Here is a 57,671-nt window from a genome sequence, read left to right on the forward strand (position 1 = left end):
AAGTAAGGCTTGGGAAAGACGAAGTAAGGCTTGGGAAAAGCAAAGTAAGGCTTGGGAAAAGCAAAGTAAGGCTTAGGAAAGACAAAGTAAGGCTTGGGAAAGACGAAGTAAGGCTTGGGAAAGACGAAGTAGACCTCGGGAAGAGTGAAGTAAGTCTTGGGTGAAAAAAAATTGCTGTCCCATGCAACCATTTTGTAAGAAAATACGTCTTTGTTGATAGAGGTAATAATCTAATAACAAACACTATGACTATTAAACAAGAAGAAATCGTTCCGTTAGCAGACATGCTAATCGCAAGCTTTGAAAGAGATCAAGCAATTTTTCAAACAGAAAATGTAGGGTACTCACTACCGTTCTTACAAGAATTCAAGGCACAAACCGAATTGGTTCGCCAACTTGAAAGGGCTGACACTCTTCTCATCCAACAAAAAATGACCACACGGGAATTGTACCAATTGGCCGATGAGTTGTACCAACCGCTAAAGGTTTTCGGAATCGTGGTGAACAAATCGGGTTTACCCACTAACATTGTTCAGGAAACCATCTTCAATTTAAAGAAACGAAATATTGAAGGGGCGCTGGTGAACTTAAAAGCACTCAATCAGGTGGTAAACGAAAATGCAGAGTTGTTAACCGGTAAAGCAATGAAATCCAATTTCCCCGATTTGCTGGAAACCAAATTCGAAGAAATTACAATCAAAAGTAATCTGCAAAGTAAAATCATGCAGCAACGACAACTACGAACCAATACAAATGTCGAAAGCTATAACAAACTGTACAATGACTATATTCTTGATGTTTGCAAAATGGGGAAAATACTCTTTTATAAGAGTCCAAAAGTAAAAGAGTATACCATAAGCAATCTGGTAAAAAAACTTCGAGTTGCACCTGTCGCCAATAAAAGAAGTACTATAGCCTAAAAGTAAACTCCCGAATTGTCGGGAGTTTTTTTATTACGCCATTCAAATTTGTAACTTTGGAAAGATCAAAATCAATCACTTTGAAACCACAAGACGTTACTATACTACACATCGACAGCAATCATCCTTTACTTTGGAACCAATTGCAGGAAGCCGGATTCAACAACGAAGAAGATTTTTCTTCCTCTAAAGAAGAGGTGGAAGCTAAAATAGCCCACTACCACGGTATCGTAATTCGAAGCCGATTTAAAATAGACCAAACGTTTTTGGATAAGGCAACCAATCTGCAATTCATCGCAAGGGTAGGGGCCGGACTCGAAAGTATCGATTGCGACTACGCCGAAAGTAAAGGTATTCATCTGATCGCCGCGCCGGAAGGCAACCGAAACGCGGTGGGAGAACATGCTCTTGGAATGCTACTGTCCTTACTCAATAAACTGAATAAAGCGGATAAGGAAGTCCGCTCCGGACAATGGAACCGCGAAAGCAATCGCGGTCATGAACTCGACGGGAAAACGGTGGGTATCATCGGCTACGGGAACATGGGAAAATCTTTCGCCAAAAAACTACGCGGATTCGATGTCGATGTCTTGTGCTACGATATTCTAGACAATGTAGGCGATGAAAATGCCAAACAAGTCACTTTACAGGAATTCCAACAAAAAGTGGAAGTACTCAGCTTGCACACGCCCTGGACACCCGAAACGGATAAAATGATCAATACCGAATTCATTAACGGTTTCCACAAACCGTTCTGGTTCATCAATACGGCTCGAGGCAATAGCGTGGTTACTGCCGATTTGGTTCAAGCACTACAATCAGGAAAAATACTTGGCGCCGGACTCGATGTACTGGAATACGAAAAACTTTCTTTCGAAACCTTGTTTGATGAAACAAAACCCGAAGCATTTGACTTTTTGCTAAAAGCAACCAATGTGCTGCTTACGCCTCATATCGCCGGATGGACATTCGAAAGCAAGGAAAAACTCGCACAGACTATTGTTGATAAAATAGTTAAAATCTATTCCTGACGGAAGGGTTTGATATACAGTGTTGTAAGGAATATTTTACTACATTTAGCACTACTAAAAAACTAAACAATGAATAAAGCTTCGTATTATTTGGTGCTGGCCATAGGGGTATTGTCGGTACTGAGTTTCTTTCCGCACGCTTTCTTGGGGATGAAAGACGTGATGGAATACATTGAAAAAGGGGTAATACAGGAACCTGCTGCCAACGGCATGCGAATGATTTGGTTGTATTCGTCGATTATGATGCTACTCTCCGGATTGAATTTACTTATTCTCGCAAGTCATATTCTCATCGGAAGCCACAAAGCAAGAGTGCAAGTATTAATTTTAGGCATCGGATTGGTTATCTTCGGATTAGGTTGTACCTACATCTCCGGAAAAATAGACGCCATGTCGGTTTTTACCTTCGAAGGAATAGTGTTAATAATGGCGACTACTATATTGTACAAAAAGGCACACCACCTTCATGATGTAGAACCTCACCGGGTGTGAAAATAAAAGTGAAAATTTTCGTATAAATTTTTATATTGCACACCCATTAAAAAGGAATAAAATTAAATCAAAAAAGGAAGTAGTTGTTGAAATGAATGTGTTCGATTGGTATAAGGAAGTAGTGTTTAATAACTATGCAAATTTTAATGGTAGAGCCAGAAGAAAAGAGTATTGGTACTTTACCTTGGTTCATGTTTCAATCATGATTCTAGTGGTTCTTATTGGTGGAGTTTTGTCTGGTGGAAAGGAACCTAATGGTTTTTTTGTCGCACTACTTGGTGTATATTTATTACTAACTTTTATACCTAGTGTAGCGGTGACTATCCGTCGCCTTCATGATGTAAACGTGAGTGGATGGTTTTATTTGATAAATATAATCCCATATGTAGGAGCCTTTATACTGTTTGTCTTTGCCTGTACCAATGGTATAACTGGAACGAATAGGTATGGTCCTGATCCCAAAAAACCGATAGATGAAATCGACGAAATAGGACAAGAACAATAATACATAATGAATAATGGAGGTACCGAAAATCCAAAACAGAGTAGGAATTAACTAACTAAAACAAAATGTTATGATTCAATGGTTTAAAAAAGTAGTTTTTGAAAACTATGCTAATTTCAAAGGAAGAGCAAGAAGAAGTGAGTATTGGTATTTCTTTTTGACTCAATTTCTTATCACAATAGTATGTTATATTTTGTTCGGTGTATTTGCTGCAATGGATAACTTAGGAGTGGGAATGATTTTTTATGCAATTGCAATGTTATTCTCTTTGGCAACAATGATTCCTGGATTAGCTGTTGGTGTAAGAAGAATGCACGATGTAGGTAAAAGCGGTTGGTTCTTGTTAGTGCCAATTTACAGCTTGATTTTAGCGCTTACTGAAGGTGAAAAAGGAGCGAATGCTTGGGGAGAAGATCCAAAAGCGGTTCTAAATGAAGTAAACGAAATCGGAAACGAATAATCAAATAAATAATAAACAATAATTAATAACTAATGGAAACATCAAGACCAACAGAAGAGTGGAATAACCCAACGCCACAAGCACCACAAGAAAACAAAAAAGTATTAGCGGGTGTAATGGGGATTTTATTCGGAGGATTCGGAGTGCATAAATTTATTTTAGGATACACAAACGAAGGATTAATTCAAATCGGAATTACAGTTGTAACGTGTGGAGCAGGTAGTATTTTAGGATTCATCGAAGGAATCATCTACTTGACCAAATCAGACGATGAATTTTACCAAACGTACCAAGCCAACAAAAAAGCATGGTTCTAATAGAAAAGGTATTAAAAAAAGCCGGGGATTATTCCTCGGCTTTTTTAGTTGTATTTTGTTGTTCTTTTTGCTCTTCTAGTTTGCGTTCCAATTCAGCTTGAAACTCTTCCATAACCGGCTTCACTGTGCTTTCTGGTAAATCCGCAATTCGGATGTACATCAAACCGTCTACCGCATTATTAAACAAAGGATCCACATTGAAAGCTACCACTCGGGCATTCTGCTTGATGTATTTCTTAATCAATACCGGTAAACGTAAATTCCCCGGTTCCACTTCGTCAATAATCTTGTCGAACTTATTCAAATCGGCTTCCGTTTCATTAAAGATGAAATCTTTGTCCGCATCTTTTAACTTCACTCTGAACTCCTTCTTCGGATGCACGTACTGCGCAATATAAGGATCATAATAGTGTGACTTCATGAATTCAATCATCAACGACTTCGAAAAATCGGAAAACTGATTACTGATACTCACACCGCCAATTAAAAACTTATGTTCCGGATAACGTAATGTAGTATGTACGATACCTTTCCATAATAGGAACAAAGGCATCGGTTTTTGCTGGTATTCCGAACGAATGAAAGCACGACCCATTTCAATGGATTTGCTCATCATGTCATACAATTCCGGTTCAAATCGGAACAAGTCCTGAAGATAAAATCCGTTGATACCATACTTTGCATAAATCTGACTACCCAATCCCATACGATACGCTCCAGCAATCTGTTTGCTTTCATCGTCCCATAAAAACATATGGTGGTAGTATTTGTCAAACTTGTCAATATCTATCGATTCATTGGTTCCTTCACCCACTTCTCGGAACGTGATCTCACGCAAACGACCGATTTCATGTAAGATGTTAGGGATTTCATCAGCAGAAGTCAAAAAGACTTCGTAATTCTTACTTTGTAACAAACGGGCATCCTGGTTGCGAAGTTTATCCACTTCGGCAATCATTTTTTCTTGATTGGCTCCGGTAACAATAGTTTTGGCAGGCTTGCTCGGTGCTTTTAAAATAGGAGTCTGCAATAGCTTGGATTCCTTTTCAAAAGCATTCGATAACATGTAGGTTTTTTTACGCAAAAACTCGGCGTATTCTTCAATCGTTTCGTATTCGTTTTGTTCCGCAACTGAAATCGGTTTACCAATACGAACTTTGATTACGCGGTCTTTCTGTGTTAACAACTCAGAAGGTAATTTCGCCGTACGAAGTGTATCGCTAATTTTAGACAAGAAGTAAAACAACTTACTATTTTTAGCATGGAAATAAATGGGAACCACAGGAACCTGTGCCTTACGAATAACTTTGATAGCGCCTTCTTCCCATTGTTTGTCTACTACCAATTTGTCGTCTTTGTAAGTAGAAACTTCTCCGGCAGGGAACATCCCCAACGGTTTGCCATCACTTAAATGACGAAATGTTTCTTTCAATCCAATTACACTCGATTTGGCATCCTTATGATTTTCAAAAGGATTTACCGGCATAATATACGGCTTCAACGGTTCGATACGATGCAATAGGAAATTGGCAATGATCTTGAAGTTAGGTTCTCTTTCCAACATCAATTTCAGTAATAAAATACCGTCAATACCTCCCAGTGGATGGTTGGATATGGTAATATACGCTCCGTCTTTCGGTAAGCGTTTTAAATCTTCTTCCGGAATTTCAAACTTTATCTGGAATTCATCCAAAATAGCATTTAAAAACTCGACGTCTTTAAGATCCTTATTACGGTTGTATATTTTATTTAATGTGGATATTTGAAGTACTTTCATTAACAGCCAACCGGAAAAAGTACCTAAAATTCCGTACTTATCCGTATTAATTGCTTTGGCAACTTCTTTTGCGGTAACTAAACCCATTCAGTCAATCATTTTTAAGCGAATCACAAAGATAGAAAAACTTATGGTAAATTAGGAAAAAGATTTAACATTAGAACTTGTACAAAATAGCAGGTTTTAATTTAAATATTTGGTTTGTAATTAGTTAACATTTAATGGTGGTTTTGGTTTGTTGACGAATGTTTTTTCAATACTTTTGAAAAAATTGAATTGCCAAATTAATGAAAATCATTTCTTACAATGTAAACGGAATAAGAGCGGCCATTACTAAAGGTTTTTTAGATTGGTTGCAAGCTGCAAATCCGGATGTCATCTGCCTACAGGAAATCAAAGCAGTACATGACCAAATTCCCATGATGGATATCGAAATGGCAGGGTATCCTTATCAGTATTATTTTCCTGCCCAAAAAAAAGGATACAGTGGTGTTGCCATTTTGTCTAAAGTGGAACCGAAAAACGTAGTGTACGGAACCGGAATCGAACACATGGACCATGAAGGACGTAACTTGCGTGTGGATTTCGAAGATTTTTCGGTGATGAGTTTGTACCTGCCTTCGGGAACCAATATCGACCGCTTGGATCACAAATTCAAATACATGGATGACTTCCAAGAGTATATCAATACGTTGAAAAAAGAAGTTCCTAATCTTATCATTGGTGGTGATTACAACATTTGTCACGAAGCCATCGATATTCATGATCCGATCAGGAATGCAAAAGTTTCTGGGTTTTTACCAGAAGAACGGGCTTGGCTCGATGCTTTTATGCAATCCGGATTCATTGATAGTTTCCGTCATTTCAACAAAGAACCGCACAACTACAGTTGGTGGTCGTACCGCGCCAATGCTCGTGAAAATAACAAAGGTTGGAGAATCGATTACAATCTGGTTTCCCAACCCATGAAAGACAGAATGAAAAGAGCGTTGATCCTACCCGAAGCCAAACATTCTGACCATTGCCCCATCTTAGTAGAAATTGAATAAATAAATACCACATCATATGATAAAAAGAGTTTCCCTTGGACTATTGGTATTGGCATTAAGCACGTCTTGCGTGTCTAAAAAAATGTATACCGATTTAGAAAATAAGTTCGCCGAACTTAAGAAAGAACGCAACGCGCTTTCTGATGAAAACGAAGGATTGAAAACTTCCAAAACGCAATTGGAAAACGACAATGCAAACCTTAAAAGTGAATTGGAAAAGACAATCGCGGAGAGAAATAAATTGGCTTCTGATTATGCAGCGGCAAGCAATAGCTTAAAAGCATTGAAAGATTCGTACGATGCTTTGGAGAAAAACAGCAGTGAAGCATTAAAAACCAACATGGATAAAAACCGTGATCTTTTGGCTCAACTGGAAGCTAAAGAAAAAGCTTTGGCTGCAGAAAAAGCCCGTTTGGAGAAATTAAGTGCCGATTTGAAAGACCGTTCTGAGCGTGTGAATGAACTGGAAGGTTTGATTGCTGCGAAAGAAGCTTCTCTGAAAAAATTGAAAGAAACACTTTCGAAATCATTAAAAGCTTTTGAAGGTAAAGGATTAACCGTACAACAAAAAGACGGGAAAGTATATGTTTCTATGGAAAATAAATTGCTTTTCGAATCGGGTAGCTGGACTGTTGGTGCCGAAGGTAAAAAAGCGGTTGATTTAGTGGGGAAAGTTTTAGCTGACAATCCTGAAATTGCGGTTTTGATTGAAGGACATACCGACAACGATAAAATTACAGGAACGTTAACTGGTGGTGTTGAAAACAACTGGGATTTGTCTACCAAAAGAGCAACTGCCATTGTAAACATTTTATCAGCAAATGCTAAAGTGAAAAAAGAAAATCTGACAGCAGCAGGTCGTAGCGAATATTCTCCGATTGTGAGCAACGATACTAATGATGGTAAAGCGAAAAACCGTCGTATCGAAATCATTTTGACTCCGAAATTGGACGAATTATCAAAAGCATTAAACGAAATTTAATGACATTATAAATCCATAAAAAAAGGTTCAGTAAAGCTGAACCTTTTTTTTATTTTGTTATTTGAAGTTTTTCATCACCATGTCGATGGTAATCGCACAAGAAACAATAGCTATTTTATTGGTGTCTTCCGCATATTCCGGTACAATAGATGCATGGTATTTATCAGCACGCGTAAAAAACTCTTTCATTACACCACCCCATTTTTTGTTAATGGTTCCAATTTGCTGCTCTTCGGCATTCACAATTTTAAAATCCCACGCTTTCCAGTCGCCTGTAATTTTAGCAATATTCTCTTCCGCTGCATTAGCAATGGTAAAAGTAGGTTTGAATAATTTGAATTTTTGCTTGATAGTACCAATTACTTCATCTTTGGCGTCGGAAATCGTAATTTTACTCATCCAAAATGTCCAGCCTCTATGGATAGTAACCTGTAAGTCATTGTCCATGTTGTACACTTCCAAAGTAAAAGGGAATAAAGCTTTGTTTAAAAACAAGCGTAAAAATTTATGCCATCCTGAAACGTTCTGTTGGATAATACCCACTTGTTCTGCCTCTTTGTTGTATACTTTGTAGGTATTTCCAAATTTGAAATAGTTTACATTTTCATCAATGAAATAATCATTGCTTTCAAAAAATTTAGGGATCATTAAAGATTCTTGTGACATGCTATTTGTTTTTTTTTATTCGGATGCGATATTACAAATTTTTGAAGAAAACCGCTACACTATTTACAGAAATAAGTTGGTAAATCTAATGCCCAAGATTGTATCTTTGCTTTCTGAAATTTTACGACTTTAAATCATTACCATGCGACAAATTATTTTACCCAATACCAATTTAGAAGTTTCAGAAATTTGTTTGGGCACCATGACTTTCGGTAATCAGAATTCGGAGGTAGAAGCACATGCACAAATGGACTATGCTTTCGAAAGAGGTATCAATTTTTTTGATACCGCCGAAATGTATCCTATCGGAGGAAACGAACATATTTTTGGTAGTACAGAACGATACATTGGTTCTTGGTTTAAAAAATCAGGAAAGAGAGATCAAGTGGTTTTAGCTACTAAAATTGCCGGTCCTAATCGAGGTATGGGTTACATTCGTAAACCTTTGGACTTTTCTAAAAAAAGTATTCACGAAGCGGTCGATTTGAGTTTGAAAAATCTGCAAACCGAATATATTGATTTGTATCAGATGCACTGGCCGGAACGTGTGATGAATATGTTTGGAAAACGTGGTGTTTCCGAGTTGGACGAAAAATGGCAGGATAATGTATTGGAAGTCTTAACTGTTTTTGACGGATTAATCAAAGAAGGTAAAATAAAACATATCGGTGTTTCAAACGAAAACCCCTGGGGCGTAATGAAATTCCTAAATGAAAGTGAAAAGCATAATTTACCAAGAATTGCAACCATTCAAAATCCGTTTTCGTTATTAAATCGTTTATTTGAAGTCGGTTTATCTGAAATCTGTATGCGTGAAAATGTAGGATTATTGGCGTATTCACCTTTAGCCTTCGGGTTTTTAACCGGTAAATATTTGAAGGGAACACCTGAGAATTCACGTATGGGAACTTTCCCTCACTTTGTGCGTTATACCAATGAGAATTGCTACAAAGCAACTCAATTGTACCAAGAATTGGCACATGGTTTAGGATTGACATTAACCGAATTGTCTTTGGCTTTTGTGCGTCATCAAAAATTTGTGACTTCTACTATTATCGGTGCAACGAATTTAGATCAATTGGAAGAAAACATCAATGCTTTTGATGTGCGTTTGACCGATGATGTTTTACAACAAATTGAGAAAATTCAGGAAACAATTCCGAATCCGGCGCCATAATTATTCGATAGCCAATTTATGGGTAAGTGTTAATCCGGAATTGGTTTTAATTTTCATAAAATACAAACCTGTTGATAAACGTTCTGTATTCAGTGCGTTAATTGACAGGTTTTCTGTTTTCTGATGTAGAACCAATTTGCCATCTATATCAAATACATCCACAGTGGTTGGAAAACTGGTATCCGATTTCTTGATGAATACGGTTTCTTGAGCTGGATTCGGATAGATCGAAAAATGAGATTTGGTTTGTTCTTCTGTACTTAGTGAACTATCAATTATTTTGTAAATCGTGCCATTTCCAATGGAAGCAACATACAATTCACCGCTTACATCTTCTCCAAAAGTGACAAAATTATTGCCCGAAAAAGTGGAAGAAAAAGTAACAGTATTCAAATTGTCCACGATTCCAATTCTCGCCAGACAGTAATCGGAAAAAAAATACTTGCCTTGAAAATTAGGATATGTTGTGCCACGATACACATAGCCTCCGGTTATCGAACAAGCACCACTGGAATGATTAATAACGGCTACTGGCGACTTCATGGTGGCTTGGGCAGGACACCCCGATGTGTTATAAGCGGTATTGCCTTCATAACAACGCCAACCATAATTGAGTCCGGCTTCGGTTGATGCTGCTTTGTTGATTTCTTCGTAAACATTCTGACCGACATCGGCTATCCACAAATCTCCGGTTTGTTTGTCGAACGAAAACTTCCAAGGATTCCGAAGTCCAATTGCCCAAATTTCATCAGCACCAGCTACTCCAACATAAGGATTATTGGAAGGAATTGAATAAGGACTTCCCGAAATAACATCAATTCGAAGCATTTTGCCTAATAATTCTGTGGTATTTTGTGCTCTGTTTCCAGGATCGCCTCCACTTCCTCCATCGCCCATACCAATATATAAAAAGCCGTCGGGACCAAACGCTAAAGTTCCGCCATTATGATTGCTAAAGGGTTGTGCTATGGTAAGTAGGATTGTGGCACTTGCAGGATTAGCACTGTTCGGGTTTCCTGAATCAACGGTATAACGTGCTACAACGGTAGCTCCATCACTAATTCGGGTGTAATTGACGTAGAAAAAACCATTTGAAGCATAATTGGGGTGGAATGCCATTCCTAAGAGTCCTTGTTCTCCATTGGCATTAGTCAAGGTAGTAATGTTCAGAAAAGAAGTAGGATTCACTGTGCCATTACTGTTAACCACTTTAATGATACCATCTTGTTCGGCAACAAACAGACGGGAATCTCCGCAATTTGCAATGGCGATGGGAGAAGAGAAACCAGTAGCAAATGAGGTCAGTTGCACAACGCCCGATTGCGAATGACAATTCAATTGAAGAACAAATAGCGCGATGAGTTGGAAGATAGTTTTCATTGTGTAGTAGTTTGATTATCATAAATTTATAAAAAAATCCCGACGTTTTTTGTCGGGATAGTATTTATAAGTTTTCAATGATTTTATCTTTAGGATATTTGACCACATAACTGATTCTTATTTTTTTGGTCTCGTTTGGTTTGAGACTAATGTCCCAAGTGAGTATTCCCGTTTCAAGATTGACCTTTGCTCCGTCTTTTTGTACCAATTCAATTTCAATCTCTTTGTCGGAACTTAATGGATATTGATCTTTTAATACCATTTCAATTGCCTCTTTTTTATTGTTTCGAAGGGTTATGTCATAGGTAAACGTTTGTTCTTTTTTAGACGAAAAGAATTTAGTGCCCGATTTGTCTACTACTTTTTCGCGCTTGATTGCTACTTTTTTATCGCGTCCCATACTCAAATTCAAGGTGTCAGATGTTTGCCCCGGATTGATATACGTTTTGCCTACATACATGCCTTCAAAAATAATATTGGCATCGCCTCTTAATAAATTGTATTTACCATATTCGGATATTTCAGCGAGTAGAAATGCTTCTTTATCGGCTTTCGGTGCTGCATAGTATTTATAAGTTGCGGGTATTTTCATTTCTTTCAATGCAACACTGTGTGCTTTACCATTGGATAAAATGTCATAAGGAATATCAATATCAAAAGAAATGTTGAGTTGGTTTTCCACAATGGTGGTATAATTTGAAATGGATTTATCTTCCATCATAGGAGCTGCATCTGCTTCTGCATTTTTAATTGCTACTCCAGCTACTTTTCCTCTCAATTGATTTACAACTTGATTGTTTTTATAACCATAGTCAGGATAACCATAACGCAAAAACCAAGAACTTAAAAGAGGTGCCTGATTATTCTGGTTCGGATTGCCGGAAGACAAAGTTAACTTTACTTTTTTCCAGTCGATTCCCGTATTTTGTACCACTTGGGCTTTGTACATCATGTTGATAGATTCTTTGACACTTTCGACACGTAAATCATAAAATGGAGCCCAACCTGCGTTTTGCGTCAGATATGAAATTTCTAAAGGAACTGGACCAGCCGAAGTATTCATAACCTGCAAAACCAATTTTCCCGAAGACAGTTTTTCTTCCTTATTGGTATCTACTTCCAGTTTATTGTTGAGTTGAGCCAGCAGTTCATTTAGTTTGATTTCTTTTTCTTCCAATGTATTGATGGTATTGCTGATTTCGGTTCTTTTGGATTTATAATAATCGACCATTTTGGTTAATTCGGTCACGCTTAAACCTGAATTCTGTCCAAATACCTGCTGATTTTTATCTAATAATTCGATAGTTTTCTGTTCTGCATTTTTGGTATTGACAATACGCTTGATTTCCTTCTGAACCAACACTATACTGTCTTTGACTTTTTTGATTGCCGGTGAATTTTCATCGATGTCGTATTCTGCAATGTAATCGTTGGTAAACTGTACTGAAAGCACTGTAATATTTGACGGAGCACCAATTTGAACCGAATTTTCATTCAATTGGTTGGCCACATTCTTTATGACAATTTCGCTGGTTCCTGCTGTAAGAGTAACATTCGCAGTTTGTGTGATTTCGGCAGCATTAAAATAGACAGTTGCCGCCTTAATTTTTGCTTGGGTGAAAAATGGTTTTTGAGCCATCATATAACCCGAAGTCAAAAGCAAGAAAAAAGTAAGTAGTTGTTTCATAATGATTTTTTTATACTGATAAGAGTTTCGTTTTGTTAAAAAGGTTGGAAAAAGTAACCGCAAACCTGTAATTTCCAGCCCTATTCAGAAATTAGCAGGTTCGCGGCAATCATCAACCCTTTATTTTTCTACAGTGTATCCTTTTGTTTTGGCAAAGCCTATGATCGAAGTATTAATGGCATTTCCTAAATCGTCCTGCGATTTGGTTTTCTTCATTTCGGTATCAATATAAGCCTGGCGTTTTTTACCCAATTCATTGATTTCGTTTTGAAGTGCTTCACGTTCTTTCGATTTTTTATCCACATATACTTGAATTTCTTCTTTTGATTTGTTTTGTAATTCTTGAGGTAATTCTTCTTTTTTCAATTTGGCTACAACATCTTTGTCTTTTTTCGCTCTGTCTACCAAATCCCAACTTTCGTTTTTATAGGCTGCTTTAGATTTGCTTACCGCCCTTTCGGCATAATTTGCTGAAGAAACTCCTTTGGCATTAGCATCTTGGGTTACTTGATTCATTTTCTTTTCATAGCCCATGCTTCCGTAGCTAATGTATGTATCGTTTATACGAACATTGCATTCTGAAATTCTAACATCATATGGAGTAACAATGTATTGCACGGCCTGATTGGAATCGATATTGAAGTATTTGCCTTTTCCGGCATCAGCACCGTCTTTCCAAAGTGTTTGAATCCCTTCCATTTGATTTCCGCAGAAAATAGTATTCACATAAATGTCGCTGCGTAGAGCATCGCTAATAGCTTCTTTGTAGTTGATTCCGCCTTGATTAAAAGGTTCATTTCCTGCTATGTAGATCAATTTCATATTGTTGTTGTCTCTTCCCCAAGACAATTGTCGGGTAGCATCCGAAATTACTGCGCCACAATATTCTGATCCGCCATTGGTTCGTAGTGAAAATAATTTTTCGGAAATTAAATCCAAATCGGTTGTCAAAGGCGTCACTTGTCTAATGTAATTGGATTGAGCAGAAAGGCCATCATTTCCATATTCATACAAACCAATTTCTATATCGGGCGTTTTTCCATTGTATTTTAAAGTAGTTAAAGTGTTGACAATATTCCACAAGCGCGATTTGGCTTGCTCGATTAAACCATCCATACTATTGGAAGTGTCCAATAATAGAGCCACTTGAATTTTGGTGTTTTCATCTGCTACTTGTGTTGTATTACTATGTTTTGGCTTTGCAGTTGAGGTATTGCAAGCAGCAAATGATATTGATGTAGCTAATAATGCAGTAGTGAATAAGATTGACGTTTTCATGATAATTTTGTTTTAAGATTATGAGTCAAAATTATTTGAAGAAATTGCACGTTTTTTGCAGAATGGGTGAAAGCGGGAGTTGACTTGGTGAAATCGTTTTGATGTCATTTTTTAAAATAGTTTCTTTACATTGTCAAATATTTACAAAGATGAAACCGGTAATTTGGATATTTTGGGCTGTTGTTTTTGTGTTGGGATTTCAATCTGAAATGCTAGCTCAACAAGATAGTATTGTCCCTCAGCCCAGGAGTAAGAAAGCATCTTCTGCAAAAATTAGTAAAGCAGCAGCTGATTTGAAAGAATCTTTGGATTCTAACGATGAATTGAAGATTGCCAAGAATTATGAAGTTTTAGCGAAAGGTTTTACTGAAAAAGAAGATTTTGTACGTGCCGAAGAATACTTAAAAAAAGCTTTGACAAGTTATACTAAACTCAATAGAAGTACTGACAAAACTAGAGTTGCAAGAAATCTCGCTAAAGTACAGGAGTCACAAAACAAGTTAAATGCCGCGATTCAAAGTTACGAAATGGCGGGTTCTGCTGCCGAGCAAAAAAAAGACATGCAACTCAATTCAAACGATGCGGAACGTTTAAGGAACAGTTATAGTCCGGCAGTTCAGGCTACTTATGCCAAGAAAAATATTGCAATTCTTGAAAAAGAAAGCGATAAAAAAGAAGAAGTAGCTGATGCTTATAAACAGCAAGCTACAGTAGATTTGAAACTGATGGATAAAGAATCGGCTATTGAAAACCTTGAAAAAGCGATTTCGTATTCGAAAGAGAAACCAGAAGAAGTTGTGAAACTGCGGAATGAAATTGCCAAGGTTTATGCTGCCGATAATCAGTTCGATAAAGCCATCGCAATCAACCAGAAGTTATTCGACGATGCTGTAAAACAAAACGATTTAGAAACACAGATTAAACAGTTACAATCCTTAAGTGCGATTTATTTCAAAAACGAAGAACCGGAAAAAGCGGTAACTTCATTAAAAAAGGCGTATGGTTTGGCTTCACAATACGGGAAAACCGACGAGGTAAAAAGGAGTTTGAATCAATTACTTCAATACTATAAATCGAATGGAAAAGACAAAGAAAGCATGGCTTTGTATGAAGATTTTTTCAAGAATTTCGACCAGTTAATTCAAAAGGACAGTACGCTTATCGACGAGAAAACATTTCAGGTTACCGAAGAAAAAATCCGTCAGTTGGAAAAAGAAAAAGCATTGAAAGACGAACTGATTTCGAAGAAAAATACGTTCAACTATGTGTTGTTGGGATCGATTGCATTGCTTTTATTGTTTTTCGGATTTATTGTGAAAGCGTTATATTCGATTAAAACTAAAAATAAGGAGATTGCCTTGCAGTCGTTGCGAAGAGAAATGAATCCGCACTTTATTTTCAATAGTTTGAACAGTGTAAATCAGTTTATTTCTCAAAACAAAGAACTTGAAGCCAATAAATATCTATCGTCGTATTCTCATCTCATGCGGAATATGATGGAGAATTCCAACAAGGATTTTATAAGTTTAGGTAATGAAATCGAACAGTTGAAAAAGTACTTGGATTTAGAACATTTACGATTTCAGGACAAGTTTGAATATCAGATTATCATCGATGATGCGTTGGATGCCGAAACGGTTTTAGTGCCGAATATGTTGATTCAGCCACATCTGGAGAATGCCATTTGGCATGGTTTACGTTATCGTGAAACCAAAGGCTTGTTACTATTGCAATTTGAGTTGAATAGAGGGAAAGTAAATGTTATTATTGATGATAACGGAATTGGATTAACGCAAAGTGCCGCACTTAAAACGCGCAATCAAAAAGTACATCAATCAAGAGGTGTGACCAATACCAAAGAAAGAATCAATTTATTGAACGAGTTGTACAAATCGAACATTTCGTTTTCGATGTCCGAAAAAAATAACGGAAACACAGGAACTGTTGTAGAAATTACCTTTCCAAAGATTGAAAAAATATGATGACATTCCAAAAAATACAAGCGGTTATTGTTGAAGATGAATTGGCGGCTAGGGAAGTGCTCAAGAATTATTTGAGTAAATATTGTCCGCAAGTAGATGTAATTGGCGAAGCGCAAAATATCAAAGAAGCGGTTCCATTGTTGCATGAAGTGAAACCACAATTGGTTTTTTTGGATGTTGAGATGCCTTTCGGAAATGCTTTTGATGTGTTGGAAGCCTGTAAAGATTTGCATTTTGAAACCATTTTTGTAACCGCCTTTTCAGAATATTCATTGAAAGCACTGAATCAAAGTGCTGCATATTATCTGCTTAAACCGATCAGTATCGAGGAATTGATAGTTGCCGTGAATAAAGTACAACAACACATTCTGAATCACGAATTATTCAATCGTAATAAAATTATAGTAGAAAATTTCCGAGAAACTCAACCCGAGAAAAAGCAAGTGATTTTGCCTACTTTGGAAGGTTTTGAAGTGGTAAAAATGGAAGACATTGTTCGACTTCGTGGAAATGGAAACTTTACCGATTTGCATTTGGCTGACGGTAGTAAAAAAATGGTATGCCGCTTTCTGAAACATTTTACCGAAATTTTGCCGTTTCCTTTTTTACGTGTTCACAAGTCACATATTATCAACATCAATTACGTGAAATCGTATAATAAAGGTGGCTATGTGGTACTCAATGATGCTGCTGAAATTGAAGTTTCTCCAACGTATAAAGAACAGTTTCTTAAAAATTTCAAATAGTTAAAAGTCAAATTCGTTTATCGAAGTTGCTGATGAATCAATGGTGATTGTATCTTGAACTTTCTTGATTTTCAAAAACGAACGTGCTCTTCCCGAAACATAAATGGGTATTGATTGTCCAATTGTATCATCACCAGTGATCAAAGCACGGCGTAGCATTAGATTTTTGATGAATTTTTGATTCTTTTCCGCGTATGATTTCTGATAACCTTCATCGTTAAATTGATACATGAATTTTTTAGGTTTTGGAACAATGGATGCAAGGAACAAACATTCGTTAAGCGTCAAATCAATTGGTTTTTTCTGGAAGTAAAATTCTGCAGCTTCACCAATACCATATACGTTTGGTCCCCACTCAATAACATTGAAATAGACTTCCAGCATGCGTTCTTTGGAAGAAATACGATTGTTTTCCAATATATACACTAAAAGTATTTCTTCGAGCTTTCTAGATAGCGTTTTTTCACGTGTTAAGAATACATTTTTAACCAATTGCATACTAATCGTACTCGCGCCTCTTGAGAATTTCTTAGTTCGAATGTTTTTTGCAATAGACTGTTTGAATGCCTCGGAAATAAAACCGCGATGACGCATGAACGAAGGATCCTCATTCGTTAATACCGCATGTGTTAAATAAGGTGAAATTAATTCCAATGGGGTAAAGTAAGGATTGGAAGCGCCTACAAAAACGGGTCTTTGTGGTACGCCGTTTTCCATTGCGCGATAGGTAAAATCGGTGTTGAGTTTTTCCAGATTGGCTTCTCCGTATTTTTTGATGCGGAGATTATTTTTATTGAATTTACTATCGAAGACCAATTTGTGCGGTTTGTTTTTGTTGAATTCAAAATTAAGGTTGTAATCGAATTCTCCTTCGGCTTCCATACCCACAAAATGTGAAAATAAACCATTGGGTAATGAAGTAATGAAATCTTGCGCTTTCATTTTTTCGATATTGATCTTCAGCTTATAAATGGTATCTTCTTCGGTATTGTATTCCAAAAATGGCTTCACTTTAATTTTGTTCAATTGTGCTGTAGATGTACTGTCGACTGCAATAAAATCACTTCCCAATAAAAAACGATAATCGAATTGTGCATTTTGAATCACCACATCTTTTTTAGCAATTTTTGGGTGATTGATGGTGAAATTTTCAATCGATGCGACACCATCTATATGTAAATTGCCAAAGCTCATATCAAGATTATCCAATTTCAGTCTGATTTTGTCAAAGCTTGATTTCAAACCAAATTTTTCATCAATGTAAGGCACTTGAATTTTGGAGGTGTCTGCAGAAGCAAAAATCAAATCCGCTTTTTTATCCCTCGGATTAGCATAACCATTAATGGTCCAGTTTTGTGCAAAGGTATTGGTTGTTACTTTTATTTTTGTGTTCAGTTGATGATTGACCAACTGTAAATCGTTCATGTGGAAACTTACCTTTTTACCCATATCGTCAATACGTAAGGATAAATTTTCCAAATTCATTTCCGAGGGTACTAAATTCAATACTTTGGTCAAAATACGATTGGCTAATTTGGCATAATTGCGTTTTTCATCCGTCGATTTTTCGGTAGCATCTTTTTTTAGAAAAGCATCAAAATTACGTCCGTTTTTCGTTTTTACCAATTGGATAAAGCCATTTTGCATTTCTAGATGTTGCAGTTGAATTTCTCCGGTTAGTAATTGCATTAAACTGACTTTAGTTTTAATTTTATGAACAGACAACAGTGTGTCTGCGTTATGCGGTACCAAATGTATGTTGTCTAATTCTACACTTGTAGTTCCTACAAAAGCAGCTTTTCCAACCGAAAAATCAGCATTATATTCGGTGTTGAATTTAGTTTTAGCTTTCTCCAATGCTTGTTGTAGAATGGTATCTCTGAAAAAATAAATAGCAGCTACGGCCAGTACGAAAAGTACTAGTATTATTTTAAGAATCAGAAAAAACCATTGCTTTTTGGTTCTCATTGTATATTAGATTTGGAGTTTTTAGGAAAGCGAAGCTACAAAATCTTCAACTTCTTTTTTTTGTTCGGCGTATTTTTCTTGTAATGGCGAATTTTCTCCCATTTTCCGATAGTAATCTAGTGCTTTGTTGGCAAAAAACAATTGTTGGTGTTTCGCTACATTAGGAATTTGTGGATACACTTTATGAAAAAGCATTTCATAATAAGCCTGCCATTCTCTTTCGTTGCGATCTTCTACAAACTGTCCCGGAACTTTTTGTCCGACATGAATCATTTCATGGGCTATTAAATTTAGCATTAGGACAAATTCGAATTCGAAAGTATTTTCCGGAATTCGGATGATTTGTTTTTCTCCGAAAACGCCTTCGGTTGTCATTAAAATATAATCGGCTTTTGCTTTTTCGCGAAGTTCAAATCCTTTAAAATTGGAATGTTTGATTCCGTATTCTTCAATAACAAAGTTAGCTGCAGCAATTGTTTCACCTAATTCGTGATAGGTTTGAATCAATTGGACTATTTCAGCATACGGTTTCATGGTTATCCGAATAATTCACTTACAATTTCTTCAATTTTACTTACTAGTACAACTCTTATTCCTGGAAATTGGGTAGTAATTTTGTTGTATTTCGAAATATAAATTGTTCCAAATCCCAATTTTTCGGCTTCCTGAATGCGTTGTTCCACTCTGTTTACTGGTCGAATCTCGCCGGAAAGTCCAACTTCACCTGCGAAGCAAAAATCTTTACCTACAGCGATGTCTTCATTGGAAGACAGAATGGCCGCCACAACGGCTAAGTCAATAGCTGGATCGTCTACAGAAATTCCACCGGTAACGTTGAGAAACACGTCTTTGGCGCCCAAATGAAAACCGGCACGTTTTTCCAAAACCGCCAAAATCATATTCAAACGTTTGGCATTGTATCCCGTCGTACTTCTTTGCGGTGTGCCATATACTGCTGTTGATACCAAGGCTTGAATCTCAATCATTAGTGGTCGCATTCCTTCTAATGTGGTTGCAATGGCAGTTCCTGATAATTCTTCCTCTTTATGTGAAATTAAGATTTCAGACGGATTGGCTACTTCTCGTAAACCCGATCCTTGCATTTCGTAAATCCCTAATTCGGCAGTAGAACCAAATCGGTTTTTGAGTGAGCGTAAAATTCTATAGATATGATTTCTGTCTCCTTCAAACTGAAGAACGGTATCAACCATATGCTCCAAAATTTTAGGACCGGCAATATTTCCGTCTTTTGTAATGTGACCAATTAAAATAACGGGTACATTGGTTTCTTTCGCAAATTTGATCAATTCGGCGGTGCATTCCCTGATTTGTGAAATGCTTCCTGCGGATGATTCAATATAATCCGTATGTAAGGTTTGAATTGAGTCAATAATTACAATTTCTGGTTCGATTTCTTCGATTTGACGAAAGATATTTTGTGTTTTGGTTTCTGTTAGGATATAACAGTTGTCGCCGTTTGGTGTAATACGTTCTGCACGCATTTTTATTTGCTTCTGACTTTCTTCACCAGAAACGTATAATGTTTTATACGGTAATTTTAATGAAATTTGTAATAATAACGTGCTTTTACCTATACCGGGTTCGCCACCTAGGAGTGTCAATGATCCTGGTACTAGTCCGCCACCCAAAACACGATTTAATTCGCCATCGGTTGTGTCCATGCGAATTTCTTCAGCCGAATCAATTTCGTGAATGCGTAAAGGTTTCGCTGCTTTTTTTACTGCAGAAGTTTCTGTTTTCCAGACTACTTTTTCCTCTTTCTGGATGATTTCTTCTACAATGGTGTTCCATTCTTTGCAGGCATTGCATTGTCCTTGCCATTTGGCAAATTGAGTGCCACAGCTTTGGCAAAAAAAGGACGTTTTTATTTTAGCCATTTAGCAGACTTTATTCGGTGTTATTCGCTTTTTTTCTCTTCTGTTGGGGTTTCTGTTGGTGCATCAGCTGGGGTTTCAGAAGGTGTTTCAGCTGGTACTTCTTCAATTACCTGCTCCGTTCCGTCTTTGGCTTTTCCACCTTTAAGTTTGTCTTTTTTAGGAAGTTTGCTTTTTAAATCTTCTGCCTTTATCATCATCATTTCTTTAGTCAAATCACCAATTGGTTCTTTGGCAAATGCATCCTGATAGAATTTGATGGCTTTTTTGAATTCGCTTCTTTTTTCCCAATAATTACCCATATGGTAATCATATAGTAACGTTTTTTCGTATTGCTGACCTGATATTTGTGCAAGTTGCTCATATTCTTCGAATCGTTCTTTCTTATTGATGGCCGTTTCGATGGCTTTCATGTCGCGGTAACGAACTGTCATTTTAATTCCAAGATTTTTTTCAATGGCGTCGTATTTGTCGGTAAGATATTTGACATAATCCTGCTCTAACACCACGATTTTTTCCTGATATTCCTTAGGAGAAATAGGTTGGTAAATTTGAAAAATTTGATTCAAAGCCTGCGGAATTCCCAACATAGCAATTGTGTAATGATTCGAATTTTTAAAGTCATCGAATTTGTAATTCACTAAATCATTTTTTACAGCCTGCATATTTTGATTTAGTGTTTTGATCTGTTTTTGGAATTTTTTCAAATCACCGTCACTGGTTGCAGAATAGTAGTATATTGGTTGCTGAATTTGACTCAAGCGATTAGGTACTCTTTCTTCCATTCCTAATTGCAAATCAGGACTTAATGAAATGTACGCCGTGAATAATGGGATTTCTTTGTATAAAAATGCATTTAAAAGTCCTGCAGAAGAATCGATACCGGCTATGGCTTTAAAAGGACCAACTTGGTATTTCTTTTCAAGATGAGGAATAAGTTCAGTTCCTATGAATTCAAAAAAAGCACCGCCTTTTCCGGCAGGAAGTCCTGTTCTTGGGTCAAACTCGCAATCTGCCTCTCTTTGGTTGTTTTTGTTTTGATTGATACCTACTAATATGGCTTCCGGAATATCATCCCAATAATTTCCAAACTGCAAGTTGCCCTCAAATACAGGGAATAAAAATTCGCTGTCTAATACCAAAATTAAAGGGTACTTTTTTTCGGGATTCGATTTGAAGGAAGCGGGTAGTTTTATTCTGATATCGCGGGTTTCGTTTAATTTAACCGATTTGATCTGTTCAACAAAAGATTGGGAAAATGCTGAAAATGAAAACAATAGTATTGCTATACGGATAATATTTTTCATAACTAATATAGTATTATGATTAATTAACGGACAAGATAATAATTTATTTCTTTCGGCTTATGATTGCCAGAACTAAAAAAGAGAAAAGTCCTAAAAAAACGGTAATGATAAGCTGTGAAGTCCAAATGATCCAACCTAATGCAGTTCCGGCTTCATCCGGGACGTGGTATAGTACAAGTATTTTGGAGATAAGCGGAGGAAAAAATCCAAAGCCACCATTGGTAAAAGTCATTACCAATCCACCTATAACAAAAGCAACAATGGTAGTTCCTAATGTGATGTTTTTAGTTGCGTCTAAGGAATATACCGTAAGATAGAACATGGCAATGTATGAGGCCCAAATAAGAATGGTGTATATTAGAAAAGGCCATTTATTTGGCATATGCCACACGCTGAATATTCCTTCTTTCAAACCGTTAATTTTCGATTTTAATAAAAGAGTGTATTTCCATTGGGAATATTTATACAGATAAAGAAAGCATAGCATGCCTATTATTCCCGTGCCGACTAAAACTATTAGTAGCTTAACCGGAATATTGTTTAATAAGAAAGTTTTTAATGTGGAAAATTCAAGAACTACCGAAGTAATAATCAGAATTAAAAGTATGATAAAATCTACAATACGTTCTGCGATTATGGTGCCGAAAGCCTTGTCGAAAGGAACTTCTCTGTATTTTTTTAAAATTAATGCCCGGGAAACTTCACCTGAGCGCGGAATTCCTAAATTAACGAAATAGCCAATGCTTACAGCTAGAAAATTAATGATAAAGCCTGGATGACTCCCTATTTCGGCAAGTGTGTATTTCCAGCGATAAGCTCTGAATACATAACCCAGAAATGCTATAAAAAGTGCTATGGATACATAGTTGTAATTAGCCGTTACAAAGTGTGATCTCACTATTTCAATCTCTTCCGGTGTGAACGAAAAATAGATGTATACCGTAAGTAGTGCTCCAAGCACAAGTGGAATAATTACGCCTAAATAGGAGCTTAATTTAGGTTTCACGATTATTGTAACGAATTGGTTTCTTCGTTAGGGAAAACGATGGCTGGTTTGAAGTTTTTTGCTTCTTCCATATCGATGCTTCCATACGCAATAATGATGATAATATCATCTTTATGTACTTTACGGGCTGCCGGGCCGTTTAGGGTGATTTCACCGCTGTTTCTTGGTCCGGTAATGGCATAAGTTTCTAGTCGTTCACCATTGTTGATGTTAACAATTGAAACTTTTTCACCTTCAAAAATATTGGAAGCTTCCATTAAAGCTTCGTCAATGGTAATACTGCCGATGTAATTTAAATCGGCACCGGTTACTCTAACTCTGTGGATCTTAGATTTTACTACTTGAATACGCATGATGCAAAGTTAAATTATTTTAGTGAAATGTTATCAATGAGACGAATATTGTTTACAAAAACAGCGATAAAACCTCGGTATTTTTTGGTTTTACTTTTGCGTTTGCATTCCAAAAGGGTTTTTTCGTCGGCAATTTCAAAGTATTCCAATTGAAATAAATCCTGTTTTTTAAATTGGTTGGTTACCCAATTAGTGACTTCTTTAGCGCTTTTTGTGCCGAATAATTTTTTGGCTTCCTTTAATATTTTGTAGATGAAAGATGCTTTTTCGCGTTCTTCCTTGGCAAGTCTTTCGTTACGAGAGCTCATTGCTAAGCCGTTGCTTTCCCGGTGAATTGCGCATCCAATAATGTTTACAGGGATTTTGTATTTAGTTGTCAACTTTTTTACAATCTGTAACTGCTGAAAATCCTTTTCACCAAAATAGGCATTAGTTGGCTGAATTATTTCGAATAATTTTTTAACTATTGTTCCTACGCCATCAAAATGTCCAGGGCGGTGTTTGCCTTCCATTTGAAATTCCAGTCCGTCATATTGAAAATGCTGCGATTCTGTTTTTCCTTCATAAATATCGTCGACACTTGGAGCGTAAACAATGATATTAGGATTTAAGGATTCTATTTTTTGAACATCACTTTCTAGTGTTCTAGGGTATTTTTTTAAGTCGTCTGCATTATTGAACTGTGTTGGGTTGACAAAAATGCTGACCACGGTAACTGCATTGTTTTTTAGCGATTCAGACATTAAGGATAAGTGTCCTTCATGAAGGGCGCCCATCGTAGGTACGAATCCTACAGTGTTTTTGTTGGAAATGTACTGCTTTAAATAGCGTTTTAAATCGTTTTGTTGGACAAAAACAGGCATGAGTGTTGGTTTAAATTCTATGCAAACTTACTATTTTAGTCAATATCTCGGTAAAATTTTGTAATTTTGCATGGATTTCTGTCCAATAAACAAAACTAATATAATAACATGGAGGATAAAAGGATTTTATATGTATCATCCGAAGTAGTGCCCTATCTGCCTGAAAATGAGGTTTCTTTAATGTCGTATGATGTGCCCAAAATGATTAATGATCAAGGTGGTCAAATACGTATTTTTATGCCTCGATACGGCAATGTGAATGAAAGAAGACACCAGTTACACGAAGTAATTCGTTTGTCGGGGATGAACTTGGTGGTTAATGATGTGGATATGCCGTTGATTATTAAAGTTGCGTCTATTCCAAAAGAGAGGATTCAGGTTTATTTTATAGATAACGATGAGTATTTCAAGCGCAAAGCAACATTTACAGATGAAGAGGGTGTGTTGTTTCCAGATAATGACGAGAGAGCTATTTTCTTTGCGAAAGGGGTAGTGGAAACGGTTAAAAAATTGAATTGGGTTCCTGATATCATCCATGTACAAGGATGGATGGCGGCAATGTTGCCTATTTATATGAAGCACTATTACAAGAATGACGCTTTATTTGCGGATACTAAAATAGTAACTTCTGTTTTCAATCACGCATTCGATGGTACTCTTGATGTCGATATGAGTAAAAAAGTACAGTTTGATGGTATTCCACATGAAGCAATCAAAGAGTTGGATAATCCCACTTTTGAAAATATCATGATGGCGTCAATTAATCATTCTGATGGTGTGGTAATTGCTTCAGAAGAGGTTTCAGCAACTTTAACAAAATTTATAGAAGCTTCCAAAAAACCTTTATTACCTTTCACCCCGAAAGAAGCATTTGCGGATGCTTATACTAATTTTTACAAAAATCAAATTTTAGGTTAACAGAATGAAGAATTCCATTTTTACAAAATACTTTGTAGTCGCTTTTTTTTCTCTTTTTTTACTGTCATGTGATAAAGATTTTAATACCATCGGTAGTGATATAATTGAGGGAGAAAACTATGATTTTTTTTCTGGACAAGATTATGGAGTGAAAGCTTATAATCAAAAAGTAACAGCGCTGCAAACTAATAATTTGCCAATCAATCAGCTGGGAATTACCAATAATGATCTTTTTGGTAAAACTGTAGCTAATTTTGCTACACAGTTGATTATGGTAACACCTGATCCAACCTTTGGAAACAATATTGAAATAGATAGTGTTGTTTTGAATGTACCCTATTTTAGTAAGGTTGTAAAAACTGAAACTTCAGGTATTGTAAAATACAAATTGGATTCAATTTATACTACAGATCCCACAAGTAGTTTGGATACAGTTTATAAACCAATGAATCTCAAGATTTTTAGAAATGGATACCAATTGAATGATTTCGATCCAGACAATATTGAAGTTGCTCAAAAGTATTATTCAGATCAAGACGCACTTTTTAGAAATAATATTGCAAGCATGCAGTTGAATAACAGTCTAAATGTTAAGGAGAATTCTGCATTTAAGCCTAATCCGCGTGAGAATGTTCGATATAAAGTGAAGAGTGAAAAAAACACTACCAATCCGAATTTTTATATCATGAAGCATACGAGAACAACTGATGTTGAGGCAAGAAGAGCTCCGTCAATGCGTATTCATTTGGATACTACTTATTTCAGAACACATATTATAAATGCCGCTAAGAGTAATTTAAAAAACAACAATATTTTTAAATCGTATTTCAGAGGCTTGTATTTTCAAATTGAAGATGCAAATGTTGGATCGATGATGAGTCTTGATTTTACTAAAGGTAGTATTACGATTTATTATAAAGAAGATTTAATTGTAACTAAAACGACTGATGGGGTTACGACAAATGTTGGAAATGACCGACCTTTAAAAGAATTTACATTGGCAATGTCTGGCACTTCGGTTAATTTATTAAACAAAACAGATGCAACAGGGTATACTACTGCGATAAATTTACCTAAAACTGAAGCTCATCCTAATTTATACTTAAAAGGAGGTGAGGGATCTACGGCAATTTTAGATATTTTTACAGATACAGCAGAGTTAAATGCATTAAAAGCGAAGAAAGTTCTAATTAATGATGCTAGTCTTTACTTTACAGTAAATCAAAGTTTGATGAATCAAAAGTATGAGCCTTTGCGTGTTTACCTTTTCGATATTGATAACAACAAAGTGCTTTATGATTATAATTTTGATAATTCAGTAAATGGGTCTAATCCAAAACGCAATAAGTTTGTCTTTGGTGGAATGTTGATGGATGCAAAAAATGAAAATGGAGATGATGTTAAGGTGTATAGAGTTCGAATTACTGAACATGTAAATAGAATTCTTAATGACGACCAGGAGAATGTTCGACTGGGGCTTGTTGTTACAGAAAACATTAATAACCCATCGTATGGTTTTTTGAGAACACCTATCTCCAGTACAGATGACAATTCAAAATTCTTAAAAACCTTGCCTTTGGGATCTATTAGTAGTCCATTAGGGACCGTTCTTTACGGAAGTAATGCAGGCGTTAACAGAGTTAGGTTTAAAATCACTTATACAGAACCAAAATAACTAGAAAAGTATGTGTGGAATTGTAGGATATATCGGAAATAGAGAAGCTTATCCGATAGTAATAAAAGGATTAAAGCGATTAGAATATAGAGGTTACGACAGTGCCGGTTTGGTTCTCTACGATGGAGAAAACATGAAATTGTCTAAAACCAAAGGAAAAGTTTCAGATTTAGAGGCTAAAGCTGAAAAAGAAATCACATTGAATGGATCAATTGGGATTGGCCATACACGTTGGGCAACGCATGGAGTACCCAATGATGTAAATTCTCATCCGCATGTATCCAATTCGGGTAATTTGGTTATAGTTCATAATGGAATTATTGAAAATTATGAGCCGTTAAAAAAAGAATTGATTAAAAGAGGTTATGTTTTTGCCTCAGATACAGATACCGAAGTTTTGGTTAATCTGATAGAAGATGTGCAAAAGAAAGATAATCTGAAATTAGGTAAAGCGGTACAAGTTGCGCTAAACCAAGTGGTTGGAGCTTATGCGATTTGTGTTTTCGATAAGCAAAAGCCAGATGAAATTGTTGTGGCGCGTTTGGGTAGTCCATTGGCAATTGGTGTTGGAGAAAATGAGTTTTTTATTGCTTCTGATGCATCGCCGTTTATCGAATATACTTCTAATGCAATTTATTTAGAAGACGAAGAAATGGCAATAGTACGTCAATACAAGCCTTTGAAAATCCGTAAAATTAAAGATGACTCATTGGTTGATCCTTATATTCAAGAGCTTCAAATGAACTTGGAACAAATTGAAAAAGGGGGCTATGATCATTTTATGTTGAAGGAAATTTATGAGCAACCTAATGTGATTAAGGATACCTATCGTGGACGTTTGCATGCCAATGAAGGAATTATTAAAATGGCAGGTGTTGAAGATAATTTAGAGAAATTCAACAATGCGCAAAGAATCCTAATCATTGCTTGTGGAACATCATGGCATGCTGGTTTGGTAGCAGAATATATTTTCGAAGAGTTTGCAAGAATTCCTGTTGAAGTAGAGTATGCTTCTGAATTCCGATATAGAAATCCAATTATTAATGACAAAGATGTGGTGATTGCTATTTCACAGTCTGGTGAAACTGCAGATACTTTGGCAGCTATTAAGTTGGCGAAAGAGAAAGGTGCTTTTGTTTTTGGGGTTTGTAATGTGGTAGGTTCGTCTATCTCAAGAGAATCGCATGCAGGTGCTTACACACATGCTGGACCTGAAATTGGAGTAGCTTCTACTAAAGCTTTTACAACTCAAATAACGGTTTTAACCATGATTGCTTTGCGTTTGGCTAAAATAAAAGGGACTTTATCGCATTCAGAATACCATAGATACTTATTGGAATTGGAAACAATTCCTGAAAAAGTAGAAGAGGCCTTACAAACCAATGAAGTTTCAAAACAAATAGCCGCTGTGTACAAAGATGCAACCAATTGTTTGTATTTAGGAAGAGGTTATAATTTCCCAGTTGCGCTTGAAGGAGCTTTGAAATTAAAAGAAATATCCTATATCCATGCTGAAGGATATCCGGCTGCGGAAATGAAGCATGGGCCAATTGCTTTGATTGATGAACAGATGCCGGTTGTTGTTATCGCACCTAAACAAGGACATTATGATAAGGTAGTGAGTAATATTCAGGAAATTAAATCACGTAGCGGAAAAATTATCGCAGTGGTGACTAAAGGAGATGAACAGGTGAGAGCTTTAGCTGATCATGTAATTGAAATACCTGAGACATCGGATGCATTATCGCCATTGTTGACCACAATTCCGTTGCAATTACTTTCTTATCATATTGCTGTAATGAGAGGTTGTAATGTAGACCAGCCAAGAAATCTTGCGAAGTCCGTTACTGTAGAATAATGTAAAATTTTAGTAAAATAATTGTAAAAAGCGTGGTTTTTCCACGCTTTTTTTGTTAAAACAATATTTTTATTTTTCTTTCTTTTTTTTATTTACTATGTACGCATAATATTTATTTTTATGATTTAGTGTTAATTTTTTATTAAATACATAAAAAAAGAGTTGTTTTTACGATTATGGACTCTGTTAAAATGCTTAAAAAGTTGGAAAGTTTTATCGTACTTTTTTATATTTTACAATTATTGTTGTAATTTGGCTTCATAAACCAACAAAATTCAAAGAAGAATGAGAATCTATTTTACTATTTTGTCATTGTTTTTTAGCGTGTTAACTTTTGCGCAAACAACAATTTCAGGAACAGTTACAGATGATAAAAATTATCCTGTACCTGGGGCAAACGTTAAAGTAGCAGGGGCCAATTCGGGAACCTCGGCTGGATTTGACGGAAAATTTACTCTAAAAACCCAAAATGCTTTTCCGCTGACTATCGAGGTAAGTATGATGGGATTTAGCACACAGACAATTCAGGTTAACTCCAAAGAACAAGAAATTGTTGTGGTATTGTCTGAAGAATCTACAAAATTAAATGAAATCGTAATTTCCGCTTCAAGAGCTCCGGAAAGAGTTTTAGAGTCTCCGGTAACAATCGAAAGAATGGGAATTAAAGATATCAAGAATACTACAGCCGCTACTTTTTACGACGGTTTGGAGAATATGAAAGATATCCATTTCAATACGAGTAGTTTCGGATTTAAGTCGGTTAATGCGAGAGGTTTTGCTACGGTAGCTAATACTCGTTTTATGCAGTTAGTTGACGGTATGGATAACTCTTCGCCAGCCTTGAACTTTATCTTAGGAAACTTGTTAGGTTTGAATGATGTCGATGCAGGTAGCGTTGAGATTTTGCCAGGAGCTTCTTCTGCTTTATATGGTGCAAATGCGTTCAATGGAATTATCTTTATGAATAGTAGAAGTCCATTTACGAAAGAAGGAATTTCTACTTATTTTAAATATGGAAGAACTGTACAAGAAACAGCTGGGGATAATCCAGTATATGATTTCGGTATTAGAGCTGCTAAAAAATTCAGCGATCATTTTGCTGCAAAAGCAAATTTCTCTGTTTTATCTGCCACCGAATGGATTGCGAATGACAGAAGAGATCTAGCTCAAAATTTCACAGGATTAGATTTTAATCCAAATTATGATGGTTTGAATACTTATGGAGACGAAGTTTCTACTAATATCAAAGGTGTTGGTCAGACTTTGGCAGGTTTAGGGCTTATTCCTGCTGCAGCGGTAAACTTACTTCCAAACTACAATGTGGCAAGAACAGGTTATGCTGAAAAAGATTTAAATAACAATAATGTAACAAGTATTAAGTTTGATGCTTCATTGCATTTCCGTCCTTGGGCAACTTCGTCAAGTACTTTTGCAAAAGATATTGAAATTATCGCACAACATAAATTAGGTTTTGGTAATACAATCTATCAAGGTGCGAACAGATATTCGTTAAAAGATTTCTACATGGATCAAACCAAGTTAGAAATTAAAGGTAGAAATTTCTTTGCAAGAGGATATATGACAACTGAAGATGCGGGTAACTCATACGATATGCGTTTTGCTGCTTGGAATGTGAACCGCGCTTGGAAATCTGATTCTACGTGGTTTGGGCAATATGCGGGTGCTTATATTCAAGCTACTTTGGCGGGTCAAACACCAGAAAATGCTCATATTATTGCAAGACAAACTGCTGATACAGGTAGATTTGAGCCAGGATCTCCTCAATACAATGCTGCTTTAGCATCTGTAACTAAAGATCCGAATTTAACAACTGGTGCTAAATTCAAAGACCAATCGAAATTGTATCATACGGATTTGAATTATAACTTTAGAGATTTAATCAAATTTGCTGAAATTCAAATTGGAGGTTCTGCAAGAGAGTATGTGATGAATTCTGACGGTACAATCTTTACAGATTTTGATGGTCCTTTGAAATATAGTGAGTATGGAATGTATACTCAGGTGCAAAAGAAATTTATGGATGAAAGAGCAAAATTTACTGGGTCTCTTCGTTATGATAAATCTCAAAACTTCGATGGAAATATTTCTCCTAGAATCTCTATGACTTATGCAGCTGGAGCTGATAAACAACATAACTTCCGTGCTTCTTACCAAACAGGTTTCCGTAACCCTACTACACAAGATCAATATATTGGTTTAGATTTAGGTCCTTTCGCGTTGATTGGTTCAGCACCAGAAAACTTAGTGCGTTTTCAAGAAACTGTGAATGTGAGTCCTAATGGACAAGCATTAGGTAATCCAGCAACTGTAGATTTGAATGGAGAAAATGCGTATTATAATTCATTTACAGTAGCATCTGTTCAGGCGTTCTCAGCAACAGGAAATCCTGCGGTGTTAGAAAAATCTACTTATGGATTAGTGAAGCCTGAAAAAGTTCAAGCTTTTGAATTAGGGTATAGAACGAATGTTCAAAAGACAGGGGTTGATATTAATGGATACTATAATATGTATAATGATTTTATCAATACTGCGAATGTTATAGCGCCATATTATGGAACGGTAGGTTCTCCTCAGGCGGTAGCTGCTTTGGCAAATGGCGATAGAAGGGTGTATCAAGTATATACCAACTCTAAAGCGGATATTACATCATTAGGGTTTGGTGTTGGTGTAAACAGAAAAATTGGTGTATTTGATTTGGGAGCAAGTTATAACTTTACAGATTTCAAATTTGATCAAGCATCGGATCCTAGTTTTGAAGCAGGATTTAATACGCCGAAACATAGAGTAAAAGGTACTTTTGGTAGTGAGAAGTTGTTTAAAAACTTTGGTTTTAATACAAACGTAAGATGGAATTCAGAATATTTATGGCAGTCTTCTTTTGTTGATGCGATGGTTCCTGAAAATGTGGTATTTGATGCGCAAATTAATTACACGATTCCATTTTTGAAATCAGTAATTAAAGTGGGTGGGGCAAACATCGGAGGTAAAGATTATATTCAAGTTCCTGGTGCTGGTAATATTGGTCAACAGTACTATGCTTCTTGGACTATTAATCCGTAATCAAGTTAAACTTATTAAAAGTAAAAGTATATGATTAAAAATTTCAAATGGCTATTTTTGGTTTCATTAACCTTTATGGCATGTAGTGATGATGATACAGCGGTTGAAGAGCCTGTATCACCAGGAACAGCGGATTTTTCAAAATATGTAGCATTAGGTGATTCTTTTGCTGCTGGTTTTAGTGATAATGCATTATTTAAATTAGGACAAGAAACATCGTATCCGTCTATTTTAGCAGGACAATTGTCTGCAGCTGGAGGTGGTGAGATGACAATTCCTTATATGAATGATAATTTAGGTGGACTTTTGTTGGGAGGTAATCCAATTCAAGGAACGCGTCTTTATTTCAATGGAACGGCTCCTGTTAATGTTGCCGGAACACCTACTACTGAAGTTACAGCTCACTTGTCGGGTTCTTTTACTAATCTTGGTGTGCCTGGAGCGAAAAGTTTTCATTTAGTAGCTGCGGGGTATGGAAATGTGTCTGGTTTAGGTGCGGTTCCTCCAACAGCAAACCCATATTTTGTACGATTTGCTTCGTCTCCTAGTACTACAGTTTTAGCGGATGCTTTGACACAACAGCCTACTTTCTTCTCGTTATGGATTGGTGGTAATGATGTTTTAGGGTATGCATTGTCTGGAGGTGATGGGACAAATCCAATTACTCCAACTGCTACTTTTGATGCGGCTTATGGTGCTTTGACTTCTCAGTTGGCAAATGGTGGCAGAAAAGGAATTGTAGCGAATTTACCTTACGTAACTAGTTTGCCTCATTTTACAACGGTGCCTTATAATCCAGTGGTTCTTAACTCTACTCAAGTTACACAATTGAATAGTGGTTATGCTACTTATAATGGAGGTTTAGCTGTTGCTGTAGCTAATAACTGGATTACTCAAGCTGAAGCGGATAGAAGAAGAGTAGTTTTTCAGGTAGGTGCAAATCCAGTTGTTATTGTGGATAGTTACTTGACAGATCTTTCTGCTTATGGTATTCCTTCATATAGACCGGCGACTGCACAAGATTACCCGGTATTGCCTTCAAGAACATTTATTGGTACTTTGGTAGGTGGTAATCCTGCAGCTATTAATGGAGTATCTGTTCCTTTGGCTGATAAATGGATTGTAAGTAAAAATGAAGTAGATGAAATTATTGCTGCTACAGATGCTTATAATGTTACAATTGAGGCTGCTGCAAATGCAAATGGTTTGGCTTTTGTTGATGCAAAATCGATTATGAGCCAGTTAACAAGTGCAAGCGGTGTAGTTGCTAATGGATATACTTTAAAAGAAGATTTTGTAACTGGTGGTGCTTTCTCTTTGGATGGAGTTCATCCTTCACCAAGAGGATACGCATTAATTGCTAATAAATTTATTGAAGCAATTAATGCCAAATATGGCTCTACGGTTAAAACAGTTAATGTTGGAACCTACAGAGTCTTATTCCCTTCAGTATTATAATAGTAATAATAGATAATGAAATAAAAACCATCGGAATTTCCGATGGTTTTTGCTTTTTATGCTACTCAATTTTCATGGAGCTAAAAAAACCAAAATTTTGTATTGTAAATCACAATTATAAAATTATCTTTGCACTCTGAAAAAACACTTTGTTTTTGATAACTAAATAGCTATTTAATAAATACATACAGCATGTCTAAAGTAATAGGAAAAGTTGCTCAAATTATTGGTCCAGTGGTAGATGTTGTGTTTAACACGGCGGATGCTGAATTGCCAAAAATTTACGATTCATTAGAAATCACTAAAAAAGACGGTACTAAATTAGTATTGGAGGTTCAATCTCATATTGGAGAAAATACGGTACGTACAATCTCTATGGACTCAACAGATGGTTTGAGCAGAGGAGCTGATGTTACAGCTACAGGAGCTCCAATCCAAATGCCAATCGGTGGAGATATCTACGGGCGTTTATTTAACGTTGTTGGTGATGCTATCGATGGTTTAGGTGATTTACCAAAAGAAGGTGCAAATGGATTACCAATCCACAGACAAGCTCCTAAATTCGAAGATTTATCAACTTCATCAGAAGTTTTATTTACAGGTATTAAAGTAATCGATTTGATCGAACCTTATGCAAAAGGAGGGAAAATTGGATTGTTCGGTGGTGCTGGTGTAGGTAAAACAGTATTGATTCAAGAGTTGATTAACAATATTGCAAAAGGTCACGGTGGTCTTTCTGTATTCGCAGGAGTAGGGGAAAGAACGCGTGAAGGAAATGACTTACTTCGTGAGATGTTAGAGTCAGGAATTATTAAATATGGTGACGATTTCATGCACTCTATGGAAAATGGAGGATGGGATTTAACTAAAGTTGATAAAGTGGGAATGAGAGATTCTAAAGCAACTTTCGTTTTCGGTCAGATGAATGAGCCACCTGGAGCACGTGCTCGTGTAGCTTTGTCTGGTTTGTCAATTGCAGAATATTTCCGTGATGGTGCTGGAACAGACCAAGGGAAAGACGTACTTTTCTTCGTAGATAATATCTTCCGTTTTACACAAGCGGGTTCTGAAGTATCTGCGTTATTAGGTCGTATGCCATCTGCGGTAGGTTACCAACCAACATTGGCAACTGAGATGGGTGCAATGCAAGAGCGTATTACATCAACTAAAAAAGGATCAATTACTTCAGTACAGGCAGTATATGTACCTGCGGATGACTTAACTGACCCGGCGCCGGCTACAACTTTCGCGCACTTAGATGCTACAACAGTATTGTCTCGTAAAATTGCTGAGTTAGGTATTTACCCAGCGGTAGATCCATTGGATTCTACTTCTCGTATCTTGACTCCAGAAATTTTAGGTAGCGAGCATTATGACTGTGCTCAAAGAGTTAAAGAGATCTTACAAAAATACAAGCAATTACAAGATATCATCGCTATCTTAGGTATGGAAGAATTATCAGAAGATGATAAATTGGCTGTATCAAGAGCGCGTCGTGTTCAACGTTTCTTGTCTCAACCTTTCCACGTGGCGGAACAATTTACAGGTATCCCAGGTGTATTAGTTGATATCAAAGATACGATCAAAGGATTTAACATGATCATTGATGGTGAGTTAGACCACTTACCTGAAGCAGCTTTCAACTTGAAAGGTACCATCGAGGATGTTATCGAAGCTGGTCAGAAAATGTTAGCTGAAGCATAATTTTAATTATGAATTATGAATTATAAATTATGAGTTTCATCTCATCGAATTATAACTCATAACTCATAACTCATAACTTAAAAAGATGATTGTAGAAATTGTATCACCAGAAGCCACTTTATTTACAGGAGAAGTAACTTCGGTTGCGGTTCCAGGAATAAATGGTGAGTTCCAAATGTTAAATAACCACGCGCCAATCGTGTCGTTATTAGGTAAAGGAAATGTAAAAATTGTTGGTTCTAATATTAAAATTGCAAAAGAATTTGCTGCAAAGTTTAATAAAGTAAACGAGCAAACATTTTGGTTGCCTATCAATTCTGGAACTATCGAAATGAACGATAATAAAATAATTGTATTAGCCGACTAATACAATTGGATACGAGCGTAATAAACTGTACGCAGTAAAATAAATTAAAAAGCTCAACAGTAATGTTGGGCTTTTTTTATACTTTTAATACTCTTAATCTACCTTATTATGAAAGTCAAAATTACATTGTTATTACTGTTTTTAAGTAGTTTTTGTCTAAATGTTATGGCACAGCAAAACAAACCGGTTTTATTATTAACCAATGCGAAAACCGGTAAAAGCATCAAAGTTTGTGAACCAATTAATCCAGATAAAGTGGAAGCAATATTGGGTAAAGCAATTACTTTAGAGAAAGAAGTTCCAGACGATGGTGATCCACCCTATTTTGTTTTTAAATATGATGGATTGTTAATAGAATTACAAGACGATAAAATTAAAAAAGTAGACATTACCAATAAGAAATGGAAATTGAATTCATTCACTACCGGAAATTTATTGGAAGATATTGCAGCGAAGCACGAAAAACACGATGCAAAATTCGTATACGACAAACGTTTTAAAGTTAAAGATTCAAAAGCAGTAATTTTTGTAGAAATTGATAATTTGCAAAGAGTTACTAAATTGGGTGTCGTTTTTCAATAATGGAAAATAACAATATAATTACCGTTTTTGAAGATACGATGTCAAAAGTACATATGGTTATGGCAGCAATTATGTACACTTTTGCTGTGTCACCTTTTTTAGCATATATCTATTTCATTGTCGAATACGATTTGAATGCCGTTATTGTAATTAAATTTTTGGCTTATGCAATCAGTCTCTCGGCTCCGTTTATTGGTCCAGCAATTAACATTTCTGAAGAAAATACTGTGAAAGTTGATGCCAAAAATAAAACATTGATTACCGAGCAAAAGATTGTTTTTTATCAAAAAACCAAAATTACGGAAGTAACCGATTTTGATTACGTTGCTATTAATAGTTTTGGTTTTGGATATACAGTAACACTTTGGTATCAGAATAATGGATACAGACATATACCTTTAGTTAGCTTTTACAAAAAGAATAAAGCATTTCTTTATGCCAAATCTTTATGTAAAGTGATTGATGTGGATTTGTTGGATAAAATTGACACTAATAATCCTGTTTGGATTTACCGTTCAGAATTATGAAGCTGCCAGTATCTCTTTCTTCAAAACTAGAGCATCGTAAGCAAAACAATGCTTTACGTAGTTTGCCAAAAACAAATAATTTAATTGATTTTGCATCCAACGATTATCTTGGCTTTGCCCGTTCTGAAGCGATATTCGAGGCAACTCATGAGTTTCTTATGCAAAAAGGTATCAAAAGTAATGGAGCAACCGGGTCCCGATTGATTTCCGGTAATCATTCGCTATACGAGGAAACAGAAAACTATATTGCCGACTTTCATAAAAGTGAATCTGCTTTAATTTTTAATTCGGGTTACGATGCTAATGTTGGTTTTTTTAGTGCTGTGCCACAACGTAACGATGTAATATTGTATGATGAATTGTGCCATGCTTCAATACGTGATGGGATTCGGTTGTCGCAGGCAAAATCATTCAAATTTCAACATAATGATTTTGAAGATTTGGAGCAAAAACTACGCAAATTTCAATCTCCTGACTCCTCGGTTTTTATAGTTGTGGAATCAGTGTATTCAATGGATGGCGATGCACCAAATCTGGAAGAATTAGTATCGGTTTCAGAAAAGTACAATGGATTTCTGATAGTAGACGAAGCACACGCTTTGGGTTTATTTGGTGATGTAGGAGAAGGTTTGGTCCAAAGTTTACATCTTCAAGATAAATTTTTTGCCCGAATTATGACTTTTGGAAAAGGTCTCGGTTGTCATGGTGCTGCCATTTTAGGAAGTCGGGATTTAAAAGAGTATCTGGTTAATTTTGCTAGAAGTTTTATCTATACTACTGGACTTTCTCCACATTCAGTAGCTACCATTTTTATGGCATACCAACAGTTGATTAGTGGAAAGAATTCTATTGAAAAACTAAGAGATAATTGTATTCATTTCAATCAAACAAAAAACCTTTTGGGATTAAAACCAATGTTTGTCCGAAGTAAATCAGCAATACAATCTGCGATTATTCCGGGAAATGACAAAGTCAAAGCGGTAGCATTACAATTGCAATCCAAAGGATTTGATGTCAAAGCCATTTTATCACCCACCGTGCCGGAAGGACAAGAAAGGCTTCGATTCTGTTTGCATAGCTATAATTCGACAGAAGAAATAACAGAAGTTTTGCAATTTTTAAGTCAATTAATTTTTTAAAGTTTCCGAGCTTTGTGAACCGTAAAATAAAAGATTAATTATGAAAGTATTTATTACTGGTATTGGCACCGATGTTGGAAAGACTATTGCCTCAGCGGTTGTGGTTGAAGCTTTGGAGGCAGACTATTGGAAGCCAGTTCAGGCTGGAGATTTGGACTATTCTGACACCCACAAAATCAAACAGTATGTTGCCAATGACAAATCGTATTTCCACAAAAACAGCTACGAATTGAATACACCTGCAAGTCCGCATTTGGCTGCTAAGCTTGACAATATTGAAATTGAACTCAATAAGATAAAAGAACCTATAACCGAAAATCATTTGGTTATTGAAGGTGCTGGAGGTGTTCTTGTGCCTTTGAATGAAACGGATTGTGTAATTGATTTAATTCAACCGGATTATAAAGTGATCGTTGTGTCCAGACATTATTTGGGAAGTATTAATCATACCTTGTTGACAATCGAAGCGTTAAAAAGTAGAAAAATCGAAGTGGGAGGAATTATTTTTAATGGTGACAAAAATGCTTCAACGGAATCAATTATTGTAAGCAAAACTGGGGTAAAAATGATTGGGCGCATCGAAAACGAGCCGTATTTTGATACTAATGTAATTGCGTACTATGCCGATTTATTTCGTGACAACTTGTTAACATTGTGAAAAGAATGAAGTAATCGATAGCATACTTTGTATCTTTGTGCTTTAATTTTTAGAGTAAAGTTCCATTACTTTACTCTGTTTATTCTTCAAAAATGAATTTCTCTCAAAAAGATAAATTATACAATTGGCATCCGTATACCCAACATCATACAGTAAAAGATTTTCCGGCTATTGTAAAAGGAAAAGAAGCTTTGTTGTGGGATGAAAACGGTAAAGAGTATATTGACGCAATTGCTTCTTGGTGGGTAAATCCCTTCGGGCATTCCAATACATTTGTTGCAGATGCCATTTACCAACAATTAACTACTTTAGAACATGTTTTGTTTGGTGGATTTACACACAATAAGGTAGTAGAATTAGCAGAAAAACTTATTGAAATACTGCCATCAAATCAACAGAAATTTTTCTATTCAGATAATGGGTCTACGGCAGTAGAGGTGGCTATTAAGGCTTCATTTCAGTACTTTTTTAATAAAGGAATTCAGAAAAATACGATTATTGCTTTTGAAGATGCGTTTCACGGTGATACTTTTGGAGCAATGGCTGTTAGTGGTATTTCTTTATTTACCGAAGCATTTCAAGGATCTTTACTGAAAGTTATTCGGATTCCTATTCCTGTAAAAGGAAAAGAAAACGAAACGAGGGAAGCGTTGCAAAACACTTTAGAAAACCATGAAGTAGCGGCCTTTATTTTTGAGCCTTTGGTGCTAGGCGCAGCGGGAATGGTCATGTATGAACCTGAAATTTTAGATGAACTCATTGAAATTTGCAAAAAAAAGAACGTGTTTACTATTGCAGATGAAGTGATGACTGGTTTTGGAAAGACAGGAAAACTTTTTGCTAGTGATTATCTGCAACAACAACCGGACATGATGTGTCTTTCAAAAGCACTGACCGCTGGGACGATTCCAATGGCCATTACCACATTTACGAACGAAATTTTTAATGGTTTCAAAAGTGAATCGGTAAGTCATGCATTGTTTCATGGGCATACGTTTACGGCCAATCCAACCGGATGTGCAGCAGCATTAGCCAGTATTGCCTTGTTGCAAAAGGAAACAACCCAACAAAATATAGAGAGGATTTTTCAAAGTCATTTGAATTTTAAGGAGCGTATCCAAAATCATCCGAAGGTGAGTGCAACAAGAGTGCTGGGCGTTATCTTTGCTTTGGAAGTAAAGACTGATGGTGAAACCGACTATTATGGTAATTTGCGTAACACACTCTATGATTTCTTTATCGATAATGGAATTATTCTCCGTCCAGTTGGTAATATTGTATATATTTTACCACCCTACATTATAACCAACGACCAATTGGAAAAAGTCTACCAAACGATAGAAAAAGCATTAGAAATAGTTTAATTTTGTAGCTATTCCCGTCATTCGCTCTATCTTTTATTGCCATTTGTCAAAGCAATAAAAGGATGCCGCTACTACCGGGGCTAAAATATTCCCATTGAAACAAAAAATTGCCATAACCGCTCTTTCTTCTGTATCGGCTTTAGGTCATCAACCTGAAACCATATGGAATAATTATTCATTAGATTCATCTTGCATTAGTCTGCAAAAAATAGGAGATCAGGAAATCGCTGTCGCACAATTACCTTCAGAAACTAAAAAAGAAATTGAAGCGTTACGACTGTCTGAAGCAAAATACAAGAATTTAGATCCTTCTGTTTTATTTGCGATTTACACTGCTCGTGAAGCAATAAAGCAAGCCGGTTGGAAACAGAATGACCATTTTGGGATTAATATAGGTTCTTCTCGTGGCGCCACTGAATTGTTTGAAAAATACCACCAGGAATTCATCGAAACAGGCCTTTCTTCTACTTTAGCCTCGCCCACTACCACTTTAGGTAATATTTCTTCATGGGTAGCACACGATCTTAAAAGTAAAGGGCCAGAAGTGTCACACTCTATAACTTGTTCTACAGCATTACACGCTTTGTTAAATGGCGTGGTGTGGCTTAAAGCCGGCATGGCAGATAAATTTTTAGTAGGAGGGAGTGAAGCACCTCTTACGCCTTTTACCATTGCTCAAATGCAGGCGTTAAAAATTTACTCATCATCGGCAGAATGTTTGTCTTTCGATTTGGAGAAAAGTAAAAACACCATGGTACTTGGTGAAGGCGCCGCTATGATTTGTTTGGAAAGCGGAGAAAAAGAAAACGCCTTGGCTTATGTCGAAGGTGTTGGTTATGCAACGGATATTTTAGAACATAGTATTTCTATTTCCTCGGAAGCACAATGTTTTCAGGACTCGATGAAGATGGCTTTAGGTGAGATGAATCTTTGTGAGATAGATGTTGTAGTAATGCACGCACCGGGAACAGTAAAGGGCGATTTGTCAGAATACAAAGCACTTCAAAAAGTATTTGGAAATGATTTACCCATGTTAACCACCAACAAATGGAAAATCGGACATACTTTTGGTGCCTCTGGGATGTTGAGTGTTGAGTTAGCCATGATGATGCTTCAACACGATACATTTATTAAAGTGCCTTTTGCAACAGAACAAAACCTTAAAAAACCGATACGAAAAGTATTGATTAATGCTGTTGGTTTTGGTGGAAATGCCGTATCAATTGTTATCGGAAAATAACAGGATACTATTTGTCTTTTGATTCCAACTCATTCAATTTGTCGAAAACCAATTGGCTTTCCCAGCCTTTTCGAAGTAGAAAATCACAAAATTTACGTTTCTTTTTTTGAATGTTTGTTTCTCTGATTGTTTCCCATTCTTTTTCGGCCAATGCAGTAAATGTAGCAAAATAGCTTTCCGAAGAAATCTCTTTTAAAGCAATGTCAATATTGTATTTGGAAATGTTTTTGAATTTGAGTTCATTAATCAATCTGATTTTCCCCCACTTTTTTATGTTGTGCTTTCCTCTTACAAATGAGCAGGCAAATCGTTCCTCATTAAGATAATTGTTTTCGATTAGATGGACCAAGTATTCGTCGATTTCGTCTGTAGTTAATTGGAAAGATTTTAGTTTAGAAATGACTTCTTCATGGCAGCGCTCTTGGTAGGCGCAATAGTATTCTATTTTATTTTGGATTGAAGGTACAAGCATAATTTGTGACTCAAAGATATAATAAAAAGCCTAAAAAATTAATTTGTAAGATAAAGACTATGGTTTTAAAAACGCTTGAGGTCACTAATAATGAGCACTCGCTGAAAAATAACGATAAGTTTAACGTCTAAAAATTGCAAGCTTTAAAAACTTTTCTATTTTTAATGGCTTTATTTTAATTTTTAACAATTAATTCACGATAAAGCATTGAAATAAATAGGTTGTTATGAAGATTAAATTAATTGCTTTTTCTTTTCTTTTTCTTTTTTTATTGACGTCTGATTGTATCCATGCTCAGTTATTACAATGGAATACCTTTGGGAATACTGGTACAGAAACTACAGAGCCGAGCGTTTCAAATAATGCTAATATTTTACCCTCGAATCTTATCATTGGAGGGGGTGTTTCGCCAGCAGCTAATGGAAATCGCTTTGGTGGAAATAATTGGTTTGATACTGGAAATACTGTAACGGGAAGTTCTTTAACCGAAGCGATGGCTGGTAATAATTATATCGAATTTACCGTCACGCCAAATTCAGGTTTTTCATTTACACCTACCTCTTTTTCTTTTAGTTGGGACAAGTCTGGAACTGGTCCTCAAAATGTAGCATTACGATCTTCAATTGATGGATATTCTTCAAACATTGGAGTAATTGCGCCAACAGCTCCTATTGGGACTTTTAATGTTATAACCATCACAGGATTACTGAATATAACATCAGTCACTACATTTAGAATTTATGGTTATGGAGCAACAGGTACTGGTGGAACAGGAGGTTTTGATATCGCATCGAATATAAACAATATTATACTTAATGGAACTACTGCTTCTTCGGTATTGCCTAATATAAGCGTTTCGGCTTCTTCTTTGTCAAATTTTACTTATGTAGTTGGTTTAGGTCCATCGGCTGAACAAAATTTTGAGGTTAGTGGTTCTAATCTAACTGCTAATCTAACTTTGAATGCTCCAACAGACTACGAAATATCGACAACTTCAGGGGTCGGCTTTAGCAGTTCAGTTAGCCTCACGTCTACATCTGGAACCGTTGCCTCAACATCGATATTCGTAAGATTAAAATCAGGACTTGCATTAGGGAATTATAATTCAGAAAGTATTATTTGTAGTTCAACGGGAGCAACAAATCAAAGCGTAATCTGTAGTGGCAGTGTGACTAATCCATCTACAGTTTTTTCTAAAGGTGATTTTGCCGTTATTGGAATCAATTCAAATATTTCTTGCTATGCAGGAGGTTATGCAGCTGGTGATGACGAAATTAGCTTTATTACGTTTAAAGCAATTCAAAATGGAGATTCTTTTTATATCACCGATAATGGCTATGAACGGACCAGTTTAGGAGCTTGGGGCGATACAGAAGGTGTTTATCAGTTGACAAGGACCGGAAGCATAATTCCGGCAGGTACGGTTGTTACTATTCGATTGAAAACGGCTGCTCCAAATGTTGAATTTGTTTCTCCTGATGCCAATTGGGCTTATTCGAAACCTACAGGTTTTACAGGGAGTGTTGTGTTGAATTCTGGTGGAGACCAAATTTTTTTCATGCAAGGAGGAAGTTGGAATAATCCCGCAGGAGCAAATGATGCGATTTATACACCTGGAAATTATTTATATGCCTTTAATACGGCTACTACCTGGGAATCTCTTGGTGCAAGTACTCAAAAGTCAGGATTGCCAATAGATTTGCAATGTTTTAGTTTGGCTCCTGGTTCTGCTACTGATTTTTTAGAGTATACAGGACCTACAACTGCTGCCGATAAATTAGAGTGGATCGCGAGATTGAATAATTCTTCTAATTGGACCAATAGAATTTCTTGTGCAGGTTATCTTAGAACACATGTGGGACAATTGTATGTTGTGACAAATACCGGAATTTATAGTAATGGAATTTGGACAGGGACAAAAAATACAGATTGGTTCGACTGTTCCAATTGGCAAACGCTTAATGTTCCTGATAATACCATCGATGTTGAATTGAATGGAACATATGCTGTCAGAGATGCAATAATTGATATTTCTTCTACTAATGCTTCTATTTATGGAGGGATTGCAAAATCTAAGAATTTAACGATTTCAACTCATAAAGTTCAGTTGGAAAGCAACGTCAATAATAAATTGGAAGTTTATGGTGATTTTTCTATTATCGGAACTGGCTCTTTGGATATGGATGATGCCAACAATAGTACTGCTGATGGACAACTATACTTACATGGTAACTGGACAAATAATGTAGGTAATGTAGCTTTTTCTGAAGGAAATGGAACTGTTCTGTTTTCAGGAACAACTCCTCAAATAATCAATACTGTAACACCCGAAGGGACTGAAACATTTTATAATGTAGTGTTGAATAACCATTTTACAACGAGTGTTTCAAATGATCTATTAGCAAATGGAGATTTGACAATCAATGCTTCAAAAACAGTAACTATTTCTTCAAATGATTATATTCAGGTAGGAAAAAATGTAGTAAACAATGGCACTTTAACGATTCAGGATGATGGCTCGTTACTACAGGTGGACGATGCAGGAACCTATTCTGGAAGTGGCTCTAATTCGTTAACTAGAGTTGCGGAAAACTTGAAGTTGTTCGATTATGTCTATTGGTCCTCTCCGCAAAATAATTCGCTATTTGCAACAATTCCGAATAGTAGGTATTATGAATGGGTGCCTGATTATGCTAATCCAATAGGTTATGGTTATGGAAACTGGTTTACTCCTTCAGGTAGTATGATGACCAATGGGAAAGGTTATATTTTTAGAGTGCCAAATGGTAATCCAACACAAACGGTTACTTTTACTGGAAGCCTATTCAATACTGGAGTTATCACTTCACAACTAAAAAAAGGGCCATATACTTCAGCAACCGTTATTCCTCCAGGAGTGAATGGTCCGATAACAAGTACTGATGATAATTGGAATTTACTAGGGAATCCGTACCCATCTGCGATAGATGCAATTGAGTTCGCCAGCGATAATAGCGGTGTTCTGGAAAATGGAGAGGTTTCCTTGTGGAGACATTTGACAGGGATTAGCGATACAATATTGAGTCCGTATTATCAGTCTTTTGTTTATAATTACACATCGAATGATTATGTGACTTATAATGCTTCGGGATCGGTTCCAGCCGGTGCTTTTGACGGGAAAATAGCTTCTGGTCAGGCATTTTTTGTGCGAATGAAAGATGATGTGGCTGTTCCAAATACATCGAATGCAGTGTTCAACAATTCGCAAAGAAGCAGAATTCATAATAACAGTCAGTTTTTCAGAACTACAAACACAACGGCTGAAGTAGCAACAGAAAAACACAGGATTTGGTTGGATTTAGTTAACCCCAATAATAGAGCAACTAGCCAGATGATAGGTTATGTTGAAGGCGCTACTAACGCTGATGATTTCTTGTATGAAGCAAAATCAAGTTTGAAATCGGGTTTCCAGTTCTATTCATTAATTGCTGATAAAATATATAAAATTCAGGGAAGACAATTGCCTTTTGACCAGAATGATACAGTGCCTCTTGGTGTAATTGTTCCCACGGATGGTAATTATACTATTGCTATTAATTCGGTGGATGGTCGATTTGCAGAAGGGAATCTTAAAATTTATCTGGAAGATAAATGGACAGGTGTTATTCATGATTTAAAAGCATCGCCGTACCAATTCAATGTGGCAAAAGGGAATTATACTAACCGTTTTCTTCTTCGTTACCAAGAACAAAGACTTTCAGATGAAGATTATGTGGTAAATGATACTACAGTTCGTGTTTTTGTTACCGATGAAGTAATTAAGATTACCTCCGATAAACAATCTATTCATACATATGAAGTGTACAATCTTCTCGGTCAGTTATTAAAAATAAAAACAGATTGTAATGCTTTAGAGGTGAATGTGTCTGATTTTGGTAATAAAAACCAAACATTAATTGTCAAGGTTCTTTTGGATAACGGAACTTTGATCAGTAAAAAAATCATTTTTTAAAATATCTAAAAAACAACTACGATAAAACCCTCAAAAAAAGATATTCTTTTGAGGGTTTTTTAGCTAAAAATTAATAGTTTGAAATTGTATTTTCTTTTAACGAATTGATTATGAGTAATATTGTAAATATTTCGTAATTTTAATCCAGTTTCTTTACAAAGTTTATCCCGCTTTTTAGTGTAGTGTTTTCTTCCTTTCAACTTTGGACGTTTATTTCTTACTGTCCAAATTAGCGCATGCAATGATAATAAGTTGATTGAAAATCATCGTTGGTATTTATACATGGAAAAAAGCCATGCGAACTATATCATTGAAGCTGTTGTTATTTCCTTTTTATCAGTCTTATTTTGGGAGTATTTGCTTTTAAACCAGAGCTTTGAAATTGACAAATAGGACCAAAAATTCATAAATACGAGAAAATACATATTCTAAAAAATATCTAAAAAAGTCAAATTTCATCGACCATCGGCAAAAAACATCGATAAATTTAACTTTTTTGTTATTATGTAAAGAAATAGTAATATATTTGACGGCTCTATTTTGAACTAAGTGGTTGGTTTTCAGTAGAGAATTTTACACAATTAAAACATATACAATGAGAATTAGATTACTTATTTTTTCTTTGCTCTTTAGTATAGTAGGTTGGTCACAATTTAATATTTCTGCTGGCTCTACAAATTACACACAAGATTTTAACACTCTGACTGCTGGCGCTTGGGCTGACAATACTACTCTTTCAGGATGGTATGCTAGAACAGATGCAACTGCTTCAATAGCCACTTATGCTGCCAATACTGGCACAACAACAGGAGCAGCTTTATATGCTTTCGGTGTTGGGGCTACAAATCCATTGACAGATCGAGCATTAGGCTATTCTCCTTCAAATGCTTACACCGGTGCTGCAGGCGTTGGGAAAGGGTATTTAGGATGGAGATTAAGGAATAATACAGGGTCTACAATATCATCAATAACAGTAACTTGGACTGGTGAACAATGGAGAAGAGAAAATAATGCAACTGCTCATTCAATGAGTTTGTTTTATCAAACGGCGACTACTGTAAATAGTTTAACAACAGGTACCTGGATCGCTGCACCTTCTAGTTTTACTACACCAATTACAGGAGCTGTTGCTGGGGTGGCATTAGATGGAAATGCAAATGCAAATCGTACCGCAAATATTACAGTTACTATTACAGTTACTATTGTACCAGGTGATGAAATTATGTTGAGATGGGAAGATCTAAATGATGCAGGGAATGATCATTATATGGCGGTGGATGATGTAACGGTTAATGCAACTCTAGCTAGTATCCCTGAAATCAACATTCAAGGAAATTTAGCAACAATTAACGATGGAGATGTAACACCAGCGCTTGCGGATGATACTGATTTTGGAACAACTACTACATCAACAAACGTAGCAAAAACCTACACCATTCAAAATACTGGAACCGCTGATTTATCGGTGACCAATGTTGCTATGACTACAGGCTCAGTTTTTACAGTTGGTGGAATTACTTTACCGGCTACAATTCCTGCAGGTGGTTCAACAACTTTTACAGTAACATTTAACAGTCCTGCTACAGGGACTTTTACTGATACTGTTGTAGTGACTAGTAATGATACTGATGAAGCTACTTACAACTATGATGTGACGGCAAATATTCCTTCTGGTTCATCACCTGAAATCAATATTCAAGGAAATTCAACTACGATTGCTGATGGTGATATAACTCCGGCTGTTGGTGATGATACCGATTTTGGTACTACAACCACATCAACAAATGTCGTAAAAACCTACACTATTCAAAATACAGGAACGGCTAACTTATCGGTAACCAATGTAGCTATGACTACAGGTTCTGTTTTTACAGTTGGTGGAATTACTCTACCCGCTACTATTTTGCCGGGTAATGCTACTACTTTTACAGTTACTTTTAACAGTGCTTCTACGGGTGCTTTTACTGATACAGTTGAGGTTACTAATGATGATGCAGATGAAGCAACTTATAATTATAACGTAACTGCTAATATTCCTGCACCTGCACCTGAAATAAACCTTCAAGGAAATTCAACCACAATTGTTGATGGTGATCTTACACCTTCTGTTGCAGATGATACTAGTTTTGGAAGCACAATCGTTTCGACTAATATTGTAAGAACATTTACAATACAAAATACAGGTTCGGCTAACTTAAATGTATCGGCTATTGCCATGACAACTGGAACGAGATTTACAGTTGGAGGTATCACATTGCCTGCGGTAGTAGCCTCTGGTGGATCTACCACATTTACGGTAACATTTAACAGTGCTACAGTTGGTACATTTAATGATATAGTAACTGTTACTAGTGATGATGCTGATGAGACAGCGTACGACTTTGCTGTTACGGGAACAGCTACGCCTGCTCCTTGTGGTGATTTGTTTATTTCAGAATATATTGAGGGTTCAGCTAGTAATAGAGTTATTGAAATTTATAACCCAACTGCCTCCACTATAACATTAACCGGAAACTATGATGTTTCAATGTTTGTAAACGGTTCTTCTACACCAACTGTGATTGGATTAACAGGTTCGATAGCTGCATATGGAACTCATGTGCTTTGCCATACGTCTGCAAATACAAGTATATTGGCAGTCGCTCAACAAACATCAGGAACTTTAACATTTAATGGTGATGATGCTATAGCTTTGCGTAAAGCTACAGTTGTAATTGACGCTATTGGACAAATTGGTGTTGATCCTGGTACCCAATGGGTTACGGGAGGAGTTTCAACTCTAGATCAGACTTTAGTAAGAAACTCAACTGTTCAAGCGGGTGACAGTAATGGCTCCAATGCTTTTGATCCTTCTGTGGAATGGACCACTAATCCAATTGATACTTTTGCGAATCTAGGAAGTCATGTGTCTACTTGCTCGCCACCTACTCCTGAAATGAACGTGCAAGGGAATGCAGTTTCTATTGCTGATGGTGATGTAACGCCCGCAACCGGAGATTTTACAGATTTTGGTTCAGCTTTATCGCCTACAGGAACTGTTGTGAGAACTTTTACTATCCAAAATTTAGGAACAGGAAGTTTAAATGTGGGTGCAATTACGATTTCAGGTACGAACGCAGCGGATTTTATTGTAACAGTTCTTCCAGCTTCAACAGTTGCAGCATCAGCTTCAACCACGTTTCAAGTTACTTTTCAGCCTTCGGGACTAGGTGTAAGATCAGCAGCGATTTCTATTGTGAATGATGATACAAACGAAAACCCCTATAATTTTAATATTCAGGGAACTGGAGTTCTTTGTGCAGATACAACAACATGGAATGGAACTGCATGGAGTAATGGAATACCTAATTTGACTAAAGAGGCAGTTCTTACTGGCAATTACTCAACTTCAGTTACAACTCCTAGTTTTGTTTGCTGTAGTTTAGTGGTGAATGTTGGTGCTACATTGACTATTGCTTCAAATGATTACATAGAGATAAATAATAATGTAACGAATAACGGCGCAATAACAATTCAAGATGGCGGTTCATTAATTCAAATGAGTAATACCGGAACGTATTCCGGAACAGGAACGAATTCGATGGTAAGAGTTGCGTCCAACTTAAAATTATTTGATTATGTATATTGGTCTTCTCCATTGACAAGCGCACCTTTTACATCAATTCCTAATAGTCGTTACTACGAATGGGATGCAGATGTTGTAAATCCTGCAGGTTTTGGTGAAGGTAATTGGGTAGCAACAGCAGATGCGAATATGGTTCCTGGAAAAGGTTACATTTTTAGAGTACCAAATGCTGATCCAACACAAACGGTTACTTTCTCAGGAAGCCTATTCAATAATGGTATCGTAAACAAAACTGTAAATAAAGGTACAATTACTGCTCCTTTTGCGGGAACGAATACTACGATTACAGAGTTTGATGACAACTGGAATCTTGTAGGTAATCCATATCCTTCGGCAATTGATACGCAAACTTTTGCTACAGATAACAACGCAGTACTTGAAGATGGAACTGTGTATTTGTGGAGACATTTGAATGCGCCCGTTCAATCAACTAGTCCATATTACTCAACATTTACGTACAATTATACCACTACGGATTATGTGAAACATAATGGAACAGCTTCAATTCCAGGGGGTGCTTTTGACGGAAAAATTGCATCGGGTCAAGCTTTCTTTGTGAAAATGAAGGAAAGTTTAGGATCGAACTCAGCTAACCTTGAATTTAAGAACGGACAAAGATCAAGTGCTCACAATAACAGCCAGTTCTTTAGAACAGGTGCTGGACAAACAGAAAAGCACAGAATTTGGTTGGATTTGATTAGTCCTGATCAATCCGTGAAAACTCAAGTTGTGGCTTATGTGGAAGGCGCAACGAATGAAGATGATTTTTATTTTGACTCTAAATCGAGTTATAAATCAGGATTTGGTTTCCATTCTGTGAACAACAATGTGATTTTTGATATTCAAGCGAGAGCATTGCCTTTTGCAGATAATGATTTGGTGCCGCTTGGAGTGCAATTGCCTACAGCCGGAACGTATACCATAGCTATCGGTCAAACGGATGGTGTTTTTGCTAATAGATCAAATAAAATTTATCTAGAAGATAGAACAAATAATACAATTCATGATTTAACAATGTCACCTTATCAGTTTACAGCTGCACAGGGTATCATTAACGACAGATTTGTATTGAGATATACGGATAACAGACTGAATAATGATGATTTTGAATCATTGAATAATTCGGTAAAAGTATTTGGCAGAAACAATGCAATTGCAATTTCGTCAGGAATCGAAAGCATAGCTTCTTATGAAGTGTATAATGTACTTGGTCAATCGATAGCATCTAAAAACAAAATTGATAGACAAGAGATAGAAGTAACTTCGGTTCAAAGAAATAATCAGACATTAATTGTAAAAGTGAATCTTAAAAACGGTCATACAGTAACTAAGAAAATACTTTTTTAGAAGATTAATTCAACTGTTTTATTACAAGTCTCTCTTTCAAATTTTGGAAGAGAGACTTTTTTTTTGTTGAAAACTTATTCGTTTAGAGTGATAAAAAAAATCTATTTTTACTAAAAATAAATCGCAATAAAATTTAAGGATAATGAGTTCAGAAAAAGAAGCTAAACTAAAAGCACTACAGCTTACTTTAGATAAATTAGATAAGGCTTACGGTAAAGGAACCGTAATGAAAATGGGGGATAAAGCTATCGAAGAAGTAGAAGTAATCGCTTCTGGTTCGCTAGGTTTAGACTTGGCTTTAGGTGTAAATGGTTATCCTAAAGGAAGAATCATTGAAATTTTTGGCCCTGAATCCTCTGGTAAAACAACATTGACTTTGCACGCCATTGCCGAAGCTCAAAAGGCAGGAGGAATTGCGGCTTTCATTGATGCTGAACACGCATTTGACCGTTTCTATGCTCAGAAATTAGGCGTGGATATCGACAACTTAATCATCTCTCAGCCAGACAATGGAGAGCAAGCATTAGAGATTGCTGAAAACTTAATCCGTTCTGGAGCTATAGATATTGTGGTTATTGACTCAGTTGCTGCATTAACGCCTAAGAGTGAAATCGAAGGAGAAATGGGAGATTCTAAAATGGGACTTCATGCTCGTTTAATGTCTCAAGCATTACGTAAATTAACAGCTACAATCAGTAAAACACATTGTACGGTTTTCTTCATTAACCAGTTACGTGAAAAAATTGGTGTAATGTTCGGAAACCCTGAAACAACAACCGGAGGTAATGCATTGAAATTCTACGCATCGGTTCGTTTGGATATTCGTCGTTCTTCACAAATTAAAGATGGTGAAGCGGTTTTAGGTAACCGTACTAAAGTGAAAGTAGTTAAAAATAAAGTAGCACCACCGTTTAGAACGGCAGAGTTTGATATCATGTATGGAGAAGGAGTTTCTAAAACTGGAGAAATTTTAGATCTTGCTGTAGAATTCGAAGTGATTAAAAAATCCGGATCTTGGTTCAGTTATGGTGATACTAAATTGGGGCAAGGCCGTGATGCTGTAAAATCCTTAATTAAGGATAACCCTGAATTAGCCGATGAATTGGAAGCTAAAATCAAGGAGCTGATTAAGCAAAACGATAATTAAAATAAAAAGCCATTCGGAAGAGTGGCTTTTTTCTTTTTTATGACGCAACCCTTTTAGCAGTTTTGTATCTTTAGTTTATAAAGAACCATTTTAAGATGGTAGAAATTGAATCTAGCTGAAATTTTGATTTTGATGAATAAATTAACACATATATGAGAAAAGTATTTTTATTGTTAGTTGCTGTGATTTTATTAGGAAGTTGTAGTTTAGGTGATGATAATGGAACAAAATTCCACACCGAATTATTGCCTATTGAAAGTGCCGATTTGCCCGATGAATTCAAAAATGACAGTATCTATGAGTTGCCTTTTACTTATGTTAGACCTTCCACTTGTCATTTGTTTGAAGGGTTTTATTATGCAAAAGACGCCAATATAAGAACCATTGCAATTCATACCAGTGTTATTGAACAAGGAGGTTGTACTACACCTACAGTGAATCCTATAACAGAAAAGTTACAGTTTAGGCCCTCATCAAGTTACACTAGTTACATTTTTAAACTTTGGAAGGGTGAAGATAGCAATGGAGTTGATGTTTTTGAAGAAGTTGAAATTCCAGTAGTACCTTAAAAAAATAGAGTAAATTGAGTTTACCAATACTCATACAAGGATGTGTAGAGAAAAATACCAAATCCCAGGAACAACTATACCAGCTGTATGCAGGAAAGTTGTTTGCTGTCTGTTTGAAGTATTCGAAGAGTTATGCAGAAGCTCAAGATAACCTTCAGGAAGGATTTCTTCTTATTTTTGACAAAATTGGTCAGTATAATTTTAAAGGTTCATTTGACGGTTGGGCTAAGCGGGTTATGATTAACCATGTGCTTCAACAATATAGGAAGACGACTTTCTTGGAATTGGTGAATGATGTGGCTGATGAGAAAGAGGTTGAAATTGATGATGATAACATTAGCCTTGAATTTTTGCTCAAAATCGTTCAAGAGTTGCCCGATAGATATAGGTTGGTGTTCAATTTATATGTATTAGATGATTACTCTCACAAGGAAATCGCCGATATGTTAGATATTTCAATTGGCACAAGTAAATCGAATTTGGCAAGAGCAAAAATGATTTTGAAAGATAAAATTGAAAAAAACAATCAAAATAATTTACCCTCGGTAAAATGAATGATAAAAAAAATATAGAACGTTTGTTTCAGGAAAAATTCAAAGATTTTGAAGTGAATCCTTCTCCAGAACTATGGGGAAATATCGCTTCTCAATTGGAGAAAAAAAAGGAAAAAAGACGAATTTTCCCATTTTGGTTTAATGCTAAAGCAGCCGGTATTGCCGCTGCTTTAGTGTTAGGCTTTTTTACATTGAATACAAATTCCGATTGGTTGAATAGGACTAGTTTAACTGATTCGGCTGTTGAGAGTCAAACGAATTCAACAATTGTTGAAAAAAGTAATGTAACGTCAAATGAGATCTTGAAAAAGTCGCCGAATTCGACTTCTTCGTCATCCAGCGAAAACCAAGAATCCGGAGTCATTTCAAGTAATGAAAATGGAATAGAAAAGCGAAACAAAACTTCTCAAAACGTAATAGTTTCCTCTGCGTTAGAAAACAAGCTTCCGTCCAATCAAAATCCTGTAGCATCCAATGTGATTAAACCTACAACCACTAAATCCAAGAATACCACTTCGTATACTAAAAGCACCAATTTGGGTACTGAAGGAATTTTGGTTCAAAACAGTTCAAAATCCCCTAGAGAACAAGGTGAAAAGACAAGTTTAGTATTTTTAGATAACCCGGAAAACGCAAAAAAAATGGCTCAAGATGTTGATGAATCGTCTTTTGATAAGCCAACTTTTATTGTTGACAAGAATAAATCGACTCCAATCCAATCCAATACAGCGCTTGCGAATTCTACACAAAATTTAAATCTTTCGAATACAGAAGATCCAATAGCTAAAGATCTTGATGCCGATAAGAAAACAGTTACTTCAGATAATAAACAATTAATTGTTAACCCTATTGATAAGAATCCAAAATGGGTAAGTCTGAATAGTGTGGTGTCCGATGAAACGGAAAAAGATTCGAACGGTAGCTTATTGCAGGTGAATGAAAAAAATAAAGATAAACTTGTAGTTAATCCTGTAAAATCGGATAAAGGTCTTAATGGGAAGCTTTCAGAAGAAAAGGGTATCAGTACAACTTCGGATTATAGACCGAATTTAGAGAGTCAGTTTAAGGTAATACAAAATGATTCTATCATGGCGGCATTGGCAGCAAATAATCCATTGGAAAGGATTTTAAGAGAAAAAGAGATAGAAAAAAGTACTTCCGAGCAACAGGAGAAAGTTGAACCAACGACTTCAAAATGGGGAATTCGACCAGCCGTAGCAGTGCTTTTTTCAGGCGCATCTCAAGGTTCTCCTATAAGCGAAGAATTTGCTGATAATGAAAAGTCTTTTGAGTCAAAGTTCGGTTTGGGTATTGGAGTTGATTATGCTATGAATAAGAAATTGACCATTAGAACGGGTATCAGTAGAGTAGATATGGCCTATAATACGAATGACATTTCGTTTCATTCCAATCTTTCAGGAAGGGAAACGCAAGAGCGTACTATGAAAAACATCAATAAAAATCCAGCTTCTTCGAATGTAGTTATTGAGGATAAACCCAATACCAATTCAATTGAAGCTTCATCTATAGTTGAAGAAACAGGTGTTTTAAAACAGGAATTGGGTTATATTGAAATCCCTATGGAGATTTCCTATAAACTCATAGATAAAAAATTAGGGCTTAACTTTGTTACAGGAATAAGTACTTTGTTTTTAAGTGGTAATAAAATTTCAATAACTAGTAACGGGATGACCACTGAAATAGGGGAAGCAAACAACCTGAACAAGGTACATTTTAGTACGAATATTGGTGTGGGTATGAAATACAATATCTCCAAATCGTTTGATGTGTCAGTTGAGCCAATGCTTAAATATCAAATCAAAACATTCAGCAACGATTCTGGTAATTTTAAACCCTATGTAATGGGGGTATATTCTGGATTTCGTTACAAATTTTAATATTTAGTTAAGTGTGTTGCTCTTTTGGGCAACCGTGGAAAGTGCCCTACGCCGGGGCACTTTTTATTTTTGATTTTCGAATTGTAGTAATTCGTTATAAATAAGTTCGCGAGCTTCATCACGAATCGCTTTTCTGTCGTGGTGTACTTTGTTTGAAGTGTCCAAAAAAGGAAGGATTTTAACCCTAAGTTTTCCGGGACTACCACTAAAAAAAGTATACGAAAATCGTTTTTTATTATCTGGAAAAATCATAGGTACAATCGGTAAATGATGATCAACAGCCAAGTTGAAGGCACCGGTTTTAAATTCATCTAAAAGAATGCTCTCATCATCAGGGACTTTTCCTTCCGGGAAAATACAAATACTTAAATCTTGATTGATTTTCTTTTGAGCACGTTCGTATACTTGTTGACGGCTTTTCGGGCTGTCTCTGTCTACCATGATTACAGCTCTTTTGTAAAAGAAACCAAACAATGGGATTTTAACCAATTCTTTTTTTCCAACAAAAACAAATGGATTTTTAACGGTTACCAACATTAGCATGATGTCGACCATCGAAGTATGATTGGCAATAAACATATAACTTTTGTGGGGTATTATGGCTTCTTTCGCTTCTACTTTTGGATAGAAACCCATGCCATATAAAATAACTTTGGCCCAAATTCTGGCCATTTTAAAAAAATACGGATACCAGCTTTCTTTCAGAAAAGAAGCGAATAAAAAAGGGAACATTACTACAATTGGTAAAAGTACCAAAATGTAAAACCAAACACGCCAAAGTAGCCAAAGTGGAATTTTAAATAGTTTCATAACGTCAAAAATACGGAATCACTTTAAAAATCTGATAAAAGAATTAACTTTGCTAAAAATAGATTAAAATTTACCATGGCAAAAATACTTACCGGAATACAAAGTACAGGTACGCCGCATTTAGGCAATTTATTAGGAGCGATTTTACCCGCTATTGAAATGGCTAAAAATCCTGATAACGAATCGTTTCTTTTTATCGCCGATTTGCATTCTATTACGCAAATCAAACACGGCGAAACCCTACGAAACAATACAACTAGTACTGCTGCGGTATGGCTTGCTTGTGGTTTAGATCCGTCAAAGGTGATTTTTTACCGTCAGAGTGATGTGCCTCAAACTACGGAATTGTCTTGGTATTTGAGTTGTTTCTTCCCGTTCCAAAGACTAACACTGGCGCATTCTTTTAAGGATAAAGCAGATCGATTGGAAGATGTGAACGCTGGTTTGTTTACTTATCCAATGTTGATGGCTGCCGATATTTTGTTATACGATGCAGAAGTGGTTCCGGTAGGAAAAGATCAGTTACAGCATCTGGAAATCACACGTGATGTAGCGTCTCGTTTCAATCATCAAATGGGGGAGACTTTTGTTTTACCAGAAGCATTGACAGCAGAAGATACTAAGTTGGTTCCGGGAACAGATGGCGAGAAAATGAGTAAGTCAAGAAATAATATCATCAATATTTTCCTTGAAGACAAACCTTTGCGCAAACAGATTATGGGAATTGAAACCGATAGTACGCCATTGGAAGAGCCTAAAAATCCTGAAACTTGTAAAATTTTTGCAATATATAAGTTGTTGGCTTCAGATGTGCAAATTGCGGAAATGGCTGAAAAGTATAAGAACATCAACCGTGATTTTGGTTATGGTCACGCGAAACAAGCATTGTTTGAATTGATTATTGAGAAGTTTGCCGCCGAAAGAGAACGTTACAATTATTATATGAACCATCTGGAGGAATTGGAAGGATTGTTATTGGAAGGCGCTAAAAAAGCCTCAGCGATAGCTGATGGTGTTTTGAAAAGAGTACGAACTAAATTAGGCTATTAATTCTGTTTTGACTTAAAATATAAATCCCGGATTTCATCAATTGAAATCCGGGATTCTTTTTTTATTGCTAAACCTATTATTCTTCTTGTAAAGCGTTCCAGCCTCTAGCTTTTAATTCAATTTTAGTGTTGGCGCGGGTTACTAAATGAATTCCTTCACTTTGTTGTGTCATATGCCCAATTACTGTGAAATTCGGATTGCCTTTGATTTTGTCAAAATCATTCATCGCAATTGTGAATAATAATTCATAATCCTCACCACCATTTAAGGCAATTGTCGTACTGTCAATATTGAATTCTTCACACACATTGATGAATTGTGGGTCTAGAGGTAGTTTCTCTTCGTACAAATTACACCCAACACCTGATTGTTTGCAGATGTGCATGATCTCCGAAGACAATCCATCAGAGACGTCAATCATCGAGGTTGGTTTGATTTCCAATGCTTTTAAAATGCCAGCCACATCTTTACGTGCTTCCGGTTTTAATTGACGTTCGATTAGATAAGTATAATCGTCTAAATCAGGTTGGTTATTCGGATTGACTTCAAATACTTGTTTTTCTCTTTCTAAAACCTGTAGTCCCATATATGCGGCACCCAAATCCCCTGAAACTACTAATAAGTCGCCTTGTTGAGCTCCATTTCGGTAAACAATATCTTCTGCATTAGCTTCTCCTAAAGCTGTAATCGATAGGATCAGGCCTTTTTGCGATGAGGTAGTGTCGCCACCAATGACATCGACTTCGTAGTGTTTAGCAGCCAAAGTAATTCCTTCGTATAATTCTTCTAATGCTTCTAGCGGGAAACGATTGGAAACTGCAACAGAAACTGTAATCTGAGTAGCTTTGGCATTCATGGCAAATATATCTGAAACATTAACCACCACGGCTTTATATCCCAAATGTTTCAACGGCATATAAGCCAAATCAAAATGAACACCTTCGATTAATAAATCGGTAGAGACAATCGTTTTTTTGTCTTTAAAATCCAAAACAGCGGCATCATCTCCAATACCTTTTAAAGTAGATTCGTTTTTTATTTCGAAATGTTTCGTCAAATGATCAATCAGGCCGAATTCGCCTAACTGAGCAATGCTGGTTCTTTGTGGGGTTTTATCTTCTATCATGGTTATTCAATTTCTAAGCGACAAAGGTACAAAGTTTTTTCAGGCGTGAAATTTTTTAAAAATGCAATTTTACTACTGACAAGCAGTTGTCACTAACCCCTATTAATTTTGTTTCAGTAATCATTAAAACACTAATAATATGAACACAGAAACAGTTTCACAGGTAATCAGTCAAGAAGATTTGTTAAAACATTGGCAAGGGCACAGAGCGTTGACAAGACGTGTAATAGAAGCGTTTCCGGAAAAAGATTTCTTTGAGTTTTCAGTAGGAGGATTGCGTCCGTTTGCGAAGTTAACAGATGAACTTTTAGCGATAGCGGCTCCGGCATTAAGAGGAATTGTAAACAAAGAAGTGCAGCCGTTTACAGAAGACTCAAGTAAAGGATTTACAACAAAAGCCCAGTATTTGGAACAATGGGATAATGACACCAAAGAAATCGATGCGTTATGGCAACAATTGACCGTTGAGGATTTTAGCGAAACGTTTAATCTTTTCGGTCAGTACGAATTCCCTATCATTCAAAATATTTTGTATTTCATTGACAACGAAATTCACCACCGCGGGCAAGGCTATGTGTATTTAAGAGCGTTGAATATCGCCCCGCCTTTTTTCTGGGAAAGATAATTTTTCCAATTGGAAGGTGCTTTTTAAAATAGTGAAAGCTTTTGC

General features: G+C 36.2%; 48 protein-coding genes (1 of these 48 running past the window's edge). 32 read left to right on the forward strand and 16 right to left on the reverse strand.

All coding sequences use genetic code 11. The annotated features are described in order from the left end of the window. Positions 1–245 precede the first annotated feature (245 nt). The 6 genes from ACFO7M_RS05110 (at position 246) to ACFO7M_RS05135 (ending at position 3,725) form a co-directional block, all read left to right on the forward strand. A complete protein-coding gene (locus tag ACFO7M_RS05110) occupies positions 246–920 on the forward strand; it encodes a hypothetical protein (protein ID WP_379734389.1) in 675 nt (224 codons plus the stop codon). 80 nt (positions 921–1,000) lie between these two features. Beyond that, positions 1,001–1,951 (forward strand): 2-hydroxyacid dehydrogenase, encoded by a 951-nt coding sequence (locus ACFO7M_RS05115; protein WP_379734391.1) that lies wholly within the window; start codon positions 1,001–1,003, stop codon positions 1,949–1,951. Between the two features lie 69 nt (positions 1,952–2,020). Next, positions 2,021–2,443, forward strand: coding sequence for a hypothetical protein (locus ACFO7M_RS05120; RefSeq protein ID WP_379734393.1), 423 nt, complete (start codon positions 2,021–2,023; stop codon positions 2,441–2,443). A gap of 91 nt (positions 2,444–2,534) precedes the next feature. Further along, positions 2,535–2,948 (forward strand): DUF805 domain-containing protein, encoded by a 414-nt coding sequence (locus ACFO7M_RS05125; protein WP_379734395.1) that lies wholly within the window; start codon positions 2,535–2,537, stop codon positions 2,946–2,948. 70 nt (positions 2,949–3,018) lie between these two features. Further along, positions 3,019–3,408, forward strand: a complete 390-nt coding sequence (locus ACFO7M_RS05130) for a DUF805 domain-containing protein (protein ID WP_379717418.1) — start codon at positions 3,019–3,021, stop codon at positions 3,406–3,408. Between the two features lie 32 nt (positions 3,409–3,440). Further along, a complete protein-coding gene (locus tag ACFO7M_RS05135) occupies positions 3,441–3,725 on the forward strand; it encodes a TM2 domain-containing protein (RefSeq protein WP_379717416.1) in 285 nt (94 codons plus the stop codon). 28 nt (positions 3,726–3,753) lie between these two features. Here the strand turns inward: ACFO7M_RS05135 and ACFO7M_RS05140 are convergent, their stop codons facing one another. After that, complete coding sequence (locus tag ACFO7M_RS05140; protein WP_379717414.1) at positions 3,754–5,589, reverse strand: GNAT family N-acyltransferase; 1,836 nt, start codon at positions 5,587–5,589, stop codon at positions 3,754–3,756. A 200-nt stretch (positions 5,590–5,789) separates the two neighbouring features. Here ACFO7M_RS05140 and ACFO7M_RS05145 point away from each other — a divergent pair, with 200 nt between their 5' ends. Together ACFO7M_RS05145 and ACFO7M_RS05150 are read left to right on the forward strand one after the other, a co-directional pair. Continuing rightward, positions 5,790–6,551 carry an exodeoxyribonuclease III gene (locus ACFO7M_RS05145; RefSeq protein ID WP_379717412.1) on the forward strand — a complete coding sequence of 254 codons (762 nt, stop codon included), beginning with the start codon at positions 5,790–5,792 and terminating at the stop codon, positions 6,549–6,551. A 16-nt stretch (positions 6,552–6,567) separates the two neighbouring features. Further along, entirely contained in the window at positions 6,568–7,533 is a 966-nt protein-coding gene (locus tag ACFO7M_RS05150; protein WP_379717410.1) for an OmpA family protein, read from the forward strand. A 57-nt stretch (positions 7,534–7,590) separates the two neighbouring features. Here the strand turns inward: ACFO7M_RS05150 and ACFO7M_RS05155 are convergent, their stop codons facing one another. After that, positions 7,591–8,199 carry an LURP-one-related/scramblase family protein gene (locus tag ACFO7M_RS05155; protein WP_379717408.1) on the reverse strand — a complete coding sequence of 203 codons (609 nt, stop codon included), beginning with the start codon at positions 8,197–8,199 and terminating at the stop codon, positions 7,591–7,593. A 142-nt stretch (positions 8,200–8,341) separates the two neighbouring features. On the opposite strand from ACFO7M_RS05155, the gene ACFO7M_RS05160 reads away from it, so the two are divergent. Continuing rightward, positions 8,342–9,376, forward strand: a complete 1,035-nt coding sequence (locus ACFO7M_RS05160; protein ID WP_379717406.1) for an aldo/keto reductase — start codon at positions 8,342–8,344, stop codon at positions 9,374–9,376. On the opposite strand, the gene ACFO7M_RS05165 is transcribed toward ACFO7M_RS05160, so the two are convergent. The 3 genes from ACFO7M_RS05165 to ACFO7M_RS05175 all read right to left on the reverse strand — a co-directional run bounded on the left by ACFO7M_RS05165 (position 9,377) and on the right by ACFO7M_RS05175 (position 13,721). Then, positions 9,377–10,756, reverse strand: coding sequence for a PQQ-dependent sugar dehydrogenase (locus ACFO7M_RS05165; RefSeq protein ID WP_379734397.1), 1,380 nt, complete (start codon positions 10,754–10,756; stop codon positions 9,377–9,379). A 64-nt stretch (positions 10,757–10,820) separates the two neighbouring features. Further along, on the reverse strand, positions 10,821–12,443 hold the full coding sequence (locus tag ACFO7M_RS05170; protein ID WP_379734399.1) for a DUF4139 domain-containing protein: 1,623 nt from the start codon (positions 12,441–12,443) through the stop codon (positions 10,821–10,823). 120 nt (positions 12,444–12,563) lie between these two features. Further along, positions 12,564–13,721 carry a vWA domain-containing protein gene (locus tag ACFO7M_RS05175; protein WP_379717400.1) on the reverse strand — a complete coding sequence of 386 codons (1,158 nt, stop codon included), beginning with the start codon at positions 13,719–13,721 and terminating at the stop codon, positions 12,564–12,566. A gap of 149 nt (positions 13,722–13,870) precedes the next feature. Here ACFO7M_RS05175 and ACFO7M_RS05180 point away from each other — a divergent pair, with 149 nt between their 5' ends. Continuing rightward, positions 13,871–15,703 carry a tetratricopeptide repeat-containing sensor histidine kinase gene (locus ACFO7M_RS05180; RefSeq protein ID WP_379734401.1) on the forward strand — a complete coding sequence of 611 codons (1,833 nt, stop codon included), beginning with the start codon at positions 13,871–13,873 and terminating at the stop codon, positions 15,701–15,703. Next, a complete protein-coding gene (locus tag ACFO7M_RS05185) occupies positions 15,700–16,449 on the forward strand; it encodes a LytR/AlgR family response regulator transcription factor (RefSeq protein WP_379717396.1) in 750 nt (249 codons plus the stop codon). The genes ACFO7M_RS05180 and ACFO7M_RS05185 overlap by 4 nt, the downstream gene beginning before the upstream one ends. Here ACFO7M_RS05185 and ACFO7M_RS05190 read toward each other — a convergent pair whose 3' ends face one another. Genes ACFO7M_RS05190 through panC form a run of 7 tightly spaced genes read right to left on the reverse strand, consistent with a single transcriptional unit; the run spans position 16,450 to position 23,841 of the window. Continuing rightward, positions 16,450–18,417, reverse strand: coding sequence for a transglycosylase domain-containing protein (locus ACFO7M_RS05190; RefSeq protein WP_379734403.1), 1,968 nt, complete (start codon positions 18,415–18,417; stop codon positions 16,450–16,452). A 21-nt stretch (positions 18,418–18,438) separates the two neighbouring features. Beyond that, positions 18,439–18,951, reverse strand: a complete 513-nt coding sequence (locus tag ACFO7M_RS05195) for a hypothetical protein (protein ID WP_379734405.1) — start codon at positions 18,949–18,951, stop codon at positions 18,439–18,441. Positions 18,952–18,953: 2 nt separating this feature from the next. Further along, the gene (gene radA / locus ACFO7M_RS05200) at positions 18,954–20,315 is read right to left on the reverse strand and encodes a DNA repair protein RadA (RefSeq protein ID WP_379734407.1); all 1,362 of its coding nucleotides are present in this window, start codon (positions 20,313–20,315) and stop codon (positions 18,954–18,956) included. A gap of 20 nt (positions 20,316–20,335) precedes the next feature. Continuing rightward, positions 20,336–21,619 carry an alpha/beta hydrolase gene (locus ACFO7M_RS05205; RefSeq protein ID WP_379734409.1) on the reverse strand — a complete coding sequence of 428 codons (1,284 nt, stop codon included), beginning with the start codon at positions 21,617–21,619 and terminating at the stop codon, positions 20,336–20,338. A gap of 43 nt (positions 21,620–21,662) precedes the next feature. Then, on the reverse strand, positions 21,663–22,625 hold the full coding sequence (locus tag ACFO7M_RS05210) for a lysylphosphatidylglycerol synthase transmembrane domain-containing protein (protein ID WP_379734411.1): 963 nt from the start codon (positions 22,623–22,625) through the stop codon (positions 21,663–21,665). Positions 22,626–22,627: 2 nt separating this feature from the next. Next, positions 22,628–22,978, reverse strand: coding sequence for an aspartate 1-decarboxylase (gene panD / locus ACFO7M_RS05215; protein ID WP_379717384.1), 351 nt, complete (start codon positions 22,976–22,978; stop codon positions 22,628–22,630). 14 nt (positions 22,979–22,992) lie between these two features. After that, positions 22,993–23,841 carry a pantoate--beta-alanine ligase gene (gene panC / locus ACFO7M_RS05220; RefSeq protein WP_379734413.1) on the reverse strand — a complete coding sequence of 283 codons (849 nt, stop codon included), beginning with the start codon at positions 23,839–23,841 and terminating at the stop codon, positions 22,993–22,995. Between the two features lie 108 nt (positions 23,842–23,949). Between panC and ACFO7M_RS05225 the strand changes: the two genes are divergently transcribed. From ACFO7M_RS05225 to ACFO7M_RS05285, 13 genes are all read left to right on the forward strand, one after another. Continuing rightward, a complete protein-coding gene (locus ACFO7M_RS05225; protein ID WP_379717380.1) occupies positions 23,950–24,759 on the forward strand; it encodes a glycogen/starch synthase in 810 nt (269 codons plus the stop codon). Positions 24,760–24,763: 4 nt separating this feature from the next. Beyond that, complete coding sequence (locus ACFO7M_RS05230; protein WP_379717378.1) at positions 24,764–26,434, forward strand: DUF4270 domain-containing protein; 1,671 nt, start codon at positions 24,764–24,766, stop codon at positions 26,432–26,434. A 10-nt stretch (positions 26,435–26,444) separates the two neighbouring features. Further along, positions 26,445–28,292 (forward strand): glutamine--fructose-6-phosphate transaminase (isomerizing), encoded by a 1,848-nt coding sequence (gene glmS, locus ACFO7M_RS05235; RefSeq protein ID WP_379717376.1) that lies wholly within the window; start codon positions 26,445–26,447, stop codon positions 28,290–28,292. Between the two features lie 285 nt (positions 28,293–28,577). Then, a complete protein-coding gene (locus ACFO7M_RS05240; protein ID WP_379734415.1) occupies positions 28,578–31,373 on the forward strand; it encodes a TonB-dependent receptor domain-containing protein in 2,796 nt (931 codons plus the stop codon). A 30-nt stretch (positions 31,374–31,403) separates the two neighbouring features. After that, positions 31,404–32,831: an SGNH/GDSL hydrolase family protein gene (locus ACFO7M_RS05245; RefSeq protein WP_379734417.1), complete on the forward strand. Its 1,428-nt coding sequence runs from the start codon at positions 31,404–31,406 to the stop codon at positions 32,829–32,831. A 192-nt stretch (positions 32,832–33,023) separates the two neighbouring features. Beyond that, complete coding sequence (atpD, locus tag ACFO7M_RS05250) at positions 33,024–34,535, forward strand: F0F1 ATP synthase subunit beta (RefSeq protein ID WP_379717370.1); 1,512 nt, start codon at positions 33,024–33,026, stop codon at positions 34,533–34,535. Between the two features lie 85 nt (positions 34,536–34,620). Next, positions 34,621–34,902 carry a F0F1 ATP synthase subunit epsilon gene (locus ACFO7M_RS05255; protein ID WP_379717368.1) on the forward strand — a complete coding sequence of 94 codons (282 nt, stop codon included), beginning with the start codon at positions 34,621–34,623 and terminating at the stop codon, positions 34,900–34,902. A 108-nt stretch (positions 34,903–35,010) separates the two neighbouring features. After that, complete coding sequence (locus tag ACFO7M_RS05260) at positions 35,011–35,484, forward strand: hypothetical protein (RefSeq protein ID WP_379717366.1); 474 nt, start codon at positions 35,011–35,013, stop codon at positions 35,482–35,484. Next, the gene (locus ACFO7M_RS05265) at positions 35,484–36,011 is read left to right on the forward strand and encodes a hypothetical protein (protein WP_379734419.1); all 528 of its coding nucleotides are present in this window, start codon (positions 35,484–35,486) and stop codon (positions 36,009–36,011) included. Before ACFO7M_RS05260 ends, ACFO7M_RS05265 begins: the two co-directional genes overlap by 1 nt. Beyond that, on the forward strand, positions 36,008–37,150 hold the full coding sequence (locus tag ACFO7M_RS05270) for an aminotransferase class I/II-fold pyridoxal phosphate-dependent enzyme (protein ID WP_379734421.1): 1,143 nt from the start codon (positions 36,008–36,010) through the stop codon (positions 37,148–37,150). Before ACFO7M_RS05265 ends, ACFO7M_RS05270 begins: the two co-directional genes overlap by 4 nt. 40 nt (positions 37,151–37,190) lie before the next feature. Beyond that, a complete protein-coding gene (gene bioD, locus ACFO7M_RS05275) occupies positions 37,191–37,808 on the forward strand; it encodes a dethiobiotin synthase (RefSeq protein WP_379734423.1) in 618 nt (205 codons plus the stop codon). A 92-nt stretch (positions 37,809–37,900) separates the two neighbouring features. Next, positions 37,901–39,172, forward strand: a complete 1,272-nt coding sequence (gene bioA, locus ACFO7M_RS05280; protein WP_379734425.1) for an adenosylmethionine--8-amino-7-oxononanoate transaminase — start codon at positions 37,901–37,903, stop codon at positions 39,170–39,172. Between the two features lie 94 nt (positions 39,173–39,266). After that, positions 39,267–40,412 (forward strand): beta-ketoacyl synthase N-terminal-like domain-containing protein, encoded by a 1,146-nt coding sequence (locus ACFO7M_RS05285; protein WP_379717356.1) that lies wholly within the window; start codon positions 39,267–39,269, stop codon positions 40,410–40,412. A 7-nt stretch (positions 40,413–40,419) separates the two neighbouring features. On the opposite strand, the gene ACFO7M_RS05290 is transcribed toward ACFO7M_RS05285, so the two are convergent. Further along, positions 40,420–40,884 carry a regulatory protein RecX gene (locus ACFO7M_RS05290; protein ID WP_379717354.1) on the reverse strand — a complete coding sequence of 155 codons (465 nt, stop codon included), beginning with the start codon at positions 40,882–40,884 and terminating at the stop codon, positions 40,420–40,422. A gap of 226 nt (positions 40,885–41,110) precedes the next feature. Between ACFO7M_RS05290 and ACFO7M_RS05295 the strand changes: the two genes are divergently transcribed. From ACFO7M_RS05295 to ACFO7M_RS05320, 6 genes are all read left to right on the forward strand, one after another. After that, entirely contained in the window at positions 41,111–44,875 is a 3,765-nt protein-coding gene (locus tag ACFO7M_RS05295) for a hypothetical protein (protein ID WP_379734427.1), read from the forward strand. Between the two features lie 595 nt (positions 44,876–45,470). Continuing rightward, entirely contained in the window at positions 45,471–49,847 is a 4,377-nt protein-coding gene (locus ACFO7M_RS05300; protein ID WP_379734428.1) for a choice-of-anchor D domain-containing protein, read from the forward strand. A gap of 142 nt (positions 49,848–49,989) precedes the next feature. Next, positions 49,990–50,994 carry a recombinase RecA gene (gene recA / locus ACFO7M_RS05305; RefSeq protein WP_379717348.1) on the forward strand — a complete coding sequence of 335 codons (1,005 nt, stop codon included), beginning with the start codon at positions 49,990–49,992 and terminating at the stop codon, positions 50,992–50,994. Between the two features lie 152 nt (positions 50,995–51,146). Beyond that, a complete protein-coding gene (locus ACFO7M_RS05310; RefSeq protein WP_379717346.1) occupies positions 51,147–51,563 on the forward strand; it encodes a hypothetical protein in 417 nt (138 codons plus the stop codon). A gap of 14 nt (positions 51,564–51,577) precedes the next feature. Beyond that, the gene (locus tag ACFO7M_RS05315; protein ID WP_379717344.1) at positions 51,578–52,117 is read left to right on the forward strand and encodes an RNA polymerase sigma factor; all 540 of its coding nucleotides are present in this window, start codon (positions 51,578–51,580) and stop codon (positions 52,115–52,117) included. After that, positions 52,114–54,015 (forward strand): outer membrane beta-barrel protein, encoded by a 1,902-nt coding sequence (locus tag ACFO7M_RS05320; protein ID WP_379734430.1) that lies wholly within the window; start codon positions 52,114–52,116, stop codon positions 54,013–54,015. The genes ACFO7M_RS05315 and ACFO7M_RS05320 overlap by 4 nt, the downstream gene beginning before the upstream one ends. Positions 54,016–54,078: 63 nt before the next feature. Here the strand turns inward: ACFO7M_RS05320 and ACFO7M_RS05325 are convergent, their stop codons facing one another. Continuing rightward, on the reverse strand, positions 54,079–54,825 hold the full coding sequence (locus ACFO7M_RS05325) for a lysophospholipid acyltransferase family protein (RefSeq protein ID WP_379717340.1): 747 nt from the start codon (positions 54,823–54,825) through the stop codon (positions 54,079–54,081). Positions 54,826–54,900: 75 nt separating this feature from the next. Here ACFO7M_RS05325 and trpS point away from each other — a divergent pair, with 75 nt between their 5' ends. Beyond that, positions 54,901–55,875 (forward strand): tryptophan--tRNA ligase, encoded by a 975-nt coding sequence (trpS, locus tag ACFO7M_RS05330; protein ID WP_379734432.1) that lies wholly within the window; start codon positions 54,901–54,903, stop codon positions 55,873–55,875. Between the two features lie 76 nt (positions 55,876–55,951). Here trpS and thiL read toward each other — a convergent pair whose 3' ends face one another. After that, positions 55,952–57,001, reverse strand: coding sequence for a thiamine-phosphate kinase (gene thiL / locus ACFO7M_RS05335; protein WP_379717336.1), 1,050 nt, complete (start codon positions 56,999–57,001; stop codon positions 55,952–55,954). A 139-nt stretch (positions 57,002–57,140) separates the two neighbouring features. Here thiL and ACFO7M_RS05340 point away from each other — a divergent pair, with 139 nt between their 5' ends. Further along, entirely contained in the window at positions 57,141–57,626 is a 486-nt protein-coding gene (locus tag ACFO7M_RS05340; RefSeq protein WP_379717334.1) for a DinB family protein, read from the forward strand. 44 nt (positions 57,627–57,670) lie between these two features. Here the strand turns inward: ACFO7M_RS05340 and ACFO7M_RS05345 are convergent, their stop codons facing one another. After that, position 57,671, reverse strand: a 1-nt sliver of a protein-coding gene (locus ACFO7M_RS05345; RefSeq protein WP_379717332.1) for a helix-turn-helix transcriptional regulator. The gene runs 1,007 nt beyond the window's last position; only 1 of the gene's 1,008 nt is visible here; its start codon lies off the right edge, out of view; only part of the stop codon is in view: it crosses the right edge, with 1 base visible at position 57,671.

Source organism: Flavobacterium sp. GCM10023249, assembly GCF_042653365.1.
Taxonomy (GTDB): Bacteria; Bacteroidota; Bacteroidia; order Flavobacteriales; family Flavobacteriaceae; genus Flavobacterium.

Coding starts and splice junctions, on each gene's coding strand:
- ACFO7M_RS05110 (WP_379734389.1), top strand. CDS start 246: ATGACTATTAAACAAGAAGAAATCGTTCCGTTAGCAGACATGCTAATC.
- ACFO7M_RS05120 (WP_379734393.1), top strand. CDS start 2,021: ATGAATAAAGCTTCGTATTATTTGGTGCTGGCCATAGGGGTATTGTCG.
- ACFO7M_RS05125 (WP_379734395.1), top strand. CDS start 2,535: ATGAATGTGTTCGATTGGTATAAGGAAGTAGTGTTTAATAACTATGCA.
- ACFO7M_RS05130 (WP_379717418.1), top strand. CDS start 3,019: ATGATTCAATGGTTTAAAAAAGTAGTTTTTGAAAACTATGCTAATTTC.
- ACFO7M_RS05135 (WP_379717416.1), top strand. CDS start 3,441: ATGGAAACATCAAGACCAACAGAAGAGTGGAATAACCCAACGCCACAA.
- ACFO7M_RS05140 (WP_379717414.1), bottom strand. CDS start 5,589: ATGGGTTTAGTTACCGCAAAAGAAGTTGCCAAAGCAATTAATACGGAT.
- ACFO7M_RS05145 (WP_379717412.1), top strand. CDS start 5,790: ATGAAAATCATTTCTTACAATGTAAACGGAATAAGAGCGGCCATTACT.
- ACFO7M_RS05150 (WP_379717410.1), top strand. CDS start 6,568: ATGATAAAAAGAGTTTCCCTTGGACTATTGGTATTGGCATTAAGCACG.
- ACFO7M_RS05155 (WP_379717408.1), bottom strand. CDS start 8,199: ATGTCACAAGAATCTTTAATGATCCCTAAATTTTTTGAAAGCAATGAT.
- ACFO7M_RS05160 (WP_379717406.1), top strand. CDS start 8,342: ATGCGACAAATTATTTTACCCAATACCAATTTAGAAGTTTCAGAAATT.
- ACFO7M_RS05165 (WP_379734397.1), bottom strand. CDS start 10,756: ATGAAAACTATCTTCCAACTCATCGCGCTATTTGTTCTTCAATTGAAT.
- ACFO7M_RS05170 (WP_379734399.1), bottom strand. CDS start 12,443: ATGAAACAACTACTTACTTTTTTCTTGCTTTTGACTTCGGGTTATATG.
- ACFO7M_RS05175 (WP_379717400.1), bottom strand. CDS start 13,721: ATGAAAACGTCAATCTTATTCACTACTGCATTATTAGCTACATCAATA.
- ACFO7M_RS05180 (WP_379734401.1), top strand. CDS start 13,871: ATGAAACCGGTAATTTGGATATTTTGGGCTGTTGTTTTTGTGTTGGGA.
- ACFO7M_RS05185 (WP_379717396.1), top strand. CDS start 15,700: ATGATGACATTCCAAAAAATACAAGCGGTTATTGTTGAAGATGAATTG.
- ACFO7M_RS05190 (WP_379734403.1), bottom strand. CDS start 18,417: ATGAGAACCAAAAAGCAATGGTTTTTTCTGATTCTTAAAATAATACTA.
- ACFO7M_RS05195 (WP_379734405.1), bottom strand. CDS start 18,951: ATGAAACCGTATGCTGAAATAGTCCAATTGATTCAAACCTATCACGAA.
- radA (WP_379734407.1), bottom strand. CDS start 20,315: ATGGCTAAAATAAAAACGTCCTTTTTTTGCCAAAGCTGTGGCACTCAA.
- ACFO7M_RS05205 (WP_379734409.1), bottom strand. CDS start 21,619: ATGAAAAATATTATCCGTATAGCAATACTATTGTTTTCATTTTCAGCA.
- panD (WP_379717384.1), bottom strand. CDS start 22,978: ATGCGTATTCAAGTAGTAAAATCTAAGATCCACAGAGTTAGAGTAACC.
- panC (WP_379734413.1), bottom strand. CDS start 23,841: ATGCCTGTTTTTGTCCAACAAAACGATTTAAAACGCTATTTAAAGCAG.
- ACFO7M_RS05225 (WP_379717380.1), top strand. CDS start 23,950: ATGGAGGATAAAAGGATTTTATATGTATCATCCGAAGTAGTGCCCTAT.
- ACFO7M_RS05230 (WP_379717378.1), top strand. CDS start 24,764: ATGAAGAATTCCATTTTTACAAAATACTTTGTAGTCGCTTTTTTTTCT.
- glmS (WP_379717376.1), top strand. CDS start 26,445: ATGTGTGGAATTGTAGGATATATCGGAAATAGAGAAGCTTATCCGATA.
- ACFO7M_RS05240 (WP_379734415.1), top strand. CDS start 28,578: ATGAGAATCTATTTTACTATTTTGTCATTGTTTTTTAGCGTGTTAACT.
- ACFO7M_RS05245 (WP_379734417.1), top strand. CDS start 31,404: ATGATTAAAAATTTCAAATGGCTATTTTTGGTTTCATTAACCTTTATG.
- atpD (WP_379717370.1), top strand. CDS start 33,024: ATGTCTAAAGTAATAGGAAAAGTTGCTCAAATTATTGGTCCAGTGGTA.
- ACFO7M_RS05255 (WP_379717368.1), top strand. CDS start 34,621: ATGATTGTAGAAATTGTATCACCAGAAGCCACTTTATTTACAGGAGAA.
- ACFO7M_RS05260 (WP_379717366.1), top strand. CDS start 35,011: ATGAAAGTCAAAATTACATTGTTATTACTGTTTTTAAGTAGTTTTTGT.
- ACFO7M_RS05265 (WP_379734419.1), top strand. CDS start 35,484: ATGGAAAATAACAATATAATTACCGTTTTTGAAGATACGATGTCAAAA.
- ACFO7M_RS05270 (WP_379734421.1), top strand. CDS start 36,008: ATGAAGCTGCCAGTATCTCTTTCTTCAAAACTAGAGCATCGTAAGCAA.
- bioD (WP_379734423.1), top strand. CDS start 37,191: ATGAAAGTATTTATTACTGGTATTGGCACCGATGTTGGAAAGACTATT.
- bioA (WP_379734425.1), top strand. CDS start 37,901: ATGAATTTCTCTCAAAAAGATAAATTATACAATTGGCATCCGTATACC.
- ACFO7M_RS05290 (WP_379717354.1), bottom strand. CDS start 40,884: ATGCTTGTACCTTCAATCCAAAATAAAATAGAATACTATTGCGCCTAC.
- ACFO7M_RS05295 (WP_379734427.1), top strand. CDS start 41,111: ATGAAGATTAAATTAATTGCTTTTTCTTTTCTTTTTCTTTTTTTATTG.
- ACFO7M_RS05300 (WP_379734428.1), top strand. CDS start 45,471: ATGAGAATTAGATTACTTATTTTTTCTTTGCTCTTTAGTATAGTAGGT.
- recA (WP_379717348.1), top strand. CDS start 49,990: ATGAGTTCAGAAAAAGAAGCTAAACTAAAAGCACTACAGCTTACTTTA.
- ACFO7M_RS05310 (WP_379717346.1), top strand. CDS start 51,147: ATGAGAAAAGTATTTTTATTGTTAGTTGCTGTGATTTTATTAGGAAGT.
- ACFO7M_RS05320 (WP_379734430.1), top strand. CDS start 52,114: ATGAATGATAAAAAAAATATAGAACGTTTGTTTCAGGAAAAATTCAAA.
- ACFO7M_RS05325 (WP_379717340.1), bottom strand. CDS start 54,825: ATGAAACTATTTAAAATTCCACTTTGGCTACTTTGGCGTGTTTGGTTT.
- trpS (WP_379734432.1), top strand. CDS start 54,901: ATGGCAAAAATACTTACCGGAATACAAAGTACAGGTACGCCGCATTTA.
- thiL (WP_379717336.1), bottom strand. CDS start 57,001: ATGATAGAAGATAAAACCCCACAAAGAACCAGCATTGCTCAGTTAGGC.
- ACFO7M_RS05340 (WP_379717334.1), top strand. CDS start 57,141: ATGAACACAGAAACAGTTTCACAGGTAATCAGTCAAGAAGATTTGTTA.